Here is a 42,284-nt window from a genome sequence, read left to right as displayed (position 1 = left end):
ACCGCGGCGAAGATCGCCGAGCTGAACCTGCGCAAGAACCTCCTGGGCACCCACCGCCTTGTCCGCATACGTTCGTCCCGCAGCGAGCCGTCGAAACCAACGACGGCTCCCCACAAGGGAGAACGGGGGTGCACGCGTGCGCATCGGACTGCTGACGGAGGGTGGCTATCCGTACCTGAACGGTGAGGCCAGGCTCTGGTGCGACCGGCTCGTGCGCGGGCTCGGACAGCACGAGTTCGACGTCTACGCGCTCAGCCGGAGCAGGCGACAGGAGGACGAGGGCTGGCCGCCGCTGCCACCGCAGGCCACCAGGGTGCGCACGGCGCCGCTCTGGACGGTGGAGGACCACGGGACGGTACTCGGCAGGCGCGCCCGCCGCCGCTTCGCCGAGCACTACGGCGACCTGGCGACGGTCCTGACCACCCCCGCCCTCCAGGCCTCCGCCTCCCAGGCGGACCGTTTCGCCAGCGCCCTCTACGGACTGGCCGAGCTGGCCCGCGACACCGGCGGCCTGCCCACGGCCCTCCGCTCCGAGACCGCCGTACGCGCCCTGGAGCGCGCGTGCCGTGCGCCGGGCGCCCGGCGCACCGTGCGGGCGGCGCGCGTACCGGACCTGCTCGCCGTGGCCGCGCGGCTGGAACGCGCCCTGCGCCCCCTCTCCCTCGACTGGTACGAGGACGACGCGCTCGGCGCCGTCGACCTGTGCCACGCGGCCTCCGGCGGCCCGGCCGCCCTGCCCGGACTGCTGGCCCGCCACTTCACCGGCGTCCCCCTGCTGGTCACCGAGTACGGCGTCCGGCTGCGCGCCCACCACCTGGCCTCCGGCGCCGGTGACACCGCCCCGGCCGTCCGCGCCCTGCTCGCCGCCTACCACGGCAGGCTCGCCGCCGAGACGTACCGGCAGGCCGCCTGCGTCACCCCGGGCAACGGGCACGCCCGCCGCTGGCAGGAACGCTGCGGCGCCGACCGGGCCAAGCTGCGCACCGTCTACCCGGGCATGGACGCCGCGCCGTTCGCCGAGGTGGGCGAGGCACCGCACAGCGGGGACCCCGGGACACTGGTGTGGGTCGGCCAGGTGGAGCCGGCCAAGGACCTGGTCTCCCTGCTGCACGCCTTCACGGAGATCCGCAGGACCGAGCCGAGGACCCGGCTGCGGATCATCAGCACCGGCACCGAGGACGCGGCCTACCTCGCCCACTGCCAGGCCCTCGCCGCCCACCTCTTCCCCGACGAGGCCGAGGGGCGGCACGCCGTCGGCGACAACCCCGTGGCGTTCGAGGCGATCGGCGAGTTCCCGGGGCCCGCCGACGCCTACGCCACGGGCGCCGTGAGCGTGCTCTCCAGCGTCGTCGAGGGCTTCCCGGTCGGCCTGGTCGAGGCCATGCTCTGCGGTCGCGCCACGGTCTCCACCGACGTCGGCGCCGTGCTGGAGGTCATCGGCGGCACCGGACTGGTCGTGCCGCCGCGCAACCCGAGGGCGCTCGCCGAAGCCTGCCTGGACCTGCTGCGCGACGCCGGGCGCCGTGAGCGCCTCGGCGCCGCCGCCCGCGCCCGCGCCCTCGAACTGTTCACCGTGGAGCAGAACATCGCCGCCTTCCACGGCATCTACCTGGACATCGTGTCGCACAGCCCGGTCCGCCGCGTCGTCGTCGACGCCACCGGCGAACCCCTCCCGTTCGCCGTCCCCGCCGAGGCCCACCTCCCCGGCCGCTGGACCGACCGCACGCCTCGCACCGCCCCCAGCTGGGCCCCGGGCCCACCGGTGCGCGCGACGCCCCTGACCGCCACGGAGGGGGCCCGGTGAACGACCAGACGGCACCCACCACGCCGCACCGCGGCGCCGCGGACCCGGTCAGGACCCTGATGCACCGCCACCGCGACCTGTGCGAACGCGCCGTGGACCCCCTGGAGATCGCCGCCGCCCTGGAGGCCCACGGCCTCACCGACCGCTCGGCGGCCCGCTTCCGCCACCGGGACGTCTTCTCCCTGGCGGAGGAGATGTACGCCCGCTCCCCCCGGGACACCCCGCCCCCCACGCACCGACCACCTCACGACCCACCCCTTTCCAGCACCGCCAGCCACCCCCTCCGCACCTTGCTCCCGGCCGCCCTGGCCGCGGCAGCCGTGACCGTCTCGTACCTGCCCCAAGGCGGTCCCACTCGCCTGCTCATGACGGCGGCGGCCCTCCTGACGGTCACCCTGGCGGTCAGGGGCCCGCTCCCCGCGACACCCGTCCTCTGGCTCCTCACCTACGTGGCGCTGGGCGACGGCCTCCTCCAGGCAACCCTCACGGGAGGACCGGACGCCCTGCCCACCGGGACCACCGAGGACCCCTGGCCGCTCACCACCGCCCCCCTCCTGACCCTGGCCCTCGTCTGCGCCCCCGCCGCCTGGTGCACCCGCCTCTTCGCCTCAACCGCCCGCCGCAGACTGACGGCCAGCCCACGCCTGGGCGACTTCACCAGCGCGGTCCGCCCCCTCCTGCTGGCCACCGTCGCCCTGTACCTCACCTCCCTCGCAGCCCTCCTGGCCGCCTGCACCACCCTCCTCGACCAGCCCGCGAGCTACGCCCAGACCCTCACCCTGGGCGCCCTCCTCTTCCTGGCCCGCCTCCTGGCGGCGCACGGCCGGACCCACGCCCCCACCCTGGCCCTCACCGCCGCGGCCACCACCCAGACCCTCACCCTGGCGGCCCTCCTCACCGCCCGACTCCCGGGCTGCGCGTTCCTGGCGACCCCCGTGGAGAGCGCCGTAGCCACCTGGGGCCCCGGAGCCATCCCCGCCGTCAGCTGCGCGGCGGCCGCACTGGCCCTCCTCCTCCACGCGACCCGCACGCTGACCCGGGCGACCGCCCACGCACCACCGGACGGACCGTGCTGACGGCACCGCACGGGCCCTTCCGCAGGAGAACCCCATGACCACCGACCCCATGACCACCACCGGCACCCCACCCACCGCACAGACCCCCGCACACCTCCTCACCCCGGGAGCCGCACGATGAGAGTCCTGCTGATCGGCCCCAACGGCTACCTCGGCCGCTTCGTGGCAGACCGCCTCCTCGCCGACCCGGCCGTCCAGCTCACCGCCCTCGGCCGCGGCGACGACGCCGACGTCCGCTTCGACCTGGCCTCCGGCAGCCCCGGCGCGCTCACCCGCTTCCTCGACGCCGTCCACCCCGGCGTGGTCATCAACTGCGCGGGCACCACCCGCGGCGGCGCCCGCGACCTCACCCGCCACAACACCGTCGCCGTGGCCACGGTCTGCGAGGCACTGCGCCGCAGCCGCTGCGGCGCCCGCCTGGTGCAGATCGGCTGCGCCGCCGAGTACGGCCCCAGCCAGCCCGGCTCCTCCACGGCCGAGGACGCCGTCCCCCGCCCCGGCGGCCCGTACGGCGTCAGCAAGCTCGCCGCCACCGAACTGGTCCTCGGCTCCGGCCTGGACGCCGTGGTCCTGCGGGTCTTCTCACCCGCGGGCCCCGGCACCCCCGCGGGCTCCCCCCTGGGCCGCCTCGCCGAGGCCATGCGCCGCGCCATGCAGACCGGCGACGGCGAACTGAAGCTCGGCGGCCTGGGCGTCCAGCGCGACTTCATCGACGTCCGCGACGTGGCCCGCGCCGTCCACGCGGCCTCGCTCTCCGCCGCCCAGGGCGTCATCAACATCGGCTCCGGCCGCGCCGTCCGCCTCCGTGACGCCGCCGCGGTCCTCGCCCGGGTCGCCGGGTACGGCGGCGCCCTCCACGAACTCGACGGCCCCCCGCCCTCGTTGCGGTCACCTCTGGCCCACAGCCTCGGCCACCCGGCTAGTGGCGGGGGAGCCCACGGCCTCGGCCACCCGGGCGGCGCCGGAGCCCACTCCGCGGGCCACGCCGCCCTGGCCCACACGGTCGGCCACCCCCGCCACGACCCCGACCACCCGACGCCCACCGCGGGCCCGCCGTCCCTCCCCCCGGCCGCGTACCCGTACCCCGACGGCTGCGGCAGCTGGCAGCAGGCCGATGTCCGCACCGCCCGCGACCGGCTCGGGTGGCGCCCCCGGATCAACCTCGAAGAGTCCCTCGCCGACATCTGGATGGAGGCCGCATGTCGCATCTGACCAGCACGGCGTCCACCGCCCCCGGGCGCGTCACCGGCACCGGCGTGGGCGTCCCCGGCTACGCGCACCCTTTGGTGGCCCCCGAGGAGTGGGCCGGTCTGGCCCGCCCGGGAGCCCCGCTGCACTGGGCCGTCCTGAACGTCGCCGACGGCCCCGGCACCCGCCTCGACCCGCGCTGCCTCCAGGCAGCGACCCGGCTGCGCACCGCGGGCGTCCGCATCCTGGGCCACCTGCCCACGACGGACACCGCGACCGCGGCCCACACCGCCCACCGCTACCTCGACTGGTACGGCGTGGACGGCTTCTACCTCGACCGCTGCCCCGCCGACCGCGCCGCGCTCCCCGGTATCGGCCGCACGATCACCGCCCTCCGCGCCCTGCGTGACGATGCCCACATCGTCCTCGGCCACGACAGCCATCCGCACCCCGGCTACGCCGACCACGCCGACCAGCTCGTCACCTACCGCGGCCCCTGGAGCGACTACCGCTGGTCGCAGGTGGCGGAGTGGACCGCCGACCACCCGCCCGAGCGCTTCTGCCACTTCGTGCACGGCGTACCCCGCGGCCACCTCGAAGAAGCCCTGCGCATCGCCCGCTGGCAGGGCGCCGCGACGATCTACTTCACCGACCGCACCCCGCACGCCGGTACCAGTCCCTGGGAGACGGTGCCCGGCTACTGGGACGAATTCGTCTCGCGGGTCGGGACAGGTGTCTCGGAATGAAAAAGGCCATGGCAGTGTTACAGGCAGAACAACCGTAGTGATTGACCGACCAACGGAGTCCCCGTGTCGCTGCCACCCCTGGTCGAGCCCGCTTCCGAGCTCACCGTAGACGAGGTCCGCAGGTACTCCCGCCACCTGATCATCCCCGACGTGGGCATGGACGGGCAGAAGCGGCTGAAGAACGCCAAGGTGCTCTGTGTGGGCGCCGGTGGCCTGGGCTCGCCGGCGCTGATGTACCTCGCCGCCGCGGGCGTCGGCACGCTCGGCATCGTGGAGTTCGACGAGGTCGACGAGTCGAACCTGCAGCGCCAGATCATCCACAGCCAGGCGGACATCGGCCGTTCCAAGGCCGAGTCGGCCCGCGACAGCGTGCTCGGCATCAACCCGTACGTCAACGTGGTCCTCCACGAGAAGCGGCTTGAAGCCGACAACGTGATGGACATCTTCAGCCAGTACGACCTGATCGTCGACGGCACCGACAACTTCGCGACCCGCTACCTCGTCAACGACGCGTGCGTGCTGCTGAACAAGCCGTACGTATGGGGGTCCATCTACCGCTTCGACGGTCAGGCGTCCGTCTTCTGGTCCGAGCACGGCCCCTGCTACCGCTGCCTCTACCCGGAACCCCCGCCACCCGGCATGGTCCCCTCCTGCGCCGAGGGCGGCGTCCTGGGCGTGCTGTGCGCGTCCATCGGGTCCATCCAGGTCACCGAGGCCATCAAGGTCCTGACCGGCACGGGCGAGCCGCTGGTCGGCCGACTGATGATCTACGACGCCCTGGAGATGCAGTACCGGCAGGTCAAGGTCCGCAAGGACCCGAACTGCGCGGTTTGCGGCGAGAACCCGACCGTCACGGAACTCATCGACTACGAGGCCTTCTGCGGCGTCGTGTCGGAGGAGGCCCAGGCGGCGGCCGCCGACTCCACGATCACTCCCAAGCAGCTCAAGGAGTGGATCGACGACGGTGAGAACATCGACATCATCGACGTCCGCGAGGTCAACGAGTACGAGATCGTCTCGATCCCGGGCGCCCGTCTGATCCCGAAGAACGAGTTCCTGATGGGCACCGCCCTGGAAGGGCTCTCGCAGGACAGGAAGATCGTCTTGCACTGCAAGACGGGTGTCCGCAGTGCGGAAGTCCTGGCGGTCCTGAAGTCCGCGGGCTTCTCGGACGCCGTCCACGTCGGCGGCGGTGTCATCGGCTGGGTCAACCAGATCGAGCCGGACAAGCCGGTGTACTGAGCCGCCCTGCCACCAGTCCGACCGGCGGGGGTTCCGGGCACCGGGTGTGCCCGGAACCCCCGCCGTCGTCATGAACAGACCTTGCCGTCCTCCGGTACCGCGCCCTCCAGCAGATACGCGTCCACCGCCGAGTCGACACAGTCGCTCCCACTGCCGTAGGCGCCGTGCCCCTCGCCCTTCCAGGTGAGCACCACACCCACGTCGGCGCCCAGTTCGTCCGCCATCGTGCGGGCGCCCTCGTAGGGCGTCGCCGGGTCGCCGGTGTTGCCGACGACGAGGATCGGTGCCGCGCCGGGCGCGCTCACCTCCGGGGTGTCGAACTGCCCGGTCACCGGCCACTGGTGGCACCACCCGGCCGTGTCCCAACCGAGGAACGCCCCGAACACCGGCGAGATCCGCTCGAACTCGGGCAGCAGGGCCTTCGCCTCGGCGGGCGTCGGCCGCTGCTTGTCGTCCAGGCACGATATGACCCGTTGCGAGTGGGTCGTCGTGCCGTAGTGCCCCGACGGGTCGCGGTCGTTGTAGCCGTCGGCGAGCGCCAGCAGCCCGGAGCCGTCGCCCCCCTCGGCCGCGTCCAAGGCACTGGTCAGGGTGGGCCAGCTGGTCTTGCTGTAGAGCGGCAGGACGATGCCGGTGACGGCGAGGGTCTGCGTCAGCTCACGCCCCGACGAGGTCGGCAGCGGCTTCGCGTCGATCCGCTCCAGCAGGTCGGCGATCTCCCGGGTGCCCTGCTCGGGGTCCTTGTCCCGGGACTCCAGGTAGTCCTCCAGGGCGCGCTGGAAGCCCGTGGTCTGGTTCCTGGCGTGGCCCACGCTGTCGGCGGCCGGGTCGACGACCGCGTCCAGGATCATCCGCCCCACCCTGTCGGGGAAGAGATGGGCGTACACACCGCCCAGTTCGGTGCCGTAGGAGATGCCGAAGTAGTGCATCTCGTCGTCCCCGAGGGCCTGGCGCATCAGGTCCATGTCCCGGGCCGTGTCCGTGGTCGACACATGGCTCAGCAGCTTCCCGGCGGCCCGCGCGCAGCCCTTGCCGAAGTCGGCGGCGTCCTGGAGGTAGGCGCGCTCCTCGCCCGGGGTGTCCGGGGTGACGTCGATCGCCTCGGCGGCCTGGATCTCCTTGTCGTCGCGGCAGCGGATGCCCCCGCTGGCGCCCACGCCCCGCGGGTCCCAGCTCACCAGGTCGTAGTGCTCGCGCAGTGCGGAGGCCGTGCTGGCGTAGGCGGGCAGGGTCGAGACGCCCGACCCGCCGGGCCCGCCGAAGTTGAACAGCAGGGAGCCGATCCGGTCGTCGCCCGTGGCCTTGGCGCGGATCAGGGCCAGGTCGATCGTCTCGCCCTTCGGCTTGGACCAGTCGAGGGGGGCCTTGAGCGTGGCGCACTGCCAGTCACCGCCCGGCGCGGGACTGTCGTCGGTGCCCTCGCACTTCCCCCAGTCCAGGTCCTCCACGACCGGCGCGGAGGCGCTCCCGGACGAGGCCGACCGGTTGCCGGGCGCGGGCCCGTCCCCTGTCGAGTCGCCGTCACCACCGCCACTGCACCCCGTCCCCAGCAGCACCGCGGCAACGCCGAGCGCCGCGCACCGTACAAACCGCGCCATGTCGCACATCCCCCCTCGCAGGCCGTCCGCTTCCGCGCCGCGGACCGCAGTCAGGCCATGCTATGCGCAACGTCGTGATCTCGCCGAAGCCTGTGGATAACCTTCTGACCTGCGAGTTTAGTGACCAGATTGACGTGTCAGGAGCAAACGGTCCCGGCCGCGGGCACCTTCCCGTCCAGCAGATAGCCGTCCACCGCGCCCCGCACACACTTGTTCCCGCTGTCGTACGCGCCGTGCCCCTGCCCCCTGTACGTCAGCTCGACACCGACGCCCTCACCCAGCGCGTCCACCATCTTCCGCGCCCCCTCGTACGGTGTCGCCGGGTCGCCGGTGTTGCCGACGACGAGGATCGGCGCCGCGCCGGGCGCGCTGACGTCGGGATGGTCGGCGGCGCCCTGCACCGGCCAGTCGGTGCAGCTCAGCATGGACCACGCCAGGAAGTCGCCGAACAGCGGTGAGGCGGCCCGGAACCCGGGCAGCCGCTGCCGCACCTGTTCCTCGGTGTACCGGGCCCGGTCGTCGGCGCAGTTGATGGAGACGTTGGCCGGGACCAGGTTGCTGTACTCGCCGTTCTCGCCGCGCCCGTTCAGCGCGTCCGACAGCAGCATCAGGATCTGGCCGTCCCCGTCGTACGCCTGTTGCAGACCGTCGGTGAGGTACGGCCAGAAGTCCTGTGAGTACAGCGCCTGCGCGATGCCGTTGGTCGCGGCGGTCTGGGTCAGCCGGCGGGTGACGGCGCCGGGGATCGGGTGGGTGTCGAGGTCCTCGAGGAGCCGGGCGATGCGGTCCTTGACGTCCTGCGCGCTGTCCCCGATCGGGCAGTCGTCCTCTCCGGACCCTTCCGCCACGCAGTCCTCGGCGAAGTTGTCGAGCGCCCGCTGGAAGCCCCTGGCCTGGCCGAGGGAGCCCTGTGCGGGGCTCTGCGTCGGGTCGACGACCGCGTCGAACACGGCGCGGCCCACCTTCCCGGGGAACAGGTGGGCGTAGACGCCGCCGAGTTCGGTGCCGTAGGAGACGCCGAAGTAGTGGAGCTTGTCGTCGCCGAGGACCCGGCGCATCAGGTCCATGTCGCGGGCGGCGTCGGTGGTGGCCACGTGCGGGAGCATCCGCTCCGAGCGGTCCTCGCAGGCGCCGTTGAAGTCCCGGACGCCTTCGAGGAGTTCGCGGCGTTCGGCGGCGTCGTCGGGGGTGGAGTCCAACTGGAAGTAGGCGTCGAGCCGCTGGTCGCTCTCGCACCACACGGGGGCGCTGCGGCCGACCCCGCGCGGGTCGAAGCTGACCAGGTCGTAGCGGGTGCGCAGGGTCTCGTACTCCTCACCGAAGGCGGGCAGCGTGGTGACGCCGGAGCCGCCGGGTCCGCCGAAGTTGAAGACGAGGGAGCCGATGCGCTCGCCGCCCCTGCCGCTGGCCCTGGCCCGGATCAGGGCGAGGTCGATGGTGTCGCCCTCGGGGTCGTCCCAGTCGAGGGGCGCCTTCATGGTGGCGCACTGCCAGGCGGTGCCGTCCGGCAGTGGTGACGGGGCGGTGCCGCCGCCCTGGGCCTGGTCCGGGGCGGGGCAGTCCTTCCACGCGAGTTCCTGGGCCGACAGGTCCTCGTCGCCGGGGTCGTGGTCGCCGCATCCCGCCAGCAGGGCGGCCAGCAGCGCGGCGGTGGCGGTCAGGGCGGCGACGCGCGGGCGGGAAGGGTTCGACATACACCCATCCTGCGACCCCACCGGGCCACCCGCGCGGGGCACCGGGCCGTCCGAGGTACGCCCCGCGCGCGTGGCTAGAGGGAGCCCTTGCGGGTGAGGTGGTTGAACGCCAGCCAGCCCGGCAGTACGGGCAGCCACAGCGTCAGCAGGCGGAACAGCAGGACGGCCGGGGCGGCGACCTCGCTGGGCAGGCCGACGGCGATGAGGCCGACGGTCAGGGTCGCCTCGACCGCGCCGACACCGCCCGGCGTCGGCGCTGCGGAACCGAGCGCGTTGCCCGCCAGGAAGACGACGGCGACGCTGGCGATGCTGATCGAGGTGGTCTCGTCGCCGAAGGCCCGGATGGAGGCGTCCAGGCACATCACGAAGCAGGCGGTGAGCAGCAACATGCCGCCGATGCCGGTGACCAGCTTCTGCGGGCGCTGGAGCACGTCGAGCATCCGCGGCACCACTCCGGCGAAGAGCGACCGCACGCGCGTGACGACGAACTTCCGCAGGAACGGCACCGAGGTCACCACGAGCACCAGCACCGCCACCGTCAGCAGCCCGGCGATGACCGTCCGGGACGGCGACAGCGACGGCGTCTTCTCGGTGCCTGTCAGGTAGCCGAAGGACAGCAGCATCAGGACGTGCGCGCCGAGCCCGAACAGCTGTGAGGCGCCGACGCTGGCCACCGCGAGGCCGGGCCGTACGCCCGAGCGCTGGAGGAACCGCGTGTTGAGCGCGACGCCGCCCACCGCGGCCGGTGCGACGATCTTGACGAACGACCCGGCGACCTGCGCCAGCACCGTCCTGGGGAAGGGCACCCGCTCGGGCACGAACCCCAGCAGGGCCATCGCCGCCGCGAGGTAGCTCAGCGCGGAGAACAGCACGGCCGCCGCGACCCAGCCCCACTCGGCCTCGGCGAAGAGGGTGCCGAACTCGATGTGCGTGAGCTGCGACAACAGGAAGTAGGCGCCGATGGCACCCGCGATGAAGCTGATCAGCGTGCGCGGACGGATCCGTTCGAGACGGGCCGGTTCCACCGGTGCCTGGGGGCGGATGCGCAGCACCTCGTGGCGGATCTGGGTGAGCAGATCGTCCTCGCGGGCCTCTTCCAGGGCCTCCTCGACGGCCCGCTTCTCGGCCCTGGCCTGCGCGCGTTCGGCCTTCTTGCCGGGCTTCTCCAGGGCGACCGTACTGCCGTGACCGGCGTCGTCCAGACGGGTCTGCCGGTCCTGCCGGGACGCCTCCAGCACCGCCTCTCGCTCGCGCTCCGCGCGCTCCCGGGCCAGCCTGCGCAGGGTCGCGCGCGTGGAGCGCGTCAGCGCGATGGGCTGGAGCATCGGCAGGCAGTCGGCGACGGCGTCGGGTCCGAGTACGGCGACGGCGGAGGCCACGGCGCGCTCGGCGCCCACCCGCAGCGCCAGCGTGGTCATCAGCTGGGCGACGTCCATCCGCAGCAGCAGGTCACCGGCCGCGATCTCGCCGCCGCGCAGGTCGGTGAGGACCACCGTGCCGGAACGATCCACCCGAACCGCGTCACCCGCCAGCCTGCGGTGCGCGATGCGCCGCGACTGCAACGCCCGCACCTGGTCCCAGGTGTGGCGCAGCAACTCGTCGGTGATCTCGTCCTCCGCCAGCGCGTCCAGGGTGCGTCCGCCGCTGTGCTCGTAGACGAGTATCACGGCGTCGGGGCCGAGTTCGGAGGTGGCGATCAGCTTGGGCGCGTTGGCGCCCGCGGCGATGGCGGCGTAGGCGAGCAGGGCCTCCTGCTCCAGCGCCTGGCGCAGCGACTGGAGGCTGCGGCGGGTGGCGAAGCCACGCAGGGTGAGGTTGCGCCAGACCCGGTAGAAGAAGCCCTGCGCCTGCTGCTCGCGGTCGACGACCGTGACGTCCAGCGGCGGGCCGTCCTCCAGGGTGACGAAGTAGCGCCGTCCGCGGTCGCCGTCGGCGGCGTCCGCGGTGTCGTCGCGGGAGGCGCTCACCGGGCGGAAGCCGACCGTCCGCAGGCCCGCCATGAGCGTGCGCCCGGTGGGGCGGACGTTCGGGGAGCCGACGGCGTACAAGGTGCCGTAGGCGACGCTCCAGCCGATCAGGACGGTCAGGATGATCGAGAACGGCGTCGTGTAGCCGGTGACGAGCATGGAGAACGCGTCGAGCGTCAGCACGATCCACAGCACCGCGCGCCAGCGCGGTCGGCGGGACATGCCGACGGCCGTCATATAGGCGATGACGGGCGCCAGATAGCCGTGTACCGGGTCGGTCAGGGCGGTGATGTCGCCGGGGGAGGGCTGGGTAAGCGCTTCCTGGATGGAGTCGGGGGCGGCCTTGGCGACCCACAGGTCCGTGGCGAGTGTCACTCCGTGGGCGAGTACGGCCGCCAGCACGCCGTCGGCGATGCGCAGCCCGTCCCGTTTGATCAGCCGTTCGATCGCGAAGGCGACGGGCACGAGGAGGATCGCGATGCTGGACGCCAGTCCGGCGATCTTGATCAGGAGGTCGGGCGCCTGGCCGGTGCCCTTGTTGATGTCCTGTTCCAGGCCCGAGGTGGTGCCGTGCGCGAAGGCGGCGATGGCGAGCAGTACGGCGATGGCGAGCACGCCCACCAGCAGCCGCATCAGGTCGGAGGGGCGGTGCACGCGCGCGGGGAGCAGTGGTTCGTCGCCCTCCACGGCGTCGGTGTGGGCGTCACCGCCCGGCTCCCCGTTCATCGCGGCCCTGTCCGCGAAGGGCGTCGTCGCCCCGCTGGTCCGGTCAGGGCCCTCGGTGTCCGGGCGCGCCGAAGCATCAGAGGTGCCCTCCGCGTCGTCGGGGTGCACACCCTGCTGCTTCATGGTCTCTTCTTGATCTCGTATCACCAGTCACCGCCCGCACGATGGTGGCATGTTCCACCGACACACGGGGGCATCAGGGTGCAAACACGGGGCGCGCAGTCCGCCCGAAGCGCTGCTCCCGGGCGCGACGTACCCGCGGTCGCGGGCCCGTCACATTGTCGGTGGGGTCGGGCAGTATGGGGCGAATGAGCGAGCAGAGCCTTCCTGAGGACGCCCGCCCGGAGTACGCCGACGCGCTGCCGGAGTACGCGGAACGGGTCCTCGACCTGACCGAGCGGATCCCGGCCGGGCGTGTCATGACGTACGGGGACGTCGCCGAGTACCTGGAGGAGGGCGGCCCCCGCCAGGTCGGCCGTGTGATGTCCCTTTACGGGGGCGCGGTCCCCTGGTGGCGGGTCGTCCGCGCGGACGGCGTGCTGCTCGCCGGCCATGAGCTTCGGGCGCTGGACGCCTACCGCGCGGAGGGCACTCCGCTGAAGGGCGCCGGGCGGGCGGCCGAGGGTCACCTGCCGCGGGTCGACGTCAGACGCGCGCGGTGGGACGGCGGCGAAAGCGCGAAGGCTCACACCTGACAGCTTCCGCCATCGGCCCGGCCCGCGGGGGACGCGTGATCCGTACGGGGGAAACAGGGCACGGCCGTGACATGGCGTACGTTCGAGGGGCAAGGGACGCGCGGGGTGTGAGAGCCCGGTGGGAAGAAGCGGAAGCCCTGCTTCCGTGGCGTCCGTCGGCGTAGCGTCGGCTGCACGCGTCCCCCTCATCCCGCGGCCACCGTCCGCCACGCACGGCGGTCGCCCCACCAGCACACCCACCAGGACCGGCGAACCACGTGAGCTTCCTCTCCTCCACCAGTCGCCTGCCGCACCATGAGGCGCGGCAGGGGAGCCGTGGCGCTTACCGACTGGTACGTACCCCGCCGGACCGACCGGGTCCCCCTCGTCTGGACGCCGCGCAACGCGCCGTGGTTGACCACGGCGCCGGTCCGCTGCTCGTCCTCGCCGGTCCGGGCACCGGGAAGACCACCACCCTCGTGGAGTCCGTGGCGGCCCGAATCGCGCGCGGCGCCCACCCCGAGCGGCTCCTCGTGCTCACCTTCAGCCGCAAGGCCGCCGTCGACCTGCGCGACCGCATGGCGCTGCGCATAGGGGCCGCCCGCGCGCCCCGCGCGACCACCTTCCACTCGTTCTCCTACGCCCTGGTCCGGGCCCACCAGGACAGCGACCTGTTCGTGGAACCGCTGCGGCTGCTCTCCGGTCCCGAGCAGGACGTCACCGTACGGGAGCTGCTCGCGGGCCAGCCCGACCTGGAGCGGCTCGGCCTCGCCCCTGTGCGCTGGCCGGACGAACTGCGTGCCTGCCTGACCACCCGCGGCTTCGCCGACGAGGTCCGCGCGGTCCTCGCCCGCAGCCGCGAGCTGGGCCTCGGCCCGCAGGCCCTGGACGCCTTCGCCCGCCGCATCGGCCGCCCCGACTGGCGGGCCGCCGCCGCCTTCCTCGCCGAGTACCTCGACGTGCTCGACCTCCAGGGCGTCATCGACTACGCCGAACTCGTCCACCGCGCGGTGCTCCTCGCCCGCCGCCCCGCCGTCGCCGAACGGCTCGCCGCGCAGTACGACGCCGTGTACGTCGACGAGTACCAGGACACCGACCCCGCGCAGGTACGGCTGCTCGACACCCTCGCGGGCGGCGGCCGCACCCTCGTCGCCTTCGGCGACCCCGACCAGTCGATCTACGCCTTCCGCGGCGCCGACGTGAACGGCATCCTCGACTTCCCGCACGCCTTCCCGCACCTCGACGGCCGCCCGGCGCCCGTCGAGGTGCTGCGCACCTCCCGCCGCTCCGGCGCCGCCCTGCTCGCCGCGACCCGGCTGCTGACCCAGCGGATGCCGCTGCCCCGCCTCCCCGCCGACCAGGCACGCGCGCACCGCGACCTCGCCCCCGCGCGGGACGGTGGCCGCGTCGAGGTCTTCACCTACCCGACGGCGGGCACCGAGCAGGAGAACGTCGCCGACATCCTCCGCCGGGCCCACCTGGAGGACGGCGTCCCGTGGGGCGAGATGGCCGTGCTGGTGCGCGCCGGGTCCCGCAACATCCCCACCCTCCGCCGCGCCCTCACCTCCGCGGGCGTCCCCCTGGACATCGACGGCGACGACCTGCCCCTGCGCCACGAACCCGCGGTGGCCCCCCTGCTGACGGCACTGCGCGCGGTGGCCACGGCGGAGGCCGGGCGGAGCGGCGGAGACGGGCACACGGGCGACGACGCGCGCGCCGTGGACGGCCCGCAACCGGCCGACGACGCCCCCTGGCTCGACACCGAGACCGCCCTCACCCTGCTCACCTCCCCCCTTGCCGGGATGGACACCGCCGACCTGCGCCGTCTGGGCCGGGCCCTGCGGGAGGAGGAGCGGGCCACGGGCAACCCCGTGCCCCCGCCCTCAGACGACCTGCTCGCGCGGGCGCTCGCCGAACCGGAGCGCCTGGTCGCGCACGACCCGGCGTACGCGCGCGGGGCCCAACGCCTCGGCGCGCTGCTGCGCAAGGCCCGGGAGCGCCTCGCGGGCGGCGGCACGGCCGAGGAGGCGCTGTGGGACCTCTGGGAGGGCACCCCGTGGCCCTCACGCCTGGAACGGGCCGCCCGGCGCGGCGGCGCGGCAGGCCGGAACGCCGACCGCGACCTGGACGCCGTATGCGCGCTGTTCGCGACGGCCGCCCGCGCGGAGGAGCGCACCGGCGGCCGCGGCGCCCTGAACTTCCTCGCGGAGACCGACGCCGAGGACATCGCCGCCGACACCCTCACCCGCCGCGCGGTACGCCCCGACGCCGTCCGCCTGATGACCGCGCACCGCGCCAAGGGCCTCCAGTGGCGGCTGGTCGTCGTCGCGGGCGTCCAAGAGGGCCTCTGGCCCGACCTGCGCCGCCGCGGCTCCCTCCTGGAAGCCGACCGCATCGGCCGCGACGGGCTCGCCGAACCCCTCACCCCGGGCGCCCTCCTCGCCGAGGAGCGCCGCCTGTTCTACGTCGCCGCCACACGCGCGCGTGAGCGTCTCGTCGTCACCGCCGTGAAGGCCCCCGCCGACGACGGCGACCAGCCCTCCCGGTTCCTGACCGAGCTGGGCGTCGAGCCGAGGGACGTCACCGGCCGCCCGCGCCGCCCGCTGTCCGTGGCCGCGCTCGTCGCCGAACTGCGCGCCACCACCGTCGACCCGCGCGTGTCGGCCACCCTGCGCCAGGCCGCCGCCCACCGGTTGGCCCGGCTCGCCGCGCTCACCGACGAGGACGGCCGCCCGCTGGTGCCGTCCGCGCACCCCACCCGCTGGTGGGGCATGTTCGAGCCGACCGAGAGCAAGGTGCCGCTGCGCGACCGCGACCAGCCCGTCACGCTCTCCGGCAGCGCCCTCGACCAGCTCGCCCACACCTGCGCCCTCCAGTGGTTCCTCAGCCGCGAGGTGAAGGCGGACACCCCGGCGACCGCCGCGCAGGGCTTCGGCAACGTGGTACACGTCCTCGCCGACGAGGTCGCCTCCGGGCACACCCCGGCCGACCTCGACGTGCTGATGGAACGCCTCGACTCGGTCTGGGACGCGCTCGCCTTCGACGCGCCGTGGAAGTCGGCCCAGGAGAAGGAGCACGCGCGCGTGGCGCTCGAACGCTTCCTGAAGTGGCACGTCATGGACCGCACCGGGCGCACCCCGGTGGCCAGCGAGCACGACTTCGACGTCACCCTCGAAGCGGGGGAGTACGAGGTGCGCATCCGCGGCTCCATGGACCGCGTCGAGACCGACGGCGAGGGCCGCGCCTACGTCGTCGACTTCAAGACCGGCAAACAGGCGCCCAGCGCCGCTGAGGTGGCCCGCCACCCCCAGCTGGCCGTCTACCAGCTCGCCGTCCGCGAGGGCGCCGTCGACGACGCCTTCGACGGGGCGCGCCCCGAGCCGGGTGGCGCCGAACTCGTCCAGCTGCGCCAGGGCGCCGCCAAGCGGGACGGCGGCGAGACCCTCCCGAAGGTGCAGGCCCAGGAGCCCCTGGAGGGCGAGTGGGTCGGCGACCTGCTGGCCACCGCCGCCGGGAAGGTGCTCGACGAACGGTTCACGCCGAGCACCGGCCAGCACTGCACGCACTGCGCCTTCCGCGCCTCGTGCGGCGCCCGCCCGGAAGGCCGTCACGTGGTGGAGTGAGGGGCTGCTGTGACGGGTTGCACCCCCTGCGCTGACCTGCGCTTCTTCCGCCTCTGACGACGATTGCGGCCTCCACTGTCAGTGCCCGCCGCTAGCCTCTCTACGTGCCCGCCCGTATCACCGACCCCGAACAGCTCAAAGAGCTGCTCGGCATCCCGTTCACGCCGGAGCAGACGGCCTGCGTCACCGCGCCGCCCGCCCCGCAGGTGATCGTGGCCGGAGCCGGTTCCGGCAAGACGACGGTGATGGCGGCCCGCGTGGTCTGGCTGGTCGGCACCGGCCAGGTCGCCCCCGAACAGGTGCTCGGCCTGACCTTCACCAACAAGGCGGCCGGAGAACTGGCCGAACGCGTCCGCAAGGCCCTGATCAGGGCAGGCGTCACCGACCCTGATGTCATCGATCCGGACAACCCCCCGGGCGAGCCCGCGATCTCCACGTACCACGCCTTCGCGGGCCGCCTGCTGACCGACCACGGCCTGCGCATCGGCCTGGAACCCTCCTCCCGCCTCCTCGCCGACGCCACCCGCTACCAGCTGGCCGCGCGGGTGCTGCGCGAGGCCCCCGGCCCCTACCCGGCGCTCACCCGCTCCTTCCCCGACCTGGTCAGCGACCTGCTCACCCTGGACGCCGAACTCGCCGAGCACCTCGTACGGCCCGAGCGGCTGCGCGCCTGGGACGCCGAACTGCTGCTCGCCCTGGACGGCGCCAAGCTCAGCAACGCCGACCTGCGCAAGGTCCCCGAGACCGCCGCCGCCCGCCGGGAACTCACCGAACTCGTCGTGCGCTACCGCGCCGCGAAACGCGAACGCGACCTGATCGACTTCGGTGACCAGATCGCCCTCGCCGCCGAACTCGGCCAGCTCCCCGAAGTGGGCCGCCACCTGCGCGAGGAGTTCCGCGTCGTGCTCCTCGACGAGTACCAGGACACCTCTGTCGCCCAGCGCGTCCTGCTCGCGGGCCTCTTCGGCGGCGGCACCGGCCACCCCGTCACCGCCGTCGGCGACCCCTGCCAGGCCATCTACGGCTGGCGCGGCGCCTCCGTCGCCAACCTGGACGACTTCCCCGAGCACTTCGCCCACGCCGACGGCCGCCCCGCCACCCGCCAGGCCCTCAGCGAGAACCGGCGCAGCGGAGGCCGCCTCCTCGACCTCGCCAACGGCCTCGCGCAGCCCTTGCGCGCCATGCACGCGGGCGTGCAGGCCCTGCGCCCCGCGCCCGGCGCCGAACGCGACGGCACGGTCCGCTGCGCCCTGCTGCGCACCCACGCCGAGGAGATCGACTGGCTCGCCGACTCCGTCGCCCACCTGGTGAACACCGGCAAGGCGCCCGGTGAGATCGCCGTCCTGTGCCGCACCGCCGGTGACTTCGCGCAGATCCAGGGCGCGCTGGTCGCCCGGGACGTGCCGGTGGAGGTGGTCGGCCTCTCCGGGCTGCTGCACCTGCCCGAGGTCGCCGACCTGGTCGCCGTCTGCGAGGTCCTCCAGGACCCCGGCGCCAACGCCTCCCTGGTCCGGCTGCTCACCGGCCCCCGCTGGCGCATCGGGCCCCGCGACCTCGCCCTCCTGGGCCGCCGCGCACGGCTGCTCGTCGCGCACGCGCGCGTGGACTCCGGCGACGACCCCGACCTGCGGCTCGCGGAAGCCGTCGAAGGGGTCGACCCGGCCGAGGTGATCTCCCTCGCGGACGCCCTCGACACCTTCCTGGAGACGCCCATGGAGGGCGGCGGGGACGACGACGGGCTGCCGTTCTCACCGGACGCGCGCGTGCGCTTCGCCCGCCTCGCCGCCGAACTGCGCGACCTGCGCCGCTCCCTCGCCGACCCCCTGATGGACGTACTGCACCGCGTCCTCGCCGTCACCGGCCTGGAGGTGGAGCTGTCCGCCTCCCCGCACGCCCTGGCCGCCCGACGCCGGGAGACCCTCTCCAACTTCCTCGACGTCGCCGCCTCCTTCGCCGCGGGCGACGGCGAGGCGAGCCTGCTGGCCTTCCTCGGCTTCCTGCGCACCGCCGCCCAGTACGAGAAGGGCCTCGACAACGCCCTGCCCGGCGGCGAGAACACCGTCAAGGTGCTCACCGCCCACAAGTCCAAGGGCCTGGAGTGGGACGTCGTGGCCGTCCCCGGCCTGGTCAACGGCACCTTCCCCAGCGCCCAGGGCCGCGAGAAGTGGACCGCGCAGGCCAAGGTGCTGCCGCACGGGCTGCGCGGCGACGCCGACACCCTGCCCGACGTCGAGGTGTGGGACTCGCGCGGGATGAAGGCGTTCCACGAGGCCATGAAGGACCACCAGCACACCGAGGAACTCCGCCTCGGCTACGTCACCTTCACCCGCCCCCGCTCCCTGCTGCTCGGCTCCGGCCACTGGTGGGGCCCCACCCAGAAGAAGCCCCGCGGCCCCTCCGGCTTCCTCACCGCCCTCCACGACCACTGCGCCGCCGGCCACGGCGAGATCGAGGTGTGGGCGGACGAACCCGCCGAGGACGAGGAGAACCCCGCCCTCCACCAGACCACCGCCGACGAGGTGTGGCCGCTGCCCCTGGACGAGGAGGCGTTCACCCGACGCCGGGCCGCCGCCGAAGCTGTCCACGCCCACCTCGACACCCTCGCCGCCAGCCCCGCCGTGCACGAGACCACCACCTACGAGGACCCCGACTGGCCCCCGCCCCCGGAGGACGACGAACCCCTCCCCGAGGACGAGGAGGAAGGCTCCCTCCTCACCGACGACGACTGGGACTCCCTGCCCACCCGGCGCCCCACCGTCCCCCACCAGGCGACCGCCCCCGAGACCCCGGCCCCCGTCGGCGAGGCCGACACCCCCCTCACCCCGGAGGAGGCCCGCACCGTCGCCTCCTGGGACCGCGACCTCGACGCCCTCACCGGCGAACTGCTGCGCGCGCGTGCCCGCGTCACGGAGGTCCCGCTGCCCGCCTCCCTGACCGCCTCCCAACTGCTGCACCTGGCCGCCGACCCCGACGGCTTCGCCCAGGAACTGGCCCGCCCCATGCCGCGCCCGCCCCAGCCCGCCGCCCGCCGCGGCACCCGCTTCCACGCCTGGGTCGAAGCCCGCTTCGAGGCGCTGACCCTGCCCCTGCTGGAACCCGACGACCTGCCCGGCAGCGACGCCGACATCGCCGACGAACAGGACCTGGAAGCCCTCAAGGACGCCTTCGAACGCACCGAGTACGCCCGGCGCACGCCCTACCGCGTCGAGGCCCCCTTCCAGCTCTCCATAGCGGGCCGCGTCGTCCGAGGCCGCATCGACGCCGTCTACAAGACCGGCGACGGCGATACGACGACGTACGAGATCGTCGACTGGAAGACCGGCCGCGGCGCCGCCGCCGACCCGCTCCAGCTCGCCCTGTACCGGCTCGCCTGGGCCGAGCAGCAGGGCGTCCCCCTGGAATCGGTCACCGCCGCCTTCCTGTACGTACGCACCGGCGACGTCGTTCACCCGCGCGAGCTGCCGGACCGGGCCGCGCTGGAACGGCTGCTGCTGGAGGAGCCGCCCGGTGACGCATCGCACGATCGGACTGTCACCGGCGGCCGATAGGCTCGTGACCATGAGCCACCCCGTTGACAGTGCCGTCAGCGCCGTCCGCACGTACATCGCGCAGCACCGCGCCGCCTTCCTCGACGACCTCGCCGAGTGGCTGCGCATCCCCTCCGTGTCGGCCCAGCCCGACCACGCGCGGGACGTGGACCGCAGCGCGGACTGGCTCGCCGCCAGACTCAGGGAGACCGGCTTCCCCACCGCCGAGGTGTGGCCGACGCCCGGGGCACCGGCCGTCTACGCGGAGTGGCCCTCCGCCGACCCGGAGGCACCCACCGTCCTGGTCTACGGCCACCACGACGTTCAGCCCGCCGCCCGCGAGGACGGCTGGGACAGCGACCCCTTCGACCCCGTCATCCGGGGGAACCGCCTCTACGCGCGCGGGGCGGCCGACGACAAGGGGCAGGTGTTCTTCCACACACTCGGCGTCCGCGCCCACCTCGCCGCCACCGGCCGCGACACCCCGGCCGTGCATCTGAAGCTGCTGATCGAGGGCGAGGAGGAGTCCGGCTCCCCGCACTTCCGGGCCCTCGTCGAGGAGCACGCGGACCGGCTCGCCGCGGACGCCGTGATCGTCTCCGACACCGGCATGTGGTCCGAGGACACCCCCACGGTCTGTACCGGGATGCGCGGCCTCGCCGAGTGCGAGATCCGGTTCCACGGCCCCGACCAGGACATCCACTCCGGCTCCTTCGGCGGTGCCGTGCCCAACCCGGCGACCGCCGCCGCCCGCCTCGTCGCCGCCCTGCACGACGAGCACGCGCGCGTGACCGTCCCCGGTTTCTACGACGGCGTCGTGGAGCTCACCGACCGCGAGCGCGAACTCCTCGCCGAGCTGCCGTTCGACGAGCGGCAGTGGCTGCGCACCGCCCACTCCCACGCCACCCATGGCGAGGCCGGGCACACCACCCTGGAGCGCGTCTGGGCCCGTCCCACCGCCGAGGTCAACGGCATCGGCGGGGGCTACCAGGGCCCCGGCAGCAAGACGATCATCCCGGCCAGCGCCATGGTGAAACTGTCCTTCCGCCTGGTCATGGGCCAGGACCCCGACCACATCGAGAAGGTCGTCCGCGCCTGGGCCGCGGACCAGGTGCCCGACGGCGTCCGCTGCGAGATCGCCTTCGCCCCCGCCACCCGCCCCTGTCTGACCCCGCTGGACCACCCGGCCCTGACGTCACTGGTCCGCGCCATGGGCCGCGCCTTCGACGCACCCGTCCGCTTCACCCGCGAGGGCGGCTCCGGACCCGCCGCCGACCTCCAGGACATCCTCTGCGTGCCCGTCCTCTTCCTGGGAATCTCCGTCCCCTCCGACGGCTGGCACGCCCCGAACGAGAAAGTGGAACTCGACCTCCTCCTCAAAGGCGTCGAGACCACCGCCCACCTGTGGGGCGACCTGGCCGAGAACTGGCGCCATGCGCCCTGAGCGCCCCGGCCCGTCCGGAGCGCTCCCCCGAACGGGGCACACTGGAAGCACCGCCCCGAACCACCAGGACCCGCACCACCCCGTCCCGTACCACCGAGTCCCGCACCCGGTCACCACCCGCCGTACGACCAGCTGAACCGCCGCCGAAACCACCGTTCCCCGGGGGAGATGGAAGCACCCGTGACCACCTGGACCGACCACACCGCCGACCGACCCATCTCGCTCACCGTCCCGAGCGGCATCGACCGCGCCGCGCACCACCGGCTCGACGAGGCTTGGCTCGCGGCGGCGTGGAGCCACCCCACCACCCGCTGCTTCGTGGTCTCCGGCGGCCAGGTCCTCATCGACGAGACGTCCGACGGGCGCACCGAACTCGTCATGACCCCCTCCTTCGAGGCCCCCCTCACCGAGGCCCACCGCTACTTCCTCGGCATCGACGAGGACGGCGTCAGCTACTTCGCCCTCCAGAAGGACGCGCTGCCCGGCCGCATGGACCAGTCCGCCCGCCCCGCGGGCCTGCGCGAGGCCGGGCTGCTGCTGTCCCCGCGCGACGCGGGCCTGATGGTGCACGCCGTCGGGCTGGAGAACTGGCAGCGCACCCACCGCTTCTGCTCCCGCTGCGGCGAGCGCACGGTCATCGCGGCGGCGGGCCACATCCGCCGCTGCCCCGCCTGCGGCGGGGAGCACTACCCACGCACCGACCCGGCCGTGATCATGGCCGTCACCGACGAGGACGACCGCATCCTGCTCGGCCGCCAGGTGCACTGGCCCGAGGGCCGCTTCTCCACGCTGGCCGGTTTCGTCGAGCCCGGCGAGTCGATCGAGCAGTCCGTGCGCCGCGAGGTGTTCGAGGAGGCCGGTATCACCGTCGGCCAGGTCGAGTACGTCGCCAGCCAGCCCTGGCCCTTCCCGTCCAGCCTCATGCTGGGCTTCATGGCCCGCGCCACCTCCACGGACGTCGACGTCGACGGCGACGAGATCCACGAGGCCCGCTGGTTCTCCCGCGACGAACTGGGCGCCGCCTTCGACAGCGGCGAGGTGCTCCCGCCGTACGGCATCTCCATCGCCGCCCGCCTCATCGAGCTGTGGTACGGCAAGCCGCTGCCGACGCGCGGTCTCCTCTGACGCATGAGTGAGGGGTGGGTTTCCCGACCAGGTCAGGAAACCCACCCCTCACATCGCCTGTGGCTCGTCGCCTGCCGGAGCGGACCGACCATGACGGCCGTCATCTCCCATGGGGAGATCGAGCTGTGCCAGCCGCTCCGGGCCGGTGATCACGTAGCCCTGCACCACGTAGTCCTTGCCATCGTCCGTACCTCACAGCGTCGGGCACGTGCCGTTCTTGCACTCCGGGTCTCCCGACAGCTTCCACAGCGGTGTGCGGTCCTACACGACCTCAACGAACACCCCACTGGCACGTGGGGCGCAGCTCGCGGGTGGCTGCGAGCACAGACAGATTTCCGGCTGTCGTCGTTGAGGTTGAGGCAGTCAGCTCACCTTTCTCGAAGACGGCGGTCAGACCCGTCGATCAGGGGGCGCTGTGTGGGCCGTCATGCAGGAGCTGGCCATTTCAGGGCCGTATGTACTGCTGGCCTTCGTGGCGCTCTTGGCCGTCATGATGTTGTCGGCTCTGGTCATTGCGCTGAGGGATGCCGAGCCAGGGCACCGGCCGGAGATCATCCGAGCCTTGGCCGAACTGATGAGCTTCTGGAAGCGGCGGTAGAAGGCCCGGCGAACGAAGCGACCCCCGCGCTCAAGGCGGAGGCGAGGGCCGCTGTGCGAGATGACGAGGTCAGACGCCGAGCGCCTGCTTCACCTGGGCGAGGCTCGGGTTCGTCATGACGACCTCGGGGCCGCCGGAGGAGGGAACCACCTGAACCGTCGGCACCGTCTGGTTGCCGTCGTTCGCCTTCTCCACGAACTTCGCGGACTCCGGGTCCTGCTCGATGTTGATCTCGGTGTACGCGATGCCCTCGCGGTCCAGCTGGCTCTTCAGCCGGCGGCAGTAGCCACACCACGTGGTGCTGTACATCGTCACAGAACCCAGCATGTCTTTCGCTCTCCTCAGGGGGCTCGGGTAGGTGCGCGCGTCGCAGTGGGTGAACGTATCCGACCCGGCCCGCCATTCCCGCCGGGGGTATCCGGGCTGACGCCGCCTGTGACGCCTGCATTAGTACGACTGCGAGGGGGTGCCTGTGGACAACCGGCTCAGCAGCCCCACGCGACCTGGCAGCATGGCGGTGTGACAGCAGCAACGCACTCCACCCTCTTCCCGCGGGTACCGGACTCGGCCGACGCGGTGCTCGAAGGGCTCGACCCCGAGCAGCGCGAGGTCGCCACCGCGCTGCACGGCCCGGTGTGCGTCCTGGCCGGCGCCGGAACCGGCAAGACCCGCGCCATCACCCACCGCATCGCCTACGGCGTGCGCGCCGGGATCCTGCCGACCTCCAGCGTGCTCGCCGTCACCTTCACCAACCGCGCCGCGGGCGAGATGCGCGGCCGACTCCGCCTGCTCGGCGCGGGCGGGGTGCAGGCCCGCACCTTCCACTCCGCCGCCCTGCGCCAGCTCCAGTACTTCTGGCCGAAAGCCATCGGCGGCTCGATGCCCCGGCTCGTCGACCGCAAGGTCCAGCTCGTCGCCGACGCCGCCGCCGCGTGCCGTATCCGCCTTGACCGGGGGGAGCTGCGAGACGTCACCGCGGAGATCGAATGGTCCAAGGTCACCCAGACCGTCCCCGCCGACTACGCGCTCGCAGCCGCGAAGGCGGGCCGGGAAGCCCCCCGCTCCCCGGCGGAGATCGCCCAGCTCTACGCCGCCTACGAGGACCTCAAGCGCGACCGCGCGGTCATCGACTTCGAGGACGTGCTGCTGCTGACCGTCGCGGTCCTCCAGGACCGCCACGACATCGCCGACCAGGTCCGCGCCCAGTACCAGCACTTCGTCGTCGACGAGTACCAGGACGTCAGCCCCCTCCAGCAGCGCCTGCTCGACCTCTGGCTCGGCGACCGCGACAACCTGTGCGTCGTCGGCGACGCCAGCCAGACCATCTACTCGTTCACCGGCGCAACGCCCGACCACCTGCTCGACTTCCGTGTCCGGCACCCCAAGGCCACCGTCGTCAAGCTGGTCCGCGACTACCGCTCCACCCCGCAGGTCGTCCACCTCGCCAACGGACTGCTCTCCCAGGCCCGCGGACGCGCCGCCGACCACCGGCTGGAACTCGTCTCCCAGCGCGGCCCCGGCCCCGAACCCGGCTACACCGAGTACCCCGACGAGCCCGCCGAGGCCGAGGGCGCCGCGCGCCGCATCCGCGCCCTCCTCGACTCCGGCGTCCCCGCCAGCGAGATCGCCGTCCTGTACCGCACGAACGCCCAGTCCGAGACCTATGAACAGGCCCTCGCCGACGCCGGGATCCCCTACCAGTTGCGCGGCGCCGAGCGGTTCTTCGACCGGCCCGAGGTGCGCAAGGCGGGCATCGCCCTGCGCGGCGCGGCCCGCTTCGGCGGCAACGACACCCTCCTCGACGAAGCGGTGGACCTGCCCTCCCAGGTCCGCGCCGTGCTCTCCGGGGAGGGCTGGACCTCCCAGCCGCCCGCGGGCTCGGGGGCTGTCAGGGAGCGCTGGGAGTCCCTCGCCGCGCTGGTCAACCTCGCCCATGACTTCGCCGCCGCCCACCCCGGCGCCACCCTCGGCGACCTCGTCGCCGAACTCGACGAGCGGGCGGGCGCCCAGCACGCCCCGACCGTGCAGGGCGTCACCCTGGCCTCCCTGCACTCGGCCAAGGGCCTGGAGTGGGACGCCGTCTTCCTGGTCGGTGTCGCCGAGGGCATGATGCCCATCAGCTACGCCCGGACCGACGAGCAGATAGAGGAGGAGCGCCGTCTCCTCTACGTCGGCGTCACCCGCGCCCGCTCCCACCTCCAGGTCTCCTGGTCCCTGTCCCGCTCACCCGGAGGCCGCCCGAACCGCCGCCCCAGCCGCTTCCTGAACGGGCTGCGGCCAGGCTCCGGGAACGGCGGGGGCCGCACCGGCGCCGGGGCCCCGGGCGGCATCGAGCGTGGCGTCCCCGGCCGCACCGGCACCGGGACCCCCCGGCGCACCCAGCGCGCTCCCGCCCGCTGCCGGGTCTGCGGGCGCACTCTCACCGACGCCGGTGAGATGAAGCTGATGCGCTGCGAGGACTGCCCGTCCGACATGGATGAGGGCCTCTACGAACGCCTGCGCGACTGGCGCGCGGTCCAGGCGCGACGCAGCGGCCAGCCCGCGTTCTGCGTCTTCACCGACAAGACACTGATGGCGATCGCCGAGGCCGCGCCGGACGACGAGGGTGAACTGGCCCGCATCCCGGGCGTCGGCGTCCGCAAGCTCAACCGCTACGGCGTCGAAGTCCTGGCCATCTGCGCAGGCCAGGACCCCGACGAGGGGGACGAAACGGACTGATGCGAACTCGTCGAAAAAATAGTTTGCGCCCGCCCCAGGAATCCCCATAGGTTCTAAGCCACGGGGACAGCGGCCTTCCTGAGGCCCTGATTCCGTGTTGTACTTGTATACCCGACGGACTGGTTCCCCCAGTCCATGAGACGCCGAGAGGAGGCGAGTCCAGTGATCAGCATCAACACCAGCTTCTGCAGCGCGGCCAAAATGACCGATCGCCCGACCGTCTCCCTGTGCACCCTCGGCGCCTCGATCCCGGGCACCGGTCTGTCCGGCATTCGTGCCGTCCGTCCGGCGTCCTCCGTGTCTCCTGCGGGTCTTCCCGTCCGAGAGCGCAATGAGCGACCGACCAAGGCACTGGAAGCGGCAGTAGTGGCACAGGCGCAGGCCTATGCCTTTACGGCGACCGGTGCCGCCAGCCGGAAGCAGACGACGCAGCACCACCTGATGTGGGCCTTCCGTGGGCCAGAACCCTGGAGTGATCCAGCCTGATCTCGATCAGGCCGGCGCCTTCAGGGCCGCGGAACCCCACCCGGGATCCGCGGCCCTTCTGTTTGTCCCCGAACGGGGACGACGGAGCGAAGGGGCCTCGGGACAAGAAAAGAACCCGGTACCAGCCGCCAACCGGTCAACCCGACCGGCACGACCAGACGAGGAAGACGATCCGTGCAACTCGAAGCGCACGCCCCGTCCGTACCGCCTTCCGACACGATCCCCAAGCCCGGCCTCACGGAGGACTCCACCTTGACCCCGCTCACCGCGCTCACCGCGCTTGACGACGCCATCGAGAACCTCGGCGTGCCCGTCCCCTGCCGTTCCTACGACCCGGAGGTCTTCTTCGCGGAGTCGCCGGCGGATGTCGAGTACGCCAAGTCCCTCTGCCGCACCTGCCCGCTGATGGAGGCGTGCCTCGCCGGTGCCAAGGAGCGGCGTGAGCCCTGGGGCGTCTGGGGTGGCGAGCTGTTCGTCCAAGGTGTCGTCGTCGCCCGGAAGCGGCCACGTGGCCGCCCGCGCAAGAACCCGGTCACCGCATGAACACCGCAGGAACGATCGACCGCCCCCTCACGCACGACCCCCAGAAGCAGGCCCCGATGAAGCCGTCCACTCATGAGCCCACCGGCTCCGCGACCCCAGACGTCACCACCACCGGCGCGAACGACTCGCGTCAGAACAGGACCCGTGAGATGCAACTCATCCCAGAAGCCCTGGCTCGTGCGCATATGCACGACCGGCTGCACGAGGCGCAGCGGGAGCGCCAGGCCATGAGCCTGGTGACCGCCCGCCGGATGCAACGCCGCGCCGAGCGCGCCTCGCGCCGCGCTCGCCGTGCGCTGGCCATCGCGGTCATGCAGTAGCCAGCAGCCGGGGAGCTTCCCACCGGGGCCGGTCCGTCCAACGGGCCGGCCCTCTCCGCGTTGTGACGGGCCCGGCCCCTCTTGCACGCCTAGGTCGTGTGGCGAAAGTCCCGCCCGCCGAGCGACGTCTGGCCCGCCCTGCGGGCGGACGACGGGACTTTCGCGCACCCCCTAGGCTCCGGCCACCGACTCCTCCGGGCCGTCCATCTCGTCTTCGCCGAGATCCAGCTCCTCCGCCGGCGGCAGGAAGCCCGGCAGCCACTCCTCCAACTCCTCCCGCAGCCGCACCGTCGCCCCGAGCTGGCACAGGACGCCGATGGTGCTGAGGGTGACCCGGTGGATCAGGAGGTAGGCCGGGGGGAGGTTGAGCTGCTTGCCCAGCTGGTGGGCGGGGGAGCGGGGGTCGGCGATGCGCGCCGCCTGGCTGCGCATCCAGTTCCGGGTGAAGGTGAACTCGTCGGCTCGTGCCGGTTCGATGATCGGCAGGAGGTAGTCGAGGACCGCGTCGGGGTCCAGCTCTATCGACTCCTTGACGAACCCCTCGGCGCGCAGCAGGTCGTAGACGGCCTCCGCGTCACCGTCCAGCGTCATCCGCAGGGAGTCGCCGATCGGGGTCGGCAGGCCCGCGGGGAGACGGTCGACCGTGCCGAAGTCCAGGACGCCCAGCCGCCAGTCGTCCTCGTCGTCCGGGCCGCCGGGCAGCAGCCGGAAGTTCCCCGGGTGCGGGTCGGCGTGCAGCAGGCCGGTGCGGGCCGGGCCGGAGAAGAGGAACCGGGCCAGCAGCTGGCCCGCGCGGTCCCGCTGTTCCTGGGTGCCGTCCGAGATGATCTCCGACATCGGTATGCCCTCGATCCACTCGGTGACCAGGACCTGCTCGCACTGGTGGACCACGGCGGGCACCACGACGTCCGGGTCACCGGCGAACTCCTCCGCGTGCACCGCCTGCGCCTGGGCCTCCAGGCTGTAGTCCAGCTCCTCGGAGACCCGGTCCTTGAGTTCGGTGATCAACGGCTTGATGTCGATACCGGGGACCAGCGGTCCCAGCAGGCGGGCGAAGCGGCTGAGCTGGTTCAGGTCCGACAGCAGCGCCTCACCGGCGCCCGGGTACTGGACCTTGACCGCGACCTCACGTCCGTCGTGCCACACCCCGCGGTGCACCTGGCCGATCGAGGCCGCCGCCGAGGGCTTGTCCTCGAACTCCTCGAACAGCTCGCGCCAGTCCTCACCGAGCCGCTCCGCGAGCACGGAGTGCACGGTGCGCGTCGGCATCGGGGGAGCGGCTTCCTGGAGCTTCGTCAGGGCCGCCCGGTAGGGACCGGCGACCTCCTCGGGCAGCGCCGACTCGAAGACGGACAGCGCCTGCCCGAACTTCATCGCACCGCCCTTCAGCTCGCCGAGCACCTTGAACAGCTGCTCGGCGGTGCGCTGTTGCAGCTCGCGTCCGACGAGTTCCGCGGACTCGCCGACGATTCTCTTGCCCAGCCCCCAGGTCGCCCGCCCGGCGAAGCCGAGCGGGAGCGCGGCCAGCTTGGCGGTACGGGTGACCGCCTTGCGGGGAAGATCAGACATGCGCCCTCCAAGTGCCAGCCGGCCGCGCCGCGGCTGACCTACGGCATACCTCCGTTGACGACCGTTGCTCCACCATTGTCTCGTGCGACTCCCCGTCCTTGGAGGGCTGCTCCTCTTCCGGTTGTTTTCCGGCGTCTTCCCTGACTCTCTCCGCCGCCGCGCACGGACATGCCGGGTGGGCCCGAACGGGCCGGGCGTGCCACTGGAGTCCCGGCAGGGAGACCTCCCAGCGGGCGCCCGCGCTCGCGGGCACCTGGCCGTCGAGGAAGGCGAGCGCGTGGGCGGCGGCCAGCCCGGCGACGGTGGTGGCGAGTGTCACATCGCACGGCCGGACCTGGGGCTGCCTGCCCGAGTTCCACTGGGCGACCAGGCGCGGCCAGGCCGGGTCACGGTCGGTGCGGCCCTCGTGCAAGCAGCGGGCGCACGCCGTCTCACCGGGCAGGACGAGCGGGCCGACCATGCCGGTGCCCTCGACCACGCCCGCGTACAGATGCGGGGTGCCGGAGGCGAGGAGCGGTTCGGCGGTGGTCGGCGAGGGGGCGTACACGGCGATGTCGTCCCGTGGGGCGAGGATCACCAGACCGTGGCCCGAGTCGTCCCGCGGTGGTGACTGGGGGCCGCGGCGGGGCGGTCGGTCCGGTGCCGCCCGGCGCACGGCACGGCGGGCTGACTCCTCGCGGCGCTCGCCGACGGCCTCGGCGGGGTGGCCGCCCGGCGCGACGTCCCACGGCTCCACACAGCCGCCGTCGCGCACCTCGACCTCGCCCACGCCCGCCGCCGACAGCAACGACGCCAGCACGCTGCCGACCCGGCCCGCGCCGCGCACCTGCACCCGCAGGGCGCGGCGGGCAGCGAGCCGCCGGACCGCGTCACCCGGCTCCGACCTGGTCAGGGAGAGGGAGGCGAGGTCGGGGCGGAGCCGGTCGAGGACCTCCTGCTTCGCGCGCAGGGCGTCGGCGGCCGGGCCGCCGCCCCGGGCGTCGTCCAGCAGACCGGCCCGCGCCAGCCGGTCCACCAGGGCGTCCACATGTCCGTCCGGCAGATCCATGCGGCGCCCCTCGTCCCGTAGCAGGGCGAGGCCGCGGGTGCCGTTGAGCAGGTCCAGGAAAGTGCCCGTCGCGAGGTCCACCGGCCCCAGCGTCAGCGCGTGCGCCGGTGTCATACCGAACTGGACGGTGTTGAGGTCGCGCCAGCCGCGCCGCAGCGCGGGCTTCACCATCGGATGCATCCCAGATCCCCCGTAATTCCGCGTCATCCCGGTCCGCGAGTGTGGTCGTCGCGGAGGCCAGCATGGCGGGGGCGAGGGGAGGGCTGCGGGAAGTTGTCCACAGGCGGGGGAATTCATCGTATGAATCGGTGTGTCGGGTGGGTCGGAGTGCCGTACGAATCAAAGGACAAATCAAACGGTCGGGCGGGGGATCGGAACGGAACCGTCCCGGAGGCGGGACTTCCCCCGTGTGCAGCGGGTAACGTCGGGGCGTGTCCGCCGACCCACTGCACCGTGCCGGAACGCCACAGCGCAGCACGACGAGCCAGCCGCCCAGCGGCTCGGGGACGAGCGCGATCGAGGTGCGCAGGAGTGCGCGTCGACGCCGGACGGTCTCCGCGTACCGCGAGGGCGACCGCACCGTCGTGCTCATCCCCGCCCGGATGTCCGAGGCGGAGGAGCAACGCTGGGTGAACGTCATGCTCGACAAGCTGGCCGCCCAGGAGAGCAGACGGGTACTGGGCGACACCGAGCTGGCCGAGCGCGCCGAGCGGCTGTCGGCACAGTACTTCGACGGCCGGGCCCGGCCCTCGTCGGTGCGCTGGGTCACCAACCAGAACACCCGCTGGGGCTCCTGCACCCCGGCCGAGGGCAGCATCCGCCTGTCGCACCGGCTCCAGGGGATGCCCGAGTACGTCGTCGACTACGTCCTCCTGCACGAGCTGGGGCACCTGCTGGTCCCCGGGCACGGGCCCCGCTTCTGGCGGCTGCTGGACACCTACCCGCGCACCGAACGGGCCCGCGGCTACCTTGAAGGGGTGGTCGCCGCCGAGCGGCTGCCCCATCCGCCCGGCGCGCGCTGATCCGGCGCCCCCACGCGGAACCGGGCCCTCACGCGGAACCGGGCCCTCACGCGGAACCGGGCCCTCACGCGGAACCGGGCCCTCACGCGGAACCGGGCCCTCACGCGGAACCGGGCGCCCGCGCGGGAGCGCCGCCCGCCACCACCCCGCCGCGCCGGTTATGTACCGGCTCTGTACCGAGATCCGCCGCTGTCAGCGTTTGCCGTTAGCCTGACGCGACGCACTCACATTCGGGATGGGGGACGGTCGTAACGCATGGCCAGGGAATTCCAACGCGGCCACAAGGCCAGGATCAGTGACCTCACCGCGGGCACGGATCTGTACGTAGGCGTGCAGATCTCCGGCCCCGGACTGAGCTTCGACATCAGCTGCTTCGGACTCGACTCCGACGAGCGGCTCTCGGACGACCGGTACTTCGTCTTCTTCAACCAGCCGAAGTCCCCCGAGGAGGCCATCCAGCTGCTCGGCGCCCAGGCGGGCGACACGGAGTCCTTCCGGGTCACGCTCGACCGGATCCCCGCGCAGATCCAGAAGCTGTCGTTCACCGCCACGATCGACGGCGCGGGACAGATGTCGCAGGTCGGCCCCGGATACCTCCGCATCGTCGCGGGCGGCGAGGAGGTGGCCCGGTACGCGTTCAACGGTTCGGAGTTCACCACCGAGCGGGCCGTGATGCTGGGCGACTTCTACCTGAAGGACGTATGGCGCTTCGCGGCCGTCGGGCAGGGCTTCGACGGCGGTCTCGACGCGCTGCTGAAGAACTTCGGCGGCGAGGTCGCCGAGGAGGAGCCGCCCGCCGCGCAGCAGCCGCAGGCCGGTGCCGCGCCCGGCTTCGCGCTGCCCGCCCAGGCCTCCGCCCCGCCCGCCTTCGGCGCCCCGTCGGCCGCGCCCGCGCCGACCCCGGCTCCCGCCCCGCCCGCGGCACCCGCTCCGGCGCCACCCGCGCCCGTGCCGCAGGGCTTCGCGCCCCCGCAGGGAGCGACCCCGCCCCCGGCGCCCGCGCCCCAGATGCACGCTGCGCCCACCGTGGTCGCGCCGATGACCCCGCCCGGCGGCACGGTGCCGCCCCCGGCCCCGCCGTCGTACGGCCAGCCCCCGCAGGCCCCCTACGGCCAGGCCCCGGCCGCCCCGCCCCTCGGCTACCCGCAGCCGACCGCGCCGCAGGCCCCCGCGCCACCCCCGGGCTACGGCCAGCCGGGCCAGCCGGGCCAGCCGGGCCAGCCGGGCCAGCCAGGCCAGCCGGGTCTGCCGACCGCCCCGCCGCCGCCCGGCTACGGCCAGCAGGCTCCCTACGGAGCACCCCAGCCCGCGCCCATGGGCGCACCGCAGGGCGTCCCCCAGGGCACGCCCCAGACGCCCGGCGTCGCCGGCGCGCTCCAGCAGTTCAAGGAGACGCCCACCGGGCAGCGCTGGACGCAGCAGAACAAGAAGATGGTCCGCGTGGACCTCGGCATCGGCGGCCAGCCGGTGCTCGCGCGGCAGGGCAGCATGGTGCTCTACCAGGGCAAGGTCGACTTCAGCTACAAGGGCGCCGGGTTCGCCGGGCGCGTCGTGGGCAACGCGACCGGCCAGGAGATGCAGCTGATGCGCTGCACCGGCCAGGGCCAGGTGTTCCTCGCCGAGGACTCCACGATGCTGCACCCCATCGAACTCCAGGGCGACGGCATCTGCGTCGCCGCTGAGAACGTCCTCGCCTTCGACGAGAGCCTCACCTACGAGGTCCGCCGTATCGAGGGCCACGGCATCCCCGGCGGCGCGCTGTTCACCATGCTGTTCCAGGGCACCGGCACCATCGTCGTCAAGACGCACGGCACGCCCGTGGTGCTGCCGGTGACGCCGACGACGTTCGCCGACAGCAACGCCGTCGTCGCCTGGTCGTCCGCCGCCCAGGTGATCGTCTCCAGCCAGGTCCGGATGCGCCGCAACAGCTACGCGGGCGACACCGGCGAGAGTGTGAACCTCCAGTTCCGGGCCGCGCCCGGCAACTTCGTCGTCGTCCAGCCCTACGAGGTCTAAGGGGAGCCCGTCATGAACCAGCCACTCGCGGGTTACGCCCCCGCACCCGTCACCGCCCGCATGGAGAACCACGGCAACCACATGCTGAAGGTCGCCATGCAGACCGGGAACGACCTCCTCGCGCGCGTGGGCTCGATGGTCGCCTACGAGGGGTTCGTCCAGTACGAGCCCACCCCGCCCGCCGTCCGCCAGATCGCCAAGGACTGGATGACCGGCGAGGGCGCGCCGCTGATGAAGTGCTCCGGCGACGGACTGCTCTATCTCGCCGACTACGGCGCCAACGTCGTCGTGATCAACCTCAACGGCGACGGGATCTCCGTCAACGCCACCAACCTGCTCGCCTTCGACGCCCATCTGACCTGGGGCGTGGAGCGGGTCAAGGGCCTGGCGAAGTTCGCCGGGCAGGGCCTGTGGAACACCAGGATCTCCGGGCAGGGCTGGGTCGCGCTGACCTCCCGGGGCAAGCCCATCGTCGTCGACTGCGGCGGCGGCGAGGACGAGACCTACGTCGACCCGGACGCGCTCGTCGCCTGGTCCCCGAACCTCAAGGTGAAGGGCAAGCGCAGCTTCAAGGCGCAGTCGCTGATCGGCCGGGGCAGCGGCGAGGCCTACCAGATGGCCTTCTCCGGCCAGGGCATCGTCGTCGTCCAGCCCAGCGAGGACAGCACCGACCGCCTCCGGTTCCGGGGCTGAGGGGGAGCACCACACCATGCAGAGTCCGCTTTTCGCCTACAACGACCAGCAGACCCAGGAGCGCTGGGCGCTCCAGAACAAGCAGATGCTCCGGGTCAGCCTGGCCGGTCACGACGACATCCTCGCCCGCAAGGGCACCATGGTCGCCTACCAGGGCATGGTCGAGTTCGACGCCGAGCACCAGGGCAACAGCGCCGCACGCGCGCGTGCGCGCACCGGTGAGGGCCTGGACCTGATGCGCTGCCACGGGCAGGGCACGGTCTACCTGGCCAACCTCAAGCAGCACGTCCACCTCATGGACGTGGACCACGAGGGGCTCACCGTCGACAGCAGCTACGTCCTCGCGATGGACTCCTCGCTGCACCACGAGGTCATCGCCGTCGACAGCCTCTACGGCATCTCCGGCTCGGGGAAGTACCAGCTCAACATCACCGGCAGCGGCAAGGTCGCGCTGATGACCTCGGGCGCGCCGCTGCTGCTCCAGGTCACCCCGGACAAGTACGTCAACTGCGACGCGGACGCGATCGTCGCCTGGTCCACCGGGCTGCGGGTGCAGATGCAGGCCCAGACGCACTCCTCGGGGGTGTGGCGGCGGCGCGGCAACACCGGTGAGGGCTGGGAGCTGAGCTTCATGGGCAGCGGCTACGCGCTGGTCCAGCCCAGCGAGCTGCTGCCGCCGCAGAACGCCCAGATCGGCTCCGGCCTCGCCGCGCAGTACGGCATGGGCCAGCAGGGGGCGCGAGGGCAGAACCAGGGCAACGTCTGGAGCTGAGCCGACGCCGGCGGTAAGGGGTGACCGTCCATGGCGGTCACCCCTTACCCGTTCACAGCCGCGCGCGGGTCGCTTCCAGCAGTCGTACGACCGAGTCGTCCGCCACGTCCGCGACCTCGTCGTAGGCGAACCAGCGCAGGTCCAGCGACTCGTCGCTGATCGCCTCCAGGGCGCCGGGAGGGGCGAGCGCCGCGTACTGCACGTCGTAGTGGCAGTGGCACGGCGGCGGGATGGGATGCCGGTCCAGCCGCACCGGGCCGCCCGGCAGCAGGGTCAGCCCGGCGATCCCGGACTCCTCGCTGGCCTCGCGCAGCGCCGCGTCCGCGAGGGTGGCGTCCGTGGGCTCACAGTGGCCGCCCATCTGGAGCCACAGGCGCAGCTTGCGGTGCAGGGTCAGCAGCACCCGGCCGCGCCCCGGGTCGACGACCAGGGCGCTGGCCGTGACGTGGCCGTCGGCGCAGGACTTCCACACGCCGTCCTGGTGGGCCGCCAGGTGGTCCAGGTAGCTCTGACGCAGCTCCGGCTGGTCCTCGTACCCCTTGAGTACGAGGACCGCGTCGTCGTACAGGCTCACTCGCTGTCGTCGTCCTTCGTGGAGTCCTTCCTGGGATCCTTCGCGGGGTCGTTCCCGGGGGCGTTCCCGGGCTCCTTGCCCAGGTCCGGCTTCCCGGTGGGGCCGCCCGCCGCCTCGCCGAGCATCTTGTCCAGCTCGGAGAAGTCGGCGTGCTCCCGGTGCACGAAGCCGTCCGGGTCGTCCAGGTCGGAGGCGTTCGGCAGCATGTCCGGGTGGGCCCACAGGGCGTCCCGGCCGTCGACACCGCGCGCGTCCGTGAGGGACGCCCACAGGCGGGAGGCGTCCCGCAGTCGGCGCGGGCGCAGCTCCAGGCCGATCAGGGTGGCGAACGTCTGCTCCGCGGGCCCGCCCGAGGCGCGGCGGCGGCGCAGCGTCTCCCGAAGGGCGTCAGCGGAGCCCAGTCGCGGCTTGGCGGCGGCGTGGACCACCGCGTCCACCCAGCCCTCGACGAGCGCCAGAGCGGTCTCCAGACGGGCCAGGGCGGCCTTCTGCTCGGGTGTGTCCTCCGGCTGGAACATGCCCTGCTGGAGGGCGTCCTGCAACTGCTCGGGGTTCTGCGGGTCGAACTGGCCGACCACGTCCTCCAGCTTGGCGGTGTCGACCTTGATCCCGCGCGCGTAGCCGTCGACCGCGCCGAACAGGTGCGAGCGCAGCCACGGCACGTGCGCGAAGAGGCGCTGGTGGGCGGCCTCGCGCAAGGCGAGGTACAGCCGCACCTCCTCCTTGGGGACGCCCAGGTCCTTGCCGAAGGCGTCGATGTTCACCGGCAGCAGCGCGGCCTTGCCCGCCGGGGCGAGCGGCAGGCCGATGTCGGTGGAGCCGACGACCTCTCCCGCGAGCACGCCCACGGCCTGGCCGATCTGCGTACCGAACATCGCCCCGCCCATGGAGCGCATCATGCCGATCAGCGGGCCCGCCATGGCCTGCATCTCCTCCGGCAGGACGTCGCCCATGGCGCCGCCGACCCGCTCGGCGACCGGGTCGACCAGTTCCTTCCAGGCGGGCAGGGTCGCCTCGACCCACTCCGCGCGGCTCCAGGCGACCGCGGAGGCGGCGCCGGACGGCAGGGACGTCACGTCGTCCAGCCACAGGTCGGCCAGGCGGACGGCCTCCTGGACGGCGGTGCGCTCGGCGGGGCCGACGCTCGAGTCCTTGGTGCCGTCCGGGGCGCCCTGGCTGACCGTCTGGCGGGCGATCTGCTTGGCCATGTCCCAGTTCACCGGGCCGCCCTCGTAGGAGAGCATCTGGCCCAGCTGCTGGAACGCGGCGCCCAGGTCGGTGGGGTTCAGGGAACCGAACATGGCAGCGAGCGGATTGTCCGCCCCGGGGCCGCCAAAGCCTCCGGCGCCGGGCAGACCTCCGAAACCGAACGGGTTGGCCGGTCCCTGCCCACCACCGCTCTGCTGGTCCTTCTTCTTGCCCTCGTCGCCGTCGTCCGGCTCCTCCGGCGGAAGGCCGAATCCGAATGGGGTGTCACTCACGGGATTCCTCGGCTGGTAAGGCCACCGGTTCTTTCCGGCGGCGCGGCTGCCCGACAACACCCTCCAGCGTAGACACCACGGGCGGTTCGGGCCTCGGTGCTTCGCCGACGCATGGCCTGCGGCAGGATGGATGCCACCTGGTACGTACGCGTCACTCGCGCCCGTATGTGATAACAACCGCTGGAGACGCCTGGTGAGTTCCCCAGATCCGCAGGTTCGCGCAGCGCGAAACCACTCAACCCCGTCCGCCCCGCGCGGGCCCGTCGTCGCGGTCACCGGCGCCGCGACCGGCATCGGTGCCCTGCTCACCGAACGGCTCGCCGCGTCGGAGGAGATCAAGCAGGTCATCGCCGTCGACGAGCGGCGCGGCGAGTGCGCGGCGGCCCAGTGGCACATCCTCGACGTGCGGGACCCGGCGATCGCGGAGAAGCTGCGCGGCGCGGACGTCGTCGTGCACCTGGCCGTCGACCTCGACCTGGAGGGCGACGCCGCCGCCCGAACGGCGTACAACGTCCGGGGGACGCAGACCGTGCTGACCGCGGCCGCGGCGGCCGGTGTCCACCGGGTGGTGCTGTGCACCTCGGCGATGGTCTACGGCGCGCTGCCGGACAACGAGCTGCCGCTGTCCGAGGACGCGGAGCTGCGGGCCACCGCGGAGGCCACCGGGGTCGGCGACCTGCTGGAGATCGAACGGCTCGCGCGCCGGGCGCCCAGGGCGCACCCCGGGCTCAACGTCACCGTCGTACGCCCCGCCGTTCTCGTCGGCGGCACCGACACCGCGCTGACCAGGTACTTCGAGTCGCCACGGCTGCTCGTGGTGGCCGGGTCGCGGCCCGCCTGGCAGTTCTGCCACGTCGAGGACCTGTGCAGCGCCCTGGAGTACGCCGTCCTGGAGAAGGTCGACGGTGAGCTGGCCGTGGGCTGCGACGGGTGGCTGGAGCAGGAGGAGGTCGAGGAGCTGAGCGGCATCCGGCGTATGGAGCTGCCGAGCGCGGTGGCGCTGGGGGCGGCGGCGCGGCTGCACCGGATCGGGCTCACGCCGTCCCCGGCCGGGGACCTGGCGTACACGATGTACCCGTGGGTGGTCAGCGGGAGCCGGTTGCACGACGCCGGGTGGCGCGCCCAGTGGACCAACGAGGAGGTGCTGGCCGAACTGCTGGAGGAGGTGGCCGGGCGGCACACCGTCGCCGGGCGCAGGCTGGGCCGCAAGGACGCGACGGCGGCGGGGGCGGCCGGGGCCACGGTGGCGCTGCTGGGCGCGGCGGCGGTGGTGCGGCGGGCCCGGAAGGCGCGGCGGCGGATCTGAGGCTCCCCGGCCCGCACGGGCCGCGTCCGGAAACGCCGGACGGGCCGGGTCGGCCGTCCGGGCGTAAGGCACGATGGAGGCATGGCAGAGATGAAGGACCACCCTGGTGAGCAGGGCGCCCAGGATCCCGTCAAGCTGATCGGGATCCGGGAGACGCCCCTCTCCCTGGACGAGGTCTTCCGCGCGGTGGGGGACGACGCGTCCGGGGGGACGGCGCTCTTCGTGGGGACCGTGCGGAACCACGACAGCGGGGCGGACGTCGACGCGCTCGGGTACTCCTGTCACCCCACCGCCGAGGCCGAGATGCGGCGGATCGCCGAGAAGGTGGCCGCCGAGTACCCGGTGCGCGCGCTCGCCGCCGTCCACCGGATCGGTGACCTCGGAGTGGGGGACCTCGCGGTCGTCGTCGCCGTGTCCTGCCCGCACCGGGGGGAGGCGTTCGAAGCCTGCCGGAAGCTGATCGACGACCTCAAGCACGAGGTGCCGATCTGGAAGCACCAGAAGTTCTCCGATGGTACGGAGGAATGGGTCGGCGCCTGCTGAAGATTCCGGTTGCGTAACCGCGCCCCTGACGCGAGCGTTGTCCGTGCGGAGGTTTAATCTGCTGATCAGTCAGTTGCGGACGCGTGTGCGTGGGAGGTCGGCATGGGGGCGCTCGCCTGGTTGCTGATTCCGCTTGGGGCCGCGGTCGGCGGCGGCCTGTGGGGAAGCTGGGCCAACCGGACCCGCAAGGCCCGTAGCGACGGCCCCGAACTCGACGGGTACGCCCGCTTCCGCGCCGCGATGGAGAAGTCCCACTCGGGCGGCTGACCGTCCCGGCGACCGCCGTCCCCCGAGGTCACAGGGGCCGTCCCCGTACGGACGGCCCTGACGGTGCGCTGACAGACCCGTCCCGTACTGTCGAGTCATGCCACGCCGCACGGCGACGATGCTCGCCTCCACCCTGATGCTGATCGCGCTCCTGTGCGCGGGAGTGCTCATCCCCGTGCCGTACGCGGAGATGTCCCCGGGGCCGACGGTGAACACCCTCGCCGAGCACGACGGTGAGCCGGTCCTCCAGATCGAGGGCCACAAGACGTACCCGACGACGGGTCACCTGAACATGACCACGGTCCGCGTCACCAGCGCCGACTACAAGATGAACCTCGTCGAGGCGGTCTACGGCTGGCTGGCACACGACAACAAGGTCGTGCCCCACGACACGCTCTACCCGGACGGCAAGACCGAGGAGGAGTCGACCCAGGAGAACGCCGAGGAGTTCAGCCAGTCCCAGGAGAGCGCGAAGGTCGCCGCCCTGAAGGAACTCGGCATCTCGGTCAGGTCCTGGGTCGTCGTCTCCACCGTCGTCAAGGACTCCCCGGCCGAGGGCGCCCTGCACGCGGGGGACGTCATCAGGTCCGTCGACGGGACGACGGTGAAGGAACCGGCCGACGTCGCCGAACTCGTGACCAAGCACAAGCCCGGCGAGGACGTCGTCTTCACCATCGTGCCCGCGAAGGAGCAGGCCGCCGCCGAGAAGGAGAACCGTTCGGCCACCGTCACCAAGGACGTGAGGATCACCACGGCGACGTCCGACGACACCGGTGAGAAGCGCGCCATCGTCGGCATCTCCGCCGGGACGGACCACACGTTCCCGTTCCCCATCGACATCAAGCTCGCCGACGTCGGCGGCCCGAGCGCCGGTCTGATGTTCGCGCTCGGCATCTACGACAAGCTCACCCCCGGCAGCCTCACCGGCGGCCACTTCGTCGCGGGCACCGGCACCATCGGCGACGACGGCGACGTCGGCCCGATCGGCGGCATCGAGATGAAGACGGTCGGCGCGCGGAACAAGGGCGCCGAGTTCTTCCTGACGCCCGCCGACAACTGCGCGTCCGCGGCCGAGGACACCCCGGACGGCCTCACCCTCGTCAAGGTGAACACCATCGACGACGCCCTGGGGGCGCTGAAGGACATCCGCGCGGACAACACCGCCGACCTCCCGAAGTGCGACGCCGAGAGCTGACCCGCGAGTGCGACGCCAAGAGCTGGCCCGCGCGGCACCAGTCCCGGAAGGCACCAAGGGCTGAGGTCTGAGGGCTGAGGGCTGAGAGCTGAAGGGCTGCTCCGCGACCCGTCGCGGAGCAGCCCCGGCCGTCAGTCCTCGAACGTCGCCGCCAGGGCCTCCGCCAGGCCCGGTACCAGGTCGGAGCCCGTGAGGACCTCGGTCGCGGAGTCCTTCTCCCGCAGCCGCAGCGCCGACTCGCGGGCCCCGTCGCGCAGCACCGCGACCGTCATGCGGACCTCCTGGCGCTCCGGGTGCTCGGCCACCCACTTCGCCAGCTGGGCCTCGCCGAGATCCTGCGGGACCTGGGCCTCCGCGGACGGCGGGAGCATCAGCCGCTCCACCGTCAGGGCGCACCCGGCCACCGCGTCCGGCCAGGCGATCGTGGCGAGGAACTCGTCAAGCGCCCGGTCCGTTGGAACCTCGTCCTGCTCGATCGGGGTGAGGCCGGTGGTCTCCCGCTCCTCATCCAGACCGAGCTGCGCCGCGAGGGACGGTTCCTGGGTCCGCAGCCGAGCGGTGTCTACGAGGGCGAAGAGGCGGGCGGGCTGGTCCCAGCCGAGGCCGGAGGCGTACTCGTCGATCTCGAGTACGGCCCGGGTGAGCGGGCTCGCCGCCATGGGAGTGTTGGACATGGTCACAATCCTGCCTCGTTCAACCCCCGAATCGGGAACTGAGTAAAGCGTAGGTAAGTTGCATAGGTGAGGCCCTACGATCACGGGGCCCGACGGGGGCCCGCGGACACGGGGGCCTGACAGACCAACAGCGAACTTCGAGGTGCCACCTTGGCTTTCCAGATGCCGGACCGCGGCGGAGGCCCGACGGGGCCACGGATCAGAGTGGGCCGCCCGTCCCGGCGTGTCCGGACCCTGCTCATGACACTGGGCGTGCTGGCCGTTCTCGGCATGGCGTTCACCATGTTCGCGGGCTTCTGGACGGACTGGCTCTGGTACCGGTCGGTGCACTACTCGTCCGTCTTCACCACCACCCTGTGGACCAAGATCGGGCTGTTCTTCGTCTTCGGCCTGCTGATGGCCCTCGCGGTGGGCTTCAACATCTGGCTGGCGCACCGGCTGCGCCCGCCGCTGAGCGCCATGTCGATGGAGCAGCAGAACCTCGACCGGTACCGCATGGGCATCGCGCCCTACAAGAAGTGGCTGCTGTTCGGCATCACCGCCCTGGTCGGACTGATCGCGGGCGCCTCCGCCTCCGGTCAGTGGCGGACGTGGCTGATGTGGGTCAACGGCGTCTCCTTCAACCAGAAGGACCCCCAGTTCCACCTGGACGTCTCCTTCTACGCCTTCGACCTGCCCTGGTACCGGTTCCTGCTCGGCTTCGGGTTCGCCGCCGCGATCCTCTCCGTGATCGCCGCCGCGCTGACCCACTACCTGTACGGCGGGCTGCGCGTCACCAGCCCCGGCGCGCGCGCGACGGCCGCCGCGACCGGCCACCTGTCGGTCCTCATCGGCATCTTCGTCGCGCTGAAGGCGGTCGCCTACTGGCTCGACCGCTACGGCCTCGCGGTGAAGTCCAGTGACTTCAAGGCGACGGACAACTGGACCGGTCTGCGGTACGTCGACGCCAACGCCTACCTCCCGGCCAAGACGATCCTGTTCTGCATCGCCGTCATCTGCGCGCTGCTGTTCTTCGCCACCATCTGGCGGCGCACCTGGCAGCTGCCCGTCATCGGCTTCGGCCTGATGGTGCTGTCGGCGATCCTGATCGGCGGGCTGTACCCGGCGATCGTGCAGAAGTTCCAGGTCCAGCCGAACGAGCAGGCCAAGGAAGCGCCGTACGTCGAGAAGAACCTCGCGGCGACGCGGCAGGCGTACGGCATCGACGGCGCCAAGGTCGACGACTACCCGGGCAAGAGCAACACCGACGACAAGACCCAGCTGCGGGACGACGTCGACGCCACGGCGAGCATCCGCATCCTGGACCCGAACATCGTCTCGCCGACCTTCCAGCAGCTCCAGCAGATCAGGAACTACTACGCGTTCCCGACCAACCTGGACGTCGACCGGTACACCAAGGACGGCAAGGACCAGGACACGGTCATCGGTCTGCGTGAGATCAACCTCAGCGGCATCCCGAAGAACAACTGGATCAACGACCACTTCCGGTACACCCACGGCTACGGCGTCGTAGCGGCCGAGGGCACCAGCGCCGACTCCGAGGGACGCCCGGAGTTCACCGAGTCCGACCTGCCGTCCAAGGGCGACCTGGGCACGTACGAGCAGCGGGTCTACTACGGCGAGAAGACCAACATGTACTCGATCGTCGGCGGCCCCCAGAAGGAGGTCGACTACTCCGACGACAGCGGTGAGAAGACCTACAGCTACAAGGGCGACAGCGGCGTCAACCTGTCGAACCCGGTCAACCGGGCCGCGTACGCGGTGGCGTTCAGCGAGCCGCAGATCCTGTACTCCGGCGCCATCGGCGAGGGTTCGCGGATCCTCTACAACCGCACCCCGAAGGACCGCGTCGAGTCCGTCGCCCCGTGGCTGACCATCGACGGCGACGCCTATCCGGCGGTCGTGGACGGCCGTATCCAGTGGATCGTCGACGCCTACACGACGACGAACGGCTACCCGTACTCCTCGCGGACGACCCTCGGTGACACGACGGCCGACTCGCTGACCGCCACCAACAACCAGCGC

General features: G+C 72.5%; 33 protein-coding genes (1 of these 33 cut by a window edge). 24 read left to right on the top strand and 9 right to left on the bottom strand.

Annotated features, from left to right (window positions below; translation table 11 throughout):
• Positions 1-136: 136 nt before the first annotated feature.
• The 5 genes from ABZ659_RS08595 (at position 137) to moeZ (ending at position 6,056) form a co-directional block, all read left to right on the top strand.
• Positions 137-1,804, top strand: a complete 1,668-nt coding sequence (locus ABZ659_RS08595; protein ID WP_360214976.1) for a DUF3492 domain-containing protein — start codon at positions 137-139, stop codon at positions 1,802-1,804.
• A complete protein-coding gene (locus tag ABZ659_RS08590) occupies positions 1,801-2,880 on the top strand; it encodes a hypothetical protein (protein WP_360214973.1) in 1,080 nt (359 codons plus the stop codon). Before ABZ659_RS08595 ends, ABZ659_RS08590 begins: the two co-directional genes overlap by 4 nt.
• 117 nt (positions 2,881-2,997) lie before the next feature.
• Positions 2,998-4,092, top strand: coding sequence for an NAD-dependent epimerase/dehydratase family protein (locus ABZ659_RS08585; protein WP_360214970.1), 1,095 nt, complete (start codon positions 2,998-3,000; stop codon positions 4,090-4,092).
• Positions 4,080-4,814: a spherulation-specific family 4 protein gene (locus tag ABZ659_RS08580; protein ID WP_360214967.1), complete on the top strand. Its 735-nt coding sequence runs from the start codon at positions 4,080-4,082 to the stop codon at positions 4,812-4,814. The genes ABZ659_RS08585 and ABZ659_RS08580 overlap by 13 nt, the downstream gene beginning before the upstream one ends.
• A gap of 63 nt (positions 4,815-4,877) precedes the next feature.
• Positions 4,878-6,056: an adenylyltransferase/sulfurtransferase MoeZ gene (gene moeZ, locus ABZ659_RS08575; protein ID WP_360214964.1), complete on the top strand. Its 1,179-nt coding sequence runs from the start codon at positions 4,878-4,880 to the stop codon at positions 6,054-6,056.
• Between the two features lie 68 nt (positions 6,057-6,124).
• On the opposite strand, the gene ABZ659_RS08570 is transcribed toward moeZ, so the two are convergent.
• The 3 genes from ABZ659_RS08570 to ABZ659_RS08560 form a co-directional block, all read right to left on the bottom strand.
• Positions 6,125-7,654 carry an alpha/beta hydrolase gene (locus ABZ659_RS08570; protein WP_360214961.1) on the bottom strand — a complete coding sequence of 510 codons (1,530 nt, stop codon included), beginning with the start codon at positions 7,652-7,654 and terminating at the stop codon, positions 6,125-6,127.
• A gap of 137 nt (positions 7,655-7,791) precedes the next feature.
• Entirely contained in the window at positions 7,792-9,348 is a 1,557-nt protein-coding gene (locus ABZ659_RS08565) for an alpha/beta fold hydrolase (protein ID WP_360214958.1), read from the bottom strand.
• Between the two features lie 74 nt (positions 9,349-9,422).
• Positions 9,423-12,164 (bottom strand): lysylphosphatidylglycerol synthase transmembrane domain-containing protein, encoded by a 2,742-nt coding sequence (locus ABZ659_RS08560; protein WP_360214955.1) that lies wholly within the window; start codon positions 12,162-12,164, stop codon positions 9,423-9,425.
• A 185-nt stretch (positions 12,165-12,349) separates the two neighbouring features.
• Here ABZ659_RS08560 and ABZ659_RS08555 point away from each other — a divergent pair, with 185 nt between their 5' ends.
• The 6 genes from ABZ659_RS08555 to ABZ659_RS08530 all read left to right on the top strand — a co-directional run bounded on the left by ABZ659_RS08555 (position 12,350) and on the right by ABZ659_RS08530 (position 23,032).
• Complete coding sequence (locus tag ABZ659_RS08555; protein WP_360214952.1) at positions 12,350-12,736, top strand: MGMT family protein; 387 nt, start codon at positions 12,350-12,352, stop codon at positions 12,734-12,736.
• Between the two features lie 257 nt (positions 12,737-12,993).
• Positions 12,994-16,338 (top strand): ATP-dependent DNA helicase, encoded by a 3,345-nt coding sequence (locus tag ABZ659_RS08550; RefSeq protein WP_360214949.1) that lies wholly within the window; start codon positions 12,994-12,996, stop codon positions 16,336-16,338.
• Between the two features lie 104 nt (positions 16,339-16,442).
• A complete protein-coding gene (locus ABZ659_RS08545) occupies positions 16,443-19,886 on the top strand; it encodes a UvrD-helicase domain-containing protein (protein ID WP_360214946.1) in 3,444 nt (1,147 codons plus the stop codon).
• 10 nt (positions 19,887-19,896) lie between these two features.
• Positions 19,897-21,309 (top strand): dipeptidase, encoded by a 1,413-nt coding sequence (locus ABZ659_RS08540; RefSeq protein WP_360214943.1) that lies wholly within the window; start codon positions 19,897-19,899, stop codon positions 21,307-21,309.
• A 180-nt stretch (positions 21,310-21,489) separates the two neighbouring features.
• Positions 21,490-22,434 (top strand): NAD(+) diphosphatase, encoded by a 945-nt coding sequence (nudC, locus tag ABZ659_RS08535; RefSeq protein ID WP_360214940.1) that lies wholly within the window; start codon positions 21,490-21,492, stop codon positions 22,432-22,434.
• Positions 22,435-22,861: 427 nt separating this feature from the next.
• Positions 22,862-23,032: a hypothetical protein gene (locus ABZ659_RS08530; protein ID WP_351238269.1), complete on the top strand. Its 171-nt coding sequence runs from the start codon at positions 22,862-22,864 to the stop codon at positions 23,030-23,032.
• Positions 23,033-23,101: 69 nt separating this feature from the next.
• On the opposite strand, the gene ABZ659_RS08525 is transcribed toward ABZ659_RS08530, so the two are convergent.
• Complete coding sequence (locus tag ABZ659_RS08525; protein WP_360214937.1) at positions 23,102-23,359, bottom strand: mycoredoxin; 258 nt, start codon at positions 23,357-23,359, stop codon at positions 23,102-23,104.
• 192 nt (positions 23,360-23,551) lie between these two features.
• On the opposite strand from ABZ659_RS08525, the gene ABZ659_RS08520 reads away from it, so the two are divergent.
• The 4 genes from ABZ659_RS08520 (at position 23,552) to ABZ659_RS08505 (ending at position 27,099) form a co-directional block, all read left to right on the top strand.
• Positions 23,552-25,750 (top strand): ATP-dependent DNA helicase UvrD2, encoded by a 2,199-nt coding sequence (locus ABZ659_RS08520; protein WP_360214934.1) that lies wholly within the window; start codon positions 23,552-23,554, stop codon positions 25,748-25,750.
• 162 nt (positions 25,751-25,912) lie between these two features.
• Entirely contained in the window at positions 25,913-26,236 is a 324-nt protein-coding gene (locus ABZ659_RS08515; RefSeq protein ID WP_360214931.1) for a hypothetical protein, read from the top strand.
• 174 nt (positions 26,237-26,410) lie between these two features.
• Positions 26,411-26,779: a WhiB family transcriptional regulator gene (locus ABZ659_RS08510; RefSeq protein ID WP_019754617.1), complete on the top strand. Its 369-nt coding sequence runs from the start codon at positions 26,411-26,413 to the stop codon at positions 26,777-26,779.
• Positions 26,776-27,099, top strand: a complete 324-nt coding sequence (locus ABZ659_RS08505) for a hypothetical protein (protein WP_360214928.1) — start codon at positions 26,776-26,778, stop codon at positions 27,097-27,099. Before ABZ659_RS08510 ends, ABZ659_RS08505 begins: the two co-directional genes overlap by 4 nt.
• A 171-nt stretch (positions 27,100-27,270) precedes the next feature.
• On the opposite strand, the gene ABZ659_RS08500 is transcribed toward ABZ659_RS08505, so the two are convergent.
• A complete protein-coding gene (locus tag ABZ659_RS08500; RefSeq protein WP_360214925.1) occupies positions 27,271-28,668 on the bottom strand; it encodes an AarF/ABC1/UbiB kinase family protein in 1,398 nt (465 codons plus the stop codon).
• Positions 28,661-29,896, bottom strand: a complete 1,236-nt coding sequence (locus ABZ659_RS08495; protein WP_360214922.1) for a TOMM precursor leader peptide-binding protein — start codon at positions 29,894-29,896, stop codon at positions 28,661-28,663. Before ABZ659_RS08495 ends, ABZ659_RS08500 begins: the two co-directional genes overlap by 8 nt.
• Positions 29,897-30,147: 251 nt before the next feature.
• On the opposite strand from ABZ659_RS08495, the gene ABZ659_RS08490 reads away from it, so the two are divergent.
• From ABZ659_RS08490 to ABZ659_RS08475, 4 genes are all read left to right on the top strand, one after another.
• Complete coding sequence (locus ABZ659_RS08490) at positions 30,148-30,738, top strand: M48 family metallopeptidase (RefSeq protein WP_360214919.1); 591 nt, start codon at positions 30,148-30,150, stop codon at positions 30,736-30,738.
• A gap of 255 nt (positions 30,739-30,993) precedes the next feature.
• Entirely contained in the window at positions 30,994-32,754 is a 1,761-nt protein-coding gene (locus tag ABZ659_RS08485; RefSeq protein ID WP_360214916.1) for a TerD family protein, read from the top strand.
• Positions 32,755-32,766: 12 nt separating this feature from the next.
• A complete protein-coding gene (locus ABZ659_RS08480) occupies positions 32,767-33,447 on the top strand; it encodes an AIM24 family protein (RefSeq protein WP_360214913.1) in 681 nt (226 codons plus the stop codon).
• Positions 33,448-33,463: 16 nt separating this feature from the next.
• Positions 33,464-34,219, top strand: coding sequence for an AIM24 family protein (locus tag ABZ659_RS08475; protein WP_360214910.1), 756 nt, complete (start codon positions 33,464-33,466; stop codon positions 34,217-34,219).
• A 52-nt stretch (positions 34,220-34,271) separates the two neighbouring features.
• Here ABZ659_RS08475 and ABZ659_RS08470 read toward each other — a convergent pair whose 3' ends face one another.
• Both ABZ659_RS08470 and ABZ659_RS08465 read right to left on the bottom strand, forming a co-directional pair.
• Positions 34,272-34,793, bottom strand: a complete 522-nt coding sequence (locus ABZ659_RS08470) for an NUDIX hydrolase (protein ID WP_360214908.1) — start codon at positions 34,791-34,793, stop codon at positions 34,272-34,274.
• Positions 34,790-36,274, bottom strand: coding sequence for a zinc-dependent metalloprotease (locus ABZ659_RS08465; protein ID WP_360214905.1), 1,485 nt, complete (start codon positions 36,272-36,274; stop codon positions 34,790-34,792). The genes ABZ659_RS08470 and ABZ659_RS08465 overlap by 4 nt, the downstream gene beginning before the upstream one ends.
• Positions 36,275-36,467: 193 nt before the next feature.
• Between ABZ659_RS08465 and ABZ659_RS08460 the strand changes: the two genes are divergently transcribed.
• From ABZ659_RS08460 to ABZ659_RS08445, 4 genes are all read left to right on the top strand, one after another.
• The gene (locus ABZ659_RS08460; protein WP_360214902.1) at positions 36,468-37,580 is read left to right on the top strand and encodes an SDR family oxidoreductase; all 1,113 of its coding nucleotides are present in this window, start codon (positions 36,468-36,470) and stop codon (positions 37,578-37,580) included.
• Positions 37,581-37,661: 81 nt separating this feature from the next.
• Entirely contained in the window at positions 37,662-38,123 is a 462-nt protein-coding gene (locus tag ABZ659_RS08455; protein WP_360214899.1) for a molybdenum cofactor biosynthesis protein MoaE, read from the top strand.
• Between the two features lie 120 nt (positions 38,124-38,243).
• On the top strand, positions 38,244-38,390 hold the full coding sequence (locus ABZ659_RS08450; protein ID WP_360215102.1) for a hypothetical protein: 147 nt from the start codon (positions 38,244-38,246) through the stop codon (positions 38,388-38,390).
• Positions 38,391-38,487: 97 nt separating this feature from the next.
• Entirely contained in the window at positions 38,488-39,585 is a 1,098-nt protein-coding gene (locus ABZ659_RS08445; protein WP_360214896.1) for a PDZ domain-containing protein, read from the top strand.
• A gap of 131 nt (positions 39,586-39,716) precedes the next feature.
• Here ABZ659_RS08445 and ABZ659_RS08440 read toward each other — a convergent pair whose 3' ends face one another.
• A complete protein-coding gene (locus ABZ659_RS08440; protein WP_360214893.1) occupies positions 39,717-40,259 on the bottom strand; it encodes a PPA1309 family protein in 543 nt (180 codons plus the stop codon).
• 162 nt (positions 40,260-40,421) lie between these two features.
• On the opposite strand from ABZ659_RS08440, the gene ABZ659_RS08435 reads away from it, so the two are divergent.
• Positions 40,422-42,284: the 5' portion of a UPF0182 family protein gene (locus tag ABZ659_RS08435; protein WP_360215093.1), read on the top strand. Its footprint extends 1,062 nt past the window's final position; 1,863 of the gene's 2,925 nt are visible here — the first part of the coding sequence; its start codon is at positions 40,422-40,424; its stop codon lies off the right edge, out of view.

It is taken from the genome of Streptomyces sp. NPDC006997 (assembly GCF_040635175.1).
In the GTDB taxonomy this organism is placed as follows: Bacteria; Actinomycetota; Actinomycetes; order Streptomycetales; family Streptomycetaceae; genus Streptomyces.
The sequence above is the reverse complement of the archived record's forward strand: the minus strand, read 5'-3'. Positions and strand labels throughout refer to the sequence as shown.

Bases quoted from the DNA above. Each gene is read 5' to 3' on its own strand.
- ABZ659_RS08585 (WP_360214970.1), top strand. From the start codon at position 2,998: ATGAGAGTCCTGCTGATCGGCCCCAACGGCTACCTCGGCCGCTTCGTG.
- ABZ659_RS08580 (WP_360214967.1), top strand. From the start codon at position 4,080: ATGTCGCATCTGACCAGCACGGCGTCCACCGCCCCCGGGCGCGTCACC.
- ABZ659_RS08570 (WP_360214961.1), bottom strand. From the start codon at position 7,654: ATGGCGCGGTTTGTACGGTGCGCGGCGCTCGGCGTTGCCGCGGTGCTG.
- ABZ659_RS08565 (WP_360214958.1), bottom strand. From the start codon at position 9,348: ATGTCGAACCCTTCCCGCCCGCGCGTCGCCGCCCTGACCGCCACCGCC.
- ABZ659_RS08560 (WP_360214955.1), bottom strand. From the start codon at position 12,164: ATGAAGCAGCAGGGTGTGCACCCCGACGACGCGGAGGGCACCTCTGAT.
- ABZ659_RS08555 (WP_360214952.1), top strand. From the start codon at position 12,350: ATGAGCGAGCAGAGCCTTCCTGAGGACGCCCGCCCGGAGTACGCCGAC.
- ABZ659_RS08540 (WP_360214943.1), top strand. From the start codon at position 19,897: ATGAGCCACCCCGTTGACAGTGCCGTCAGCGCCGTCCGCACGTACATC.
- ABZ659_RS08530 (WP_351238269.1), top strand. From the start codon at position 22,862: ATGCAGGAGCTGGCCATTTCAGGGCCGTATGTACTGCTGGCCTTCGTG.
- ABZ659_RS08525 (WP_360214937.1), bottom strand. From the start codon at position 23,359: ATGCTGGGTTCTGTGACGATGTACAGCACCACGTGGTGTGGCTACTGC.
- ABZ659_RS08505 (WP_360214928.1), top strand. From the start codon at position 26,776: ATGAACACCGCAGGAACGATCGACCGCCCCCTCACGCACGACCCCCAG.
- ABZ659_RS08500 (WP_360214925.1), bottom strand. From the start codon at position 28,668: ATGTCTGATCTTCCCCGCAAGGCGGTCACCCGTACCGCCAAGCTGGCC.
- ABZ659_RS08495 (WP_360214922.1), bottom strand. From the start codon at position 29,896: ATGCATCCGATGGTGAAGCCCGCGCTGCGGCGCGGCTGGCGCGACCTC.
- ABZ659_RS08485 (WP_360214916.1), top strand. From the start codon at position 30,994: ATGGCCAGGGAATTCCAACGCGGCCACAAGGCCAGGATCAGTGACCTC.
- ABZ659_RS08480 (WP_360214913.1), top strand. From the start codon at position 32,767: ATGAACCAGCCACTCGCGGGTTACGCCCCCGCACCCGTCACCGCCCGC.
- ABZ659_RS08475 (WP_360214910.1), top strand. From the start codon at position 33,464: ATGCAGAGTCCGCTTTTCGCCTACAACGACCAGCAGACCCAGGAGCGC.
- ABZ659_RS08455 (WP_360214899.1), top strand. From the start codon at position 37,662: ATGGCAGAGATGAAGGACCACCCTGGTGAGCAGGGCGCCCAGGATCCC.
- ABZ659_RS08445 (WP_360214896.1), top strand. From the start codon at position 38,488: ATGCCACGCCGCACGGCGACGATGCTCGCCTCCACCCTGATGCTGATC.
- ABZ659_RS08440 (WP_360214893.1), bottom strand. From the start codon at position 40,259: ATGTCCAACACTCCCATGGCGGCGAGCCCGCTCACCCGGGCCGTACTC.